The organism is Vreelandella jeotgali Hwa (assembly GCF_000334215.1).
Taxonomy (GTDB): Bacteria; Pseudomonadota; Gammaproteobacteria; order Pseudomonadales; family Halomonadaceae; genus Vreelandella; species Vreelandella jeotgali.
The window spans coordinates 113,902-170,967 of sequence record NZ_AMQY01000014.1 but is presented as its reverse complement, the minus strand read 5'-3'; the positions used below and the strand labels follow the sequence as shown (position 1 = coordinate 170,967).

Genomic DNA, 57,066 nt, shown 5'->3' with positions numbered 1-57,066 from the left:
TAGCCGGCGCCAGCGCATCGATAACGCCGCCGGCATCCTTGTCGCCGAGCATCCCCAATACGCACCAACGCTTTCCGCCCGGCGGCAGCGAGCGCAGTCGTTCGGCAACGTGGGCCGCTGCGTGAGGGTTATGGGCCACGTCAAAACACCACTGGCCACGCCACTGCATGCGTCCCGGCAGGCTGACCCGTGAAAGCCCCGCTACGACCGCATCGTACGCCGGCGTGACACCGGCAAGCGCTAACGCCTGAATCGCCGTGGCGGCGTTGTCCAGCGGCAAGCCGGGGTCGGGCAACGCCGTCAGCGAAGGCGCCCCGTGGCGGTGAAACGTCCAGCCGCCGGAAGCCGGCGGCGTACGCGAAAAGGCCCTGCCCAGGGCGTACAGCGGCGCCGGGCGTTCGACAGCGGTTTCCTCGACGCTTGGCGGTAGAGCGTCGCTACCCAGCACCGCCGGGCGCCCGGCGCGGAAAATACCGGCCTTTTCGCGTCCGATCTGTTCGATATCGCTACCCAGAAAGCCGGCATGATCCCGGGCAATAGTGGTGACCACCGCGACATCGGCGTCGATGATGTTCACCGCGTCCAGCCGGCCGCCCAGGCCGACTTCGAGTACCATCATGTCGACATCGGCGTGCCTCAGGCACCAGAGGGCGCAGAGCGTTCCGGCCTCGAAATAGGTCAGCGTCACCTCGGGGAACCGCCGGCGGGCCTGCTCGACCTGCTCGAACCCCGCCACCAGAAGCGCGTCGCTGGCCGGCTCGCCGTCAACGCTGACCCGCTCGTTGTAGCGCACCAGATGTGGCGACGTGTAGGTGCCCACGCGCCGGCCGTGGGCCAGCGCGAGGCTTTCCAGCAGCGCCACGGTGGAGCCCTTGCCGTTGGTGCCCGCCACGGTAACAACCTGCGGCGCTGAGCCTGCATCGGCCCCCGTCAGACGGCCCCGGTGTACCAGCCCCATGCGCGCCGCCACGTCGCGTACGCGCTCGAGCCCCATGTCGATACCCACCGGATGCAGCTGCTCCCAGTGCGCCAGCCAGGCAGACAGGGCGTGACCGGGCGTTGCCTCAGGCATCGCGGGACTTGTCGTCCGTATCGGCGCTATCGTCAGCGTCGGTGGCCGCGGTGTCGCCCGCGCCCTGCGCCTCGTCGGCGGGTGCCTTGTCGGCATCGGTGTCGTCGCCAGGCGCCTCGGTCGCTGCCGGCTCGTCGGCTTCGCCGGACGCGGTTTCCGCGCCTGCATCGGAGTCGTCGGCCACCGGCCGAGGCTCGGGCTCGGTTGCCTCGTCGTCAACGGGGGTGGCCTTGTCCGTGGGCTGCTGGCCCGTCAGCTTGCGTAGGAGAGCGGCCAGGCGGGTGCGCATATCGTGGCGGTGAACGATCATGTCGACCGCGCCGTGCTCCAGCAGGAATTCGCTGCGTTGAAAGCCTTCCGGCAGGGTTTCGCGCACGGTCTGTTCGATAACCCGCGGGCCGGCAAAGCCGATCAGCGCGTTGGGCTCGGCCAGGTTGAGGTCGCCGAGCATCGCCAGCGATGCCGACACGCCGCCGAAAACCGGGTCCGTGAGGACGGACACATACGGCACGCCTTCTTCCTTGAGGCGCTCCAGCGCCGCGGAAGTCTTGGCCATTTGCATCAGCGAAAACAGCGCTTCCTGCATCCGCGCCCCGCCGGAGGCGGCAAAGCAGATCAGCGGCAGGCCTTCTTCGCGAGCCAGGGTCGCTGCGCGCACGAATCGCTCACCCACGACCGCGCCCATGGAGCCGCCCATGTAGGTAAACTCAAACGACACGGCGATGACCGCCAGACCGTCCAGATGGCCGCGCATGGCAACCAGGGCATCCTTTTCGCCGGTGGATTTCTGCGCGGCGGCCAGGCGGTCCTTGTACTTTTTGCTGTCCCGGAACTTCAGCCGGTCGACCGGCTCCACCTCGGCGGCAATTTCCTCGCGCTCGCCGCTGTCCAGAAACCAGTCCAGGCGCTTGCGCGCCGTCAGGCGCAGATGGTGATCGCACTTGGGGCAAACGCTCTGGAGCTTCTCCAGCTCGGGCAGGTACAGCACCGACTCGCACCTGGGGCACTTGCGCCAGAGGCCGTCAGGCACGCTGGCACGGCGGTCCTTGCGCTGGATTCGACCCATGGGAGCAATTTTATCTAGCCAGCTCATATCAAAAAGGCTTCCGTTATACGTTAACGCCCGGCGCAGCCGAGCCTGGGTGGACAGATGAAAAGGATACTAGCGGGGCGCATCCATGGCGCGGCGCATATCGCCCAGCACCTGCTTCAGCTCGCCGGGAATGGCCTCGGGGGTGGCGGTATTGTCGGCGATACGATTGACCAGCGCGCTGCCGACAATCACGCCGTCCGCCACCCTGGCGACGTTGGCGGCGGTCGCGCCATCGCGGATACCGAAGCCCACGCACAGCGGCAGGTCGGTCAGCTCGCGTAGCGGCGCCAGGTGCTCGGCAACGTCGTCGGCGTTGAGCGTGGCCGAGCCGGTCACCCCCTTCAACGAAACGTAGTAGAGATAGCCGTCGCCGCTGGCGCAGATCGTCTCGGCGCGCTCCCGGGACGTAGTGGGCGCGACCAGAAAAATCGCTGCCACGTTGTTTTGCTTGAGCAGCGGCGCCAGCTCGTCGGCTTCTTCCGGCGGCATATCCACGGAAAGCACGCCGTCGACCCCCGCCTGCGCGGCCTGTTCGGCGAAGGCGCGGTAGCCGATACGTTCCACCGGATTGAGATAACCCATCAGCACCACCGGCGTGACGCTGTCGGTGCGGCGAAATTCGGCGACCATGTCGAAGAGGTCAACCAGTCGGGTTCCGGCCTTGAGCGCGCGCTCGCAGGCCTGCTGGATCACCGGGCCGTCGGCCATGGGGTCGGAAAACGGCACGCCCAGCTCGATGACATCGGCACCGGCTTCCACCAGCGCGTGCATGAAGCCCACGGTGTAATCCGGTGCGGGATCGCCGGCAGTAATAAAGGGAATCAGCGCCCGGCGGCCCTGCTGCTTGAGTTCGCCGAAGCGTTGGTCGATGCGATTCATGGCTATCCTTTACAGTCGGATCGTTGACAACAGACTCTTAAAATTCAATACCGTCGAGCCTGGCCACCGTCATGATGTCCTTGTCGCCGCGTCCGGAAAGGTTAACCACAATATGCTGATCCGGACGCATGGTGGGCGCCAGCACCCTGGCGTGGGCCAGCGCATGGGCGGACTCAAGCGCCGGCATGATGCCTTCCATGTGCGTCAGTTCGCGGAAGGCTTCCAGCACGGCGTCGTCGTTGGCGGCCACGTAGTTGACCCGGCCGGCGTCTTTCCACAGCGCATGCTCGGGGCCGACGCCGGGATAATCCAGGCCGGCGGAAATCGAGTGGGTGTCCGCCACCTGGCCGGCCTCGTCGGACATCAGATAGGTGCGGTTGCCGTGGAGCACGCCGCGCGGCGCGCCGGACGACAGCGGCGCGGCGTGGCGGCCGGTATCCACGCCGTCGCCGCCGGCTTCCACGCCGTACATGGCAACGCCCGCGTCTTCCACAAACGGATAGAACAGCCCCAGGGCGTTGGAGCCGCCGCCCACGCAGGCGACCAGTGCATCGGGGAGCTGACCGATATGCTCCAGCGACTGCCGGCGGGCTTCGCGCCCTACCACCGCATTGAAGTCGCGCACCAACAGCGGATAGGGGTGCGGCCCGGCGACGGTGCCAATGATGTAGAAGGTGTTGTCAACGTTGGTTACCCAGTCGCGCAGCGCCTCGTTCATGGCGTCTTTCAGCGTTTGCGTCCCGGACGTGACCGGAATCACCCGGGCGCCCAGCAGGCGCATGCGATAGACGTTGAGCTTCTGGCGCTCCACGTCGGTGGCGCCCATGTAGACATCGCACTCCAGCCCCAGCCGAGCGGCCACCGTGGCGGTAGCCACGCCGTGCTGGCCGGCGCCGGTCTCGGCGATCACCCGGGGTTTGCCGGTTTTCCGCGCCAGCAGCGCCTGACCGATGGTGTTGTTGACCTTGTGCGCACCGGTGTGGTTCAGGTCTTCACGCTTGAGCCAGATCTGCGCGCCGCCCAGCGCCTGCGACCAGCGCTCGGCGTGGTACAGCGGCGACGGCCGGCCGACGTATTGCGCCAGGTCACGGTCAAACTCCGCCTGGAAGGCCGGGTCATCACGCAGCTCGGCGTAGGTGGTTTCCAGGTCTTCCAGGGCAAAGCTCAGCGTTTCCGACACGAAGCGGCCGCCGTAGGGGCCGAAGTGCCCCCGGGCGTCCGGCATCCGGGCCAGATCGCTCAGGGTGGTGGCGTCGGACGCGGACTGAGGGGTGGAACGGGCAGGAACGGTCACGGAATTACCTCACAAAAACGCCGGGAATTAAGCAGTCAACAATGGCCGCCCACGGGCGCCGGCCCGGGGCAACGTTCAGCATGGTTGGTTGGCGCGCGACACCTCGCGCACAAACGCCGCCATGCGAGTCGGGTCCTTGATGCCGGGAGCGGCTTCCACACCGCCGGAAACGTCGACTGCATGGGGGGCAACCTGATGGACCGCAGGGCCGATATTATCAGGCGTCAGGCCACCGGCGAGGATAACAGGTTTTGCCAGCGCTGCGGGAATTCTTGACCAGTCAAAGGTATCGCCGGTACCGCCGGGCACGCCGGGGCGATAGGCGTCGAGCAGCAGCGCCCGGGCGCCCCAATAACGCGCGGCCTCGCGCTCAAGGTCAACGTCGTCGCGCATGCGCAGCGCCTTGATCCAGGCCCTGTCACTGTGGCGCGCGCAGTCGTCGGGGGACTCGTTGCCGTGAAACTGCAGCAGGTCCAGATACGGCGCGCAGCGGCGAACAAATGCCGGGTCGGCGTCGACAAACAGCCCCACCCGGGTAACAAACGCCGGCACCTCCGCGGCCAGCGCGGCCAGCGTTGACAAATCGATGGCGCGCTGGCTGCCGGGCCACATGACAAAGCCCAGTGCATCAACCCCCAGCGCCACCGCGCGATGAACGTCATTGGCCTGAGTGAGGCCGCAAAATTTGATACGAGTCCGTGCGACAGCCGACGTCACGATGCGCCCTCCTCGACCGCTCGGCGCGGCCGACCGCGGCGCAGACGCACCATGCGCGAGTCGGGAATCGGGCGCTCCCCGGTCCATTCACCGGTCGAGGCCAACAGCCCCGGGCCCAGCGGCTCCTGCGGCAGCGCGAAGGCATCGTCATAGCGCACGTCAACGAAGTGCAGACCGGTGGCCGGCGCGGTGACGTCACCCTTCCGGCGGTCCTGGAGCGCCAACAGCCGCGCCAGCCAGTCGTCATCCCGAGCGCCCCGTCCCACGCTGATCAGCGCGCCGGCTATGTTGCGAATCATGTGGTGCAGAAAGGCGTTGCCCTGAATATCGATCACCACCAGAGGGCCGTGACGCCTGACCTCGAGGAAGTGCATGTGACGCCAGGGGGTTCGCGAGCGACAGCCGGCCGCACGAAAGCTGGAAAAATCGTTTTCGCCGACCAGCGCCTGGGCGGCGCGATTCATGGCCTCGGCATCCAGCGGGTCGCGGCACCAGGTGACATTGGCGCGTTCGAGCACCGGGCGATTGAGCTGATTGACGATCAGATAGCGATAGCGCCGCGCCAGCGCACTCAGGCGCGAGTGAAAATCATCGGGCACGGGCTTGACCCAGCGAACGGCGATATCCCCGGGCAGGTGGGTATTGGCCCCGAAAACCCAGCTTTTTTCGCTACGCGCCGCCGGCGGGTCGAAATGCACAATCTGGCGCGTGGCGTGCACGCCGGAATCGGTCCGGCCGCTGGCGTGAAGGCGCACCGGGGTATTGGCGACCCGCGCCAGGGCCTCTTCCAGCGACGCCTGCACCGAGGGGGCATGGCTCAGGCGCTGGAAACCGCAATAGTCGGTTCCCTGGTATTCGATGCCCATGGCCAGCCGGCCGGTCAGCGGCGTGGTTTCATCAAAGCGGTCAAACAGCGTCATCGATTCAGGTCATTCAGGTGGAGGAGCGGTTATTATCCTGACTCGACGGCTTGAATGCCACCTCTTCAATGTCCCATTCGGTATCTTCCTCCGAGCCGGCAGGCGTCTTCCGGGGAGGGGCTGCCGGGCCCGCTTCGCTGAACTCCACGGTGGGCTGCATCGGGGTTTCCTCGCGCTCGGCCGGCGCATCGGTCAGCGTCGGCGGGCGGTAGTCGATCACCCGGTCGCCATATTCATCGTCAATGGCCAGCGCCGCCGCTTCCGCTTCGTCCAGACGGCGCTGCCTGTCCTGCTCCGCCAGCCCGGCCGCCTGGCTACGCTCCAGCCGGCTACTGTCCTGCTCCTCGTCCGGGCTGTCATCGGCCATCAGTGGCGCTTCCGGCGCCTCTGCGTTGGGCGGCATTGCTTCGCCTTGCGGCTTTTCAAGGGGCTCTTCCAGGGGCTCCTTCAGGGGCTCCTTCAAGGGCTCTTCCAGCGGCTCTTCCAGGTGCCACGCTACCTCATCGCCCTGCGAAGGCTCGCTGCCCGGGGCTGCCGTGTCGGTATCCCGGCTTGCATCTGCCATCTGGTCGCTCCGGCCTTGATCGTAGGGCGCGCTATCCGCGGACGACGGTCCATCAGCCACCGGCGTTTCATCAGCAGCCGGCGCTTCGTCCTCGGACGCGACCCTGTCCTCGGGCGCAGCTCTATCCACGGACGCTATTCCTTCGGCATCCACGCTGAAGGCAGTGTCATCGTCGGGCTCGGTTGCGGACGCCCCACTTGCCGCAGCGGTGCCGGCGTCTTCCCCGGCGTACGACGTCGCCCCGACCACGCGGGGAATGTCGTGGGCCATATCGCCGCTTTCATGTTGACGGCGCCGAGACATCAGCCAGATCAGCACCAGTAGCAGCAACAGCATGAGCCCCACCAGCGGCCAGCGGTACTCCGAGGCGATCGCCAGCATCCCCCGCCGGGCGATATCCAGTTTGCTGACCGGCGGCGCCACGTCGGAATTCTGCGTCGAGGTGTCCGGCGTTTGTGTAGCGCCGTCCTCGACGCTGTCCGCCGGGACGTTGACGTCCTGCATTTCCTGGCGGGCCAGCTCGACCTCCTGAAGCGCCAGCTCATCGGTCAGCTGCGCGACCCTGGCCTTGAGCTGCGATACCTCGTCACGCAGCCGGTCACGCTGGCGAGTCACCCGTTCGAGCCGCGCCTGCTGCTGGTCTTCCCGGGCCGAGTCGCTGCTCTGATCCGCCTTGGATGCCTGTGGGCTCTGGCCCAGGCGTTTGGCGACACCCAGGGCCGTGTCCTTCAGCGCCGGCGAATCGGGTTTTTCATCGTCCTGAGCATCCTGAGCCGACATCGCGTCGTTGTCGTCGAACAGGCCGTCAAGCACCTCGCCGGACAGATCCAGCGGCACCTGCACCGGCCCGCCGGGGCCGCGGATACGCCAGGCGGTATTCATGTAGTCGATGATTTTTTCCGCCTCGTCCGGGCTACGCTCGCGCATCTGCGCGCTGGGCGGCACCTTCAGATTGAAACCGGCGTTCATGCCGTTGATATTGCCGTCGGGAAAGGCCTCGGGGTTGGCTTCCACCAGCGCCAGCATCAGCTGTTCAACGCTTACCGAATCGGGTTTTATGCGCTCGGCCACGCTCCAGAGGGTGTCGCCGTTGCCCACGTAGGTCGACGCCGGCGTTGCCGTGTCGGGCGTAGCACCGGCGGCCTGCGTGTCTGCGTTTCGCTGTCCGGCGTTGGCGCCTCCGGCATCTGCAGTGCCTGCCCGGTTTATGGCTGCCTCGTTTTCAGCGGATGCCGAGCCGCCGACAGTCGCGGAATCACTGGAAGAGGCGGGATCACTGGAAGAGTAGTCCGGTGGATCGAACAGCAGCGTCACATCCTGATGGACGCTGCCGTCGGGGGTAAAAACCTTCAGCAACAGGTCCAGCCAGGGGGTGTTGGCGGGTTCGCCGGAGGTCAGGCGGATTTCGGGCGCGCCGCTGCCGGCATGAATCTCGGCCTTGACGCTGGAAGCCAGCTCCTGCCACTCCAGCCCGGCATCGCCGAAGGCCGAGCGGTCGGCGACGCGCACTGCCAGCTGATCGGGCGCATACCGGCCGGTATCGACCAGCGGAATGGAGACGTTGAGCGGTGAGTTGAGATAGGAATGCACCGCAGGCTGGCCCAGCCCCAGCGCACAGGCAAACGGACTGGCCAGCAGTGATACCCATAACGCGGCCGCTGCAAGTGGTAATTTCATGAACGCTTTTTCCCCGATTCCGGCGCGCCGGACGAATACATAACGGAGCCGGCGCTACTGATACGCTTTTTTATCATACCCCGCCCGGCGTATCAGCGGGTAGTCAAAAACGCGACGCAAAAAAAGCGGGCACTTATGCAAGCACCCGCTTTTCCGTGCTACCCGGTTCGGGCCATTACCGCTCGCGCAGCAGCGTCAGCATGCGCTTGAGCGGTTCCGCGGCGCCCCAGAGCAGCTGGTCGCCGGCGCTGAACGCCGAGAGATACTCATCGCCCATGGCCAGCTTGCGGAGCCGGCCGACCGGTACCTGCAGCGTGCCGGTAATCGCGGCGGGCGTCAGCTGATCGATGGTGGCGTCCTTGTCGTTGGGTACCACGCTCACCCAGTCGTTGTGCTTCGCCAGACGATCCTCGATTTCGTCCAGCGGCACATCCTGACGGAGTTTGATGGTAAACGCCTGGCTGTGCGATCGCATGGCGCCGACGCGCACGCAAAGCCCGTCGATGGGAACGGGGTTGTCTTCGCGCCCCAGAATCTTGTTGGTTTCGGCGCCGCCCTTCCATTCTTCGCGGCTCTGACCGTTATCCATCCTGCTGTCAATCCAGGGCAGCAGGCTGCCGGCCAGCGGCGCGCCGAAGTTGTCCGTGGGGAAATCACCGCTGCGCATGGCCGCGGTCACCTTGCGGTCGATATCGAGAATCGCGCTGGAGGTATCCTTGAGCTCTTCACCGACGCTGTCGCGGAGCCCGCCCATCTGGTTGAGCAGCTCGCGCATGTGTTTGGCCCCGGAGCCGGACGCCGCCTGGTAGGTCATGGAGGTCATCCACTCGACCATATCGGCGTCAAACAGCCCGCCCAGCCCCATCATCATCAGGCTGACGGTGCAGTTGCCGCCGACAAAGGTCTTGCTGCCCCGCGCCAGCTGATCGTTGATCACGCCGCGGTTGACCGGGTCCAGCACCAGGGTGGCGTCGTCGGCCATGCGCAGGGTGCTCGCCGCGTCGATCCAGTAGCCCTTCCAGCCGCTCTGGCGCAGATCGCTGTAAACGGCCTTGGTGTAGTCGCCGCCCTGGCAGGTCACGATAACGTCCAGCGCCTTGAGTTCGTCCAGCGCGAAGGCGTCTTTCAGGGCGGGAACCTCAACACCGATAGCCGGGCCGGGCTGGCCGACCTGCGACGTGGTGAAAAATACCGGCTCGATGCCGTTGAAATCCCCGTCCTCGAGCATCCGCTGCATGAGCACGGAGCCCACCATGCCGCGCCATCCGACAAAACCGACTTTCAACATGAAAAGTCCTCCAATAAAAACTGTCGTGCCATGATACACGATTGCGCATCGCGTTTTGTGTTCACCCGGCCGGCACGTTTCAGGCCTGTTGGGCAAACGCCTCGAGCACGGCGTCGCCCATGGCTCGGGTGCCAATGGCACGCGCGCTGTCGTCGGCCAGATCGGCGGTACGCAGCCCGTCGTCCAGCACGCGGCCCACGGCCGCTTCGATGCGTTCAGCCAACGCGGTTTCACCCAGCGAGTAGCGCAGCATCATGGCCACCGAGAGCATCATCGCCAGCGGGTTGGCCAGGTCCCGGCCGGCGATATCCGGCGCGCTGCCGTGGCAGGGTTCAAACATGCCCTGGCCGGACTCGTTGAGCGATGCCGAGGGCAGCATGCCGATGGAGCCGGTGAGCATGGCGGCGGCGTCCGAGAGAATATCGCCGAACATGTTGCCGGTGACCACCACATCGAACTGCTTGGGCGCGCGCACCAGCTGCATGGCGGCGTTGTCGACGTACATGTGCGACAGCTCGACGTCGGGATATTCCGGCGCCAGCCGCTCCATGACGTCGCGCCACAGCATGGTGACTTCGAGCACGTTGGCCTTGTCGACCGAGCATAGCTTGCCGCCGCGCTTCTGCGCCATCTCGAAGGCCACCCGGCCGATGCGTTCGATTTCCGCTTCGCCGTAAACGTAGGTGTTGTAGCCCACGCGCTCACCGTCGCGCTCTTCCGTGCCTCGGGGGTGGCCAAAGTAGATGCCGCCGGTCAGCTCGCGCACGATCATGATGTCCAGCCCCGAGACCAGCTCGGGCTTGAGACTCGACGCCTCGGCCAGCTGCGGATACAGCAGCGCCGGGCGCAAATTGCCGAAAAGCCCCAGGTGCTTGCGCAGGCCCAAAAGCCCCTTTTCCGGACGTTTGGACAGATCCTCGACGGCGTCCCATTTGGGGCCGCCAACCGCGCCCAGCAGCACCGCATCGGCGGCCCGGGCCTTTTCCAGCGTCGGCGCCGGCAGCGGCTCGCCGTGGGCATCGTAGGCTGCACCGCCTACCAGCGCTTTTTCCACGTCGATATCGAGCCCGGCGGTTTGGCAGGCGCCCAGCAGCCGCGCGGCCTGGTCGGTAATTTCCGGGCCGATGCCGTCACCCGGGAGTAACAGAACCTTGCGTGTCATGTGAATCATCCATGTTTATCAGAGCGTGTATGACCAACGGCGTCAGGCCTGATCGCGGAACAGCCAGGGGCGTTGGGCGCGGTGACCGGCTTCGAACTCACGAATGGCGTCCTGATCTTTCAGCGTAATGCCGATGTCGTCCAGGCCTTCCAGCAGGCACTGCTTGCGAAACGCATCCACCTCAAAGCCGATCGCCTCGCCGTCCGGCGTGGTGATCTGCTGATTCTGCAGATCCACGTCCAGCGCGTAGCCGTCGTGGGCCTCCACCGCCGTGAACAGCCGATCAACGGTGTCTTCGTCGAGGGTAATCAGCAGCAGGCCGTTCTTGAACGCGTTGTTGTAGAAAATATCGGCGAAGCTCGGTGCAATAATCGCGCGCAAGCCGAAATCCTCCAGCGCCCAGGGCGCGTGCTCCCGCGAGCTGCCGCAGCCGAAATTGCGCCGCGCCAGCAGCACTTCGGCGTTTTGGTAGCGCGGCTGGTTAAGCACAAAGTCCGGATTGAGCGGCCGCTGGCTGCAATCCTGGCCCGGCTGGCCTTCATCCAGATAGCGCAGCTCGTCAAACAGGTTGACGCCAAAGCCGCTGCGTTTGATCGACTTCAAAAACTGCTTGGGAATAATCAGATCGGTATCGACGTTGGCGCGATCCAACGGCGCGACCACGCCTTCAAAGCGAGTAAACTGTTTCATGGTTCAGGCCTTCTGTGCGTGGTTGTCATCGTTGGCGGGAAGACGGCGCACGTCAACAGAACGTACATCAACAAAGTGGCCGGCAATCGCCGCTGCCGCGGCCATGGCGGGGCTGACCAGATGCGTTCGGCCGCCGTAGCCCTGGCGCCCTTCAAAGTTGCGGTTGGACGTTGACGCGCAGTGCTCGCCGGCGCCCAGCTTGTCGGCGTTCATCGCCAGGCACATGGAGCAGCCCGGCTCGCGCCACTCAAAGCCCGCGTCGGTAAAGACCCTGTCGAGCCCTTCTTCCTCGGCCTGCTGCTTCACCAGCCCCGAGCCGGGGACGACCATCGCCAGCTGGATGCTGTCGGCGACCTTTTGGCCCTTCGCCACGGCGGCGGCCTCGCGCAAATCCTCGATGCGCGAGTTGGTGCACGAGCCGATAAACACCTTGTCCAGGCGGATATCGGTGATGTTCTGGTTGGGCGTCAGGCCCATGTAGTCCAGCGCCCGAGTGTGGCTGGTGGCCAGGGTATCGTCCGGCGCATTGGCGGGGTCGGGTACCTGACCGCCGATGCCCGTTACCATTTCAGGGCTGGTGCCCCAGCTCACCTGGGGTTCGATGTCGGCGGCGTCAAGCGTCACCACCTTGTCGAACTCGGCACCGGGGTCGGAGACCAGCTGGCGCCAATCGGCAACGGCGGCGTCCCAGGCCTCGCCGGTGGGCGAGTACGGGCGATTGCCGATATAGTCGATGGTGGTGTCGTCCACGGCGATCATGCCCACGCGCGCGCCGGCTTCGATGGCCATGTTGCACACCGTCATCCGCCCTTCCATGGACAGCCCCTCGATGGCGCTGCCGGCAAACTCGATGGCGTGGCCGGTGCCGCCGGCGGTGCCGATGCGGCCGATAATCGCCAGCACCACATCCTTGGCGGTAACGCCCGTGCCCAGCTCGCCTTCCACGCGCACCTGCATGTTTTTCATCTTTTGCGTCAGCAGACACTGGGTGGCCAGTACGTGTTCGACCTCGGAAGTACCGATGCCGTGGGCCAGGGCACCGAAGGCACCGTGAGTCGCGGTGTGCGAATCGCCGCAAACCACGGTCATGCCCGGCAGCGTGGCGCCCTGCTCGGGGCCGACGACGTGGACGATGCCCTGGCGCGGATCGTTGATACCGAACTCGACGATGTCGTATTCGCGGCAGTTGTCATCGAGGGTTTCCACCTGAATCAGCGATACCGGGTCCTTGATGCCCTTGTTGCCTTCAGCACGCTCGGCCACCGTGGTGGGCACGTTATGGTCGGCGGTGGCAAGGTTGGCATCCAGCCGCCAGGGCTTGCGCCCGGCCAGCCGCAGACCCTCGAATGCCTGCGGCGAGGTCACTTCGTGGAGCATGTGGCGGTCGATGTAAATCAGCGCGGTGCCGTCGTCGCGCTGAGTGACCAGATGCTGCTGCCAGAGTTTGTCGTAAAGCGTTTGCGCTGCCATGTTGTCTCCCGGGCCTGGGCCCCGCGTTGCGCGCCGGCGGGCCCATTTATCGGGCACGCCGGCACCGTGATATCATTCCAGTCACTAAAAAATGTTGTATAAAATTCTTGTATAACTCATCCTGTCCACTAATGCGCCTTCCATGCGACATAAGCCGATTACGGGACAGTGTTGCTTTGCACTTCAATAAATGCAATTCATGTTATTTATACTTTGGATTCCTTTAAGGAATACGAATGGACACGCAAAGCCTGCAAGCCTTTTTGGCCGTCGCTGATTGCCAAGGCTTTTCCCGCGCGGCCGACCAGCTGCACCTGACCCAGCCGGCCATCAGCAAGCGGATTGCGGTGCTGGAGGACCAGTTGGGCCGGCGGCTTTTTGATCGCATTGGGCGTCGCATCACGCTGACCGAGGCGGGCGAAATGCTGATGCCCAGAGCTCGGGACATCGTGCTGGCGATGGAAGACAGCCAGCGGGCACTGGCCAACCTTTCCGGCGAAGTCGGTGGCCAGCTGAGGCTTGCAACCAGCCACCATATCGGCCTGCACCGCCTGCCGCCGCTGCTAAGACGCTACACTCGGCGCCATCCGGAAGTGGAGCTTGATCTGGCGTTTCTGGATTCGGAAGAGGCCTATCAGGGCGTGCTCGACGGCCGACTCGATATCGCCGTGGTGACCCTGGCTCCCGAGCCCCACGAGCAGCTCGACGTGGTGCCGGTATGGCAGGATCGCATGTGCCTGGTCTGCGCGGCGGATCACCCGTTAAGCCGGAAAGGCTCCCTGACCCTCCCGGAGCTTTGCCGGCACGCTGCCGTGCTGCCCGGCCCGCTGACCTTTACCCGTACGCTGCTGCATGAGCGCCTGGCGCGGGAGGGACTCGCACTTGACGCCAGAATGTCGACCAACTATCTGGAAACCCTGAAAATGATGTGTAGCGTGGGGCTGGGATGGAGTTTTTTGCCGGAAAGCATGCTCGATGACGACCTCATCGAGCTCAACGTCGACACGCCCCCGCTTTACCGGCCGCTGGGCTACCTGGTGCACAAAAACCGCACCCTGCCCAACGCCGCGCGTCAGCTGATCGCCGCGCTGGACGCCGTCAGGGAAGCCGGCGCTGCCCCCTGACAATGCCGCTATTGGCGCACGGCGCTCCGCATTGACAGCATCCGAGCGCCAACGACCCGCATCGCCGACTTTTGACCAACCGGGAAGATACGCCATGACGTTTTCAACGCTCTCCCCCTGGAAAACCTACCGCGACACGCCGCTGGTGCTGAAAATGGCGACGGGCTTTTTGCTGGGCATTGCCGCCGCGCTGGTTTTTCGCGAACAGGCCACCCTGGTAAAACCCCTGGGCACGCTGCTGATCCATCTATTGAGCCTGATTGCCATCCCGGTGATTTTCCTCACCGTGGTGCTGGCCGTGAGCCGGATGAACCTGCCCCAGCTGGGCAAAATGGGCGGCAAGCTGCTGCTCTACTACCTGACCACCACCGCCATCGCCGTGCTTATCGGCGTATCGCTGGCACTTTTCTTCAGCCCCGGCGACGGCCTGTCGCTGCCCGACACCTCGGTGGAAAAGCCCGATATTCCCCACTTTTCCGACATTCTGCTGCAGGTCGTGCCGCGCAACCTCTTTGCCGCCTTCACCTCAGGCGAGCTGATGGCGATCCTGTTTATCGCCATCATCAGCGGCATGGCGGTGTCGACCATGCGGTTTTCCGACGATGCCAACCGGCGCGACCAGGGCGCGCTGGTCGAGCGCTTCTTTGCCGCCATGAACGAGATGTTCTACCGCATTCTTAACGGCATTTTGCTGTATGCGCCCATCGGCGTGTTTGCCATCAGCGCCTCGACGTTTGGCAACCAGGGGCTGGAAACGCTGAAATCGCTGCTGTATTTCACCGGCGTGTTCTACCTTGGGCTGGCCATTCTCTGGGGGCTGGTTTACACCAGCTTTCTCGCCCTGTCGAAACACTCGGTCGTCGCCTTTTTCAAAAACATTCGTGAGGCGTTCACCACGGCGTTTTTCACCTCCAGCAGCATCGCCACACTGCCGATTGCGATCAAGGCGGCGCGAAAAGCCGGCGTCTCGGACAAAACCGCCAACTTTACCCTGCCGCTGGGCGCCATCTTCAATTCCGACGGCGGCGCGCTGCGCATGGGCGTCTCGCTGGTATTTGCCGCCAATATCACCGGGCTCGACCTGTCCTTTTCCAGCTTTGTGGTGATCGTGGTCATCGGAACATTGCTCTCGGTGGGTACCGCCGGGGTGCCCGCCGCCGGGCTGGTGACGCTCTCTGCCGTGCTGGGCATGTTCGGTCTGCCACTGGAAGTCGTGGCGCTGATTGCCGGCGTCGATGCGCTGATCGGCATGGGCGGCACCGCCTTGAACGTCACCGGCGATATCGTCGGCGCCGCGGTAGTGGATGACGAAAAGGACGAGGAACAATCGGCTGCACGCCACCATCGGGCAGGTAAACAGGAGGCCGCCGGCCCTCAGCTGCTTTCCGACTAGCTTGCTCGCGGGCTCTAATGCCTCGGTGCGGCGTGCAGCACGGCGTTGCGCGGCGTCAGTTCACGCCGGCAGAAGGTGCTCAGGCTGGCATCCAGGCCGGCTTCACGCAGAAACATCAGCCGGTCGAGCAGCAGCCAGACTTCCAGCGGCCGGCGGAACAGATGGCGGACAAGTTCCAGGCGTTTGACGTCCTCAAATCTTGCCCGACCGGCGGCTTCCCAGTCGCGTCGGGCAAGCGCTTCGGGCGGCAGCGACATACCTTTTTGCCCGGCGGCCCAGCGGCAGAATCCGGCGAAGTCGCCGGGCATTTTACCGTAGGCCAGGCTGGGCACCGGCAGGTATTCATCCAGGCCGCGCACGTCGCGCTGCAGCAGATCAAACCCCAGCCGCCAGGCGTTGGCGCGCTCGCGCTGGCGGGTCACTGCCGGCGCTGCGGTGACGGTTTCCTGCACGGCCAGTGCCAGGTCATCGCGTTCCAGCACCAGCCCGCTGTCGGCGGCCCAGCGCTGCCCCTGGCGCGACAAGGGCCGATAGCGCTCGGCCGCCGTGCGCTGGTAACAACAGGGGGCCAGCGTCACCGCCAGCCCCTTTTGCGCCGCCAGACGCAGCAGCGCAAGGTGCAGATCTCCGCAGGCGTGTAGCGCTACCACCTGGTCGCCGGCGCGCAGGCGCTGCCCGGCATCGTCCCCCATGACGTCCTGTGCCTTCAGCGCAACCGTCGCGCCCTGCTTTGCGGCCAGCCGCTGCCCCTGATCGCAAAGCCCGGGGTGCCATTCAAGGCCGGCTACTTCGCGCCCCCGGAGCCGACTCAGCGTGCGCGCCAGATGCCCCTTGCCCGCGCACCACTCCACCAGCGGCCGGGGCGTATCCGGCACGCAGCGCGCAAACGCCTGAATCTGGCGCCATTTGCGCCCGCCGATATGATCCCCCCAGGTATTGGGCAGCGCCGGGGCGTTGCCGGGATATTCCGGCAGCCGGGAAAGCTCGCGCAGCTCGGCCACCGGCAGCCAGGGCGCCAGCGCTTCCGCCGCCAGAGGGTCGGTTTCCACTCGTGCGGTGCTGGCCTCGTCAAGGCCGGTGAGCATGGCGTGGAGCGCCGGGTATGCCGCCGCCCAGGGCAGGCAGCGGTGCTGAAACGGCAGCGGCTGCCACAGCGACCGGTACTCGGCGAGAAGGTGGGTCAGGCGGCGAAAGCGCTGGGCCGGGTCGGTGGCGTCAGCGATGGCCGTATTTTCGCGCAAACTGCATATCGCTCATGACCAGCAGCAGGATAAAGTCGATGAAAGCCACAATGGCCGGAATGAAGGTCCAGCAAAACACCAGGTACAAAAAGCCCAGCCCGACCTGGCCAAGATAGAAGCGGTGGATACCAAAGCCGCCCAGGAAAAAGGCCAGCAGCGCGGCGGCAATGCGGCTCTTGCCGTTGGACGCTTCGTGACTGAAGCCCATTTGCCTGACGCCACACTCGGGGCAGATTTCCGCCTGCTGCCTGATGGCGGCGCCGCATTCGTGACAGAACTTTTGATCAGGCTGTTTGCTACGGTTGTCGGTTACGTCATTCATGATTCTTGCTGCCCCTCTATCCTGACAGGTCGGCGCCCGTCGGGCGCTGCATTCCCTTAAAACGACCCGGCACGTCAATGCGGCCGGGCCCTGAACCGGCGGCTATTAAACCAGATCCGCAACCGCATCAAAAGGCCGAACAAAGGCTCTGCCACGTCTGCGGCCCTGGCTTTTCGGCGACGTTGCCGTTAGCCTGCTGCCGATCTTTTCAGGACGATAACCATGCACGAAAGCACTCCTCGTCAGCGCATCGCGGGCGCCTTGATCTTCCTCGCGCTGCTGGTGCAAATAGCCGGCTTCACCGGCCTGGGCGACACCTCAAGGGCGGTCAGCTACGGGCTCTGGCTGGCCGTGGCACTGCTCTGGCGCGATATCCCCCGGCGTTCCCGCCTGCAGGCGGCGGCGCTGATTATTCTGGGGGTTGCCATGCTGCTGGTGGCGCGGCTGGGCTACGGCGTGCCCATCAGCTGGCCGGATATTCTACGCCGCAACGCCTTTGTCGTGGCCATGCTGGTGGGGGTGAGTTTCATCGCGCTGATCGGTACCGGGGGCAACCGGCCCACGCCGGGAGAGCGCGTTACCGGCACCGGAGGCGTGCTGCGCAGCTGGGCGGGGGTGCATTTTCTCGGCACCATTCTCAATCTCTCGGCGGTTTTCATGGTCGGCGACCGGCTTTCCCGGCGCGAGCCGCTGTCCATGCCCCAGCTGATTGCCTTGAACCGTGGGCTTTCCAGCGCGGCGCTGTGGTCACCGTTTTTCGCCTCGATGGGGGTGGTGATTGCGCTGGTGCCCGACATGCAATACGGCTATGTGGCGCTAGCGGGCTTTCCGCTGGCCATGTGCGCCGGGCTGATCAGCACCCTTGAGCTGCGCCGCCGCTTTGACCTGAGCGAGGTTGAAGGCTTTTCCCTGGCGCCGCGCAGCCTGCTGATGCCGCTGGGCATGGCCGTACTCGTCATGCTGTTTCATTTCCGCCTGACGCCGGCGCTGTCCATTGTGAGTATTATCACCTTCCTGCTGCCGTCGGTGGCGCTGGCCGCCAACCTGCCCCGAGGGCCGCGCTATACGCTGTACCGGGTTTATCAGCACAGCATGACGCGGCTACCCGCCATGCGCGGGGAAATCTCGCTGTTTCTGGCGGCCGGGCTCTTTACCCTCGGGCTTTCCACCCTGGTCGACGCCGTCACCCGCGACGAGTGGACGCTGTTCGCCCATTTCGGCCTGCCCCAGGCCATGACGAGCTTTGTGGTCATTGTCCTTAGCTCGATTATCGGCCTGCATCCGATTATCGGGGTATCCACCCTGGCGTCGATCCTCTCGCTGGACGGCAGCGCCCAGACGCTGTTTGCCTTTGTGGCACTGGCCGCCTGGGGAGTGGGGACCGCCGTCGGGCCGCTTTCCGGCATCAACCTGTCGCTGCAGGGGCGCTACGGGATCAGCAGCTATCGGATGATGAAGCACAACCTGGGCTACGCCGCCGTAATGAGCGTGCTGGCGCTGGTGGCCATGAGCGCATTGGCGACCCGGCTGGGCCAGGCCTGAGCGCCAGCCCGGCCTGGCCCAACGTCGACCTCAGGCCTTGCGGGCGGCCGTCAGACGTACGAAATAGCGGTTGCCGCACTGGTGGCAGGGCTCCAGCAGCTGCACCTGGTCCAGCACCACTTCGGCATCGCAGTGGGTACAGGCCATTTTACCCGGCGCGGCCATTTCGCCTTCGCAGTAATCGGCACGTGCCGCTTCCAGATCCTCGTCAAAGCGCTCGCGCTCGACCACGCTGCGATCGGCGATCGACAGCAGCGACTCGCTCACCCGGCGGGACAGCCGAGCCAGATCAATGCCCAACCACTCCGCGACCTGGCGGCCGGATTCGCTCAAGTAGCCGCGCATGTCCTTGAGGTCTCGCTCGACCCAGGCACGCAGCAGCGCCAGCTCGTCCCGGGTGTACTCGGCGAGCTCATCCTCGAACTCGACGGCGTCGTCCAGATCTTTCTGCAAGTTATCCCAGGTCAGCTCCTGCGCGCCGTTTTTCACGCGTTCCAGCAGGCGCTCATAGCCTTCGCGCAGACGACTCTCGTTATGCTTTTCCATGACGCTCTCCTTTTTCATACAAGTGCGGGCGATTCAGGTGCTCACCGTATCAAGTGCTTGCCGTTCAAGGTTACACCTTCATAGGATACAATCGAGACAATGCTTTAACATTCGACGTTTACCATTCACTCTCGGCCCGGTTCCGCCGGGCGAGCACCCCAAGGCCCTGAATAAACCGATGGACGCACAATACCGCCCCAGCGAAATCGAACGCGACGCCCAGCAGTACTGGCAACAGAATCAGTGTTTCAAGGCCGTGGAAGACGCCAGCCGCGAAAAATTCTACTGCCTGTCGATGTTCCCCTACCCCAGCGGCAAGCTGCACATGGGGCACGTGCGCAACTACACCATCGGCGATGTGGTATCGCGGTTCCAGCGTATGCAGGGCAAAAACGTCATGCAGCCCATGGGCTGGGACGCCTTTGGCATGCCGGCGGAAAACGCCGCGATTCAAAATCGGGTGCCGCCGGCCAAGTGGACCTTTGATAACATCGACTACATGCGCCGCCAGCTCAAGGCGCTGGGCTTTGCCTACGACTGGGACCGCGAGTTTGCCACCTGCGACAGCGACTACTACCGCTGGGAGCAGTGGTTTTTCACCCAGCTGGTGGAAAACGGCATGGTCTACAAGAAGATGTCCACGGTGAACTGGGACCCGGTCGATCAGACGGTACTGGCCAACGAGCAGGTGATCGACGGCCGCGGCTGGCGCTCGGGTGCGCCGGTCGAGCGCCGCGATATTCCGCTGTGGTTTTTGAAAATTACCGACTACGCCGACGAGCTGCTGGCCGACCTGGACAAGGTCGAATGGCCCGAGCAGGTCAAGACCATGCAGCGCAACTGGATCGGCAAGTCGCGCGGGGTCGAGCTGACCTTTGACATCAACGCCGCCAACGGCGACGAGTGCGAGCCGCTGGCGGTGTACACCACCCGCCCGGATACGCTGATGGGCGTGACCTACGTCGCCGTGGCCGCCGACCACCCGCTGGCCAAAAGCGCCGCCGAGCACAGCCCCGAGCTGGCCGCCTTCCGCGATGAGTGCGCCAAAGGCGGCACCACCGAAGCGGAAATGGCCACAAAAACCAAGAAAGGCATGGCAACGGGGCATAACGCCATTCATCCGCTTACCGGCCAAAGCGTGCCGGTTTACGCGGCCAACTTTGTGCTCATGGAGTTCGGCACCGGCGCGGTCATGGCCGTCCCCGCCCACGACCAGCGCGACTGGGAGTTTGCCAGCGAATACGGCCTGCCCATCACGCCGGTGATTGCCGACGCCGACGGCAACACGCCGGATCTCAGCGAAGGCGCCTACATCGAGCACGGCACCCTGATCAACTCCAACGAGTTTGACGGGTTGGACTTCGACGCGGCCTTTGACGCCATCGCCCGTGCGCTCGCCGACCAGGGCCGCGGCGAGGTCAGGACCAACTACCGCCTGCGCGACTGGGGCATCGCCCGCCAGCGCTACTGGGGCGCGCCGATTCCGGTGAAGTACGGCCCGGAAGGCCAGACCGTGCCGCTCACCGACGACGAGCTGCCGGTGAAACTGCCCATGGAGGTCACCGTTGACGCCTCGGGCTCGCCGCTGAAGAAAATGCCCGAGTTTTCCGACTTGGGCGACGGCTGGACCCGGGAAACCGACACCTTCGATACCTTCATGGAATCGGCCTGGTACTACGCGCGCTTCTGCTGCGCCGACAATCCCGACGCCATGCTCGACGAGCGCGCCAACTACTGGCTGCCGGTGGACCTCTACATCGGCGGTATCGAACACGCCATTCTGCACCTGCTCTATGCGCGCTTCTTCCACAAGCTGATGCGCGACGCCGGCCTGGTGGACTCCGACGAGCCCTTCCAGCAGCTGCTCACCCAGGGCATGGTCATCGCCGAAACCTACTACCGCCCCACCGAAAACGGCGGCAAGGAGTGGTTCAACCCTGCGGAAGTCGAGGTCAAACGCGACGACAAGGGCCGCGCGGTCAGCGCGGTACTCGCAAGCGACGGCCAGCCGGTGGAAGCCGGCGGCATCGAGAAGATGTCCAAGTCGAAGAACAACGGCGTCGACCCGCAGTCGATGATCGATCGCTTTGGCGCCGACACCGTGCGTCTGTTCATGATGTTTGCCGCTCCGCCCGAGCAGTCGCTCGAATGGTCGGACGCCGGCGTGGAAGGCGCGCATCGCTTCGTCAAGCGCCTCTGGCGTCAGGTGCACGAGCACGTCACCGCCGGCACGCCGGCCGCACTGGCCGACGCGGCGCTGACCGACGCCCACAAGGAGCTGCGGCGCAAGACCCACGAAACCATCAAGAAGGCCAGCGACGATATCGGCCGGCGCACAACCTTCAACACCGCCATCGCCGCGGTGATGGAGCTGTCCAACAGCCTGGGGCGCTTTACCCACGACACCGACGCCGCCGATGCGGATAGCCTCGCCGTGGCCCGGGAGGCGATCGAAACCTGCGTCCTGCTGCTGGCGCCGATCACGCCGCACCTCTGCCACGCGCTGTGGCAGCAGCTGGGTCACGACAAGCCGGCGATTGACGCCGCCTGGCCGACGCTCGACGAAGAGGCACTGGCCCGCGACAGCATCGAGCTGGTGGTTCAGGTCAACGGCAAGCTGCGCGCACGCCTTCAGGCGCCGGCAGACGCCGACAAGGAAGCGGTCGAAGCGTTGGCCATGGCCGATGAAAACGTCAAACGCCATACCGACGGCAAAACCGTACGCAAGGTCATCGTGGTGCCCGGCAAGCTGGTCAACATCGTGGTGAGCGGATGAGCACCGAACGCTCCCGAACAGCCCCCCGGCTTCAGCGTCGTACCTTTTTGCGCCACGCGGCACTTGGCGCGGCGTTGATCCCGCTGGCGGGTACGCTGCTGAGCGGCTGTGGCTTCCATCTGCGCGGGCGTGACGGCCTGCCCGACCTGCCTGCGCTGGCTCTCGAAGGCGATACGCAAAGCGCGCTGGGGCAGGCGCTGGCACAGCGTCTCGAACGGCGTAGCGGCGGCATCAGAGAAGATGCCGCCTGGCAACTGACGCTCGGCGGCGTACGCGTGCATAACCGGCGCCTGGGCGGCAACGGGCGCGGAAGCCGCGAGCATGAATTTACCCTTGAGGCCGACGTCTCGGTGCAGCAGCGCAGCACCGGCGCCTACCTGTGGAACCGTGAAGCCTTCAGCGAGACGCTCAGGCGACGCATCAACAACGACGACTCGCTGAACCGCGACGTGCTGGTCAAGGAATCCCGTCAGCAGCTGGGCGAACGGTTGGCGGGCCGCATTATGGAGCGGCTGGGCAGCATCGAGGCGCTTCAGTGAAGGTCTTTGCCGATAAACTTCCCGGGGCGCTGGCCAAACAGCTCCCTCCCGCCGTCATCGTCGCCGGCGACGAACCGCTGCAGCACCGCGATGCCTGCGATGCGGTACGCGCAGCCGCGCGGGAAGCCGGCGTGGAAGAACGCGAAGTCATCGACGTGGAACCCAACTTTGCCTGGGGGCAGCTGCTGGAAGTAGCGGGCAATCTGTCGCTTTTTGCTACGCGCAAGCTGATCGAAGTGCGTCTGGGGCGGCATAAACTGGGTCAGGAAGGCGCCAGGGTCCTCGCCCAGTACGCCGAGCAGATGGCACAGAGCGATGACGTCCTGCTGGTCAGCATGGGCAAGCTGGACGCCCGCCAGCAGAAAAGCGCCTGGTTCAAGGCGTTGGATAAACAGGGCCTTTTTGTACCGGTATGGCCGGTGGACGTTTCCCGACTGGGATTCTGGCTTCGCGACCGGGCACAGCTCCATGGTTTGCAGATAGAAGCGGATGCGTCGCGTCTGCTGGGCGAGCGCACCGAAGGTAACCTGCTGGCCGCCGATCAGGAGCTGCAAAAGCTGGCCCTGGTGCTACCGCCCAATGCCCGGGTAACCATGACGCATATTACCGGAGGCGTGGAAGACAGCACGCGCTTCGATATCTTCAATCTCACGGATGCCTGCCTGAAGGGGGAAACCAGCCGCACCTCACGAATTGTCCAGGGGCTGAAGAGCGAAGGCATCGAAGCCCCGCTGGTGCTCTGGGCGCTGGGGCGTGAAATGCGCACCCTGCTGTCTCTGCATCAGCACCTGGAGCAGGGGCAAAGCTTTGAACACGCCTGCAAGGCGCAAAAACCCATGATCTTCGATCGCCGCCGCCCGGCCTACCAGAGCGCTATCCAGCGCCTGCCCATGCGCCGTCTGCACAAACTGTTGCTGATGGCGCAGCGGCTGGACTTATCGGTCAAGGGCGCCTCGCCGGTGCCGCTGTGGCAAGGCCTGCATGACCTGGCGCTCACCCTGGCCGGCGGGCGCGGGCCGCTGGCCGAAACGGCCTGGACCTATCGCGTGCACTGACCGCTTCCCGGCCAGTTACTTTCTGCAACAATCATGGCGGTTTGCTGCACTCGCCGACCTTAAATACCCCGCTGCTTCTGTTTATACTCAACTCCATACGTGCCGTTGTGCGTGCTTGTTCAATACCGCTACTTAGGCTCGCTCAACGCCGCACGAGAAAAACGAACCTCACCAGGCCAACACCTCCAACAAAGGGGACACCGGATCATGCTTCATCTACGCCGTCACGTTGCGATTCTACTGATCGCCGTTTTCACCCTCGGCAGCCTGCACGCTGCGGCCGCCCAGACCGCCGGTCTGGTCAGCACAGAGTCCGCGCTCCAGGCCGATACCGCGAGCAGCGATCGCCAACGCATCAACGACGTACTGGCCCGCGCCGACGTCCAGGATCAACTGCTTGCCCAGGGCGTCAGCGTGGACCAGGTCAAGGACCGCGTGGCCGCGCTCAGCGATGCCGAGGCCCGGCAAATGGCCGACCGGCTCGATGCCATGCCCGCCGGCTCCGGCGTGGTGGGCGCGCTGTTTGCCGTTTTCGTGATTCTGCTGGTTACCGATATTCTGGGACTGACCAGTGTCTTTCCGTTTACCCGTTAAACCCCGCCGGCTTTCACGCCTTCCGGAAAACGCCCGCCCTGCGGGCGTTTTGCTGTGGCTGGCATGCCTGATGATCCTGCTGGGAGGCTGCGCCGGCAGCCCCGCGCTACAGCAGGCCACCTACCGGCTGCCACAGCATGTCGAACTCGAGAACGTCCCCTTTTATCCGCAGGAAAAGTATCAGTGCGGCCCGGCCGCTCTGGCCACGGCGCTCAACTACTCTCCTGCCGACTTACCAGCCGATACCCATCGCCCCGGCTCATTCGCTGCCGGCGTTCTCGAAGCTGATACTGTCAAAGCTGGTGCTTTCAAAGCCGACAATCTCAAAACCGGCAATCTTGAAGTCGACCGCCCCAGCGCGGACAGTTCCAGGGCAGACAGTCCCGGGGCAGATAGTCCCGGGGCAGATAGTCCCGGGGCCGACACCGCGACACCCGCGGGCAGCGTGCGCGACACGGATATTACCGCGCAAAGCCTGGTATCCGAGGTATTCCTCCCGGGGCGCGAGGGCAGCGTCCAGCCCGAAATGCTGGCGACGGCACGGCGTCATCAACGCATTGCCTATCCCATACGCCCTACTTTCGATGCGCTGCTGGGCCATGTGGCTGCGGGTGATCCGGTTATTGTCATGCAGAACCTGTCGCTGCCCGCCTGGCCGATGTGGCATTACGCGGTTGTGATCGGCTATGACCTGCCGGACGAAACGCTCATCATGCGCAGCGGCGAGATTCGCCGGCATACGCTATCCTTCGGCCGTTTTGATGCTACCTGGCAGCGTAGCCAGCGCTGGGGGCTGGTACTGGCCGAGCCGGGGCGGATTCCCGACGGCGTCACCGCCAGGCGCGCCGTGGATGCCATCAGCAGCTATGAGTCGCTGCATGGCAGCGGGGCGGCGCTTTCCAGCTGGCGGGCACTCACCCGAGCCCAGCCGCGCAACGCCATGGCCTATTTTGGCCTGGGCAACGCCAGCTTCCACCAGGAGCAACCGCAAAATGCCATTCAGGCCTTTCGCCGCGCCGTTGGCATCGATGAGGAACTGGGTGTTGCCTGGCTGAACCTGGGGCTGGTTTACCGGCAACAGGACAAAACGGCTCGGGCACGGCGAGCGCTGGAAAAAGCGGCCGCGCTGCCCGGCGACTGGCAGGCAAAAGCACGGAGCGCGCTGGATAGCCTCTGACCCATCCCGCCAGGCCCCGGGCCGGCGCGACGCAGCCGGTGACCGTGAAAACGTGAACTTTGAAAACATGGGCCATAAAAAAACACCCCAAAGGTTGAATGATGTCCAACTTTCGGGGTGCAGTTCACTCGCGATGCGGGATTTTTGCAATAAAGCCGACGCCCGGCGCCGGTTTACCGCGCGATGTTGTAGCCCAGGTCCGCGCCGCGATTGGCATCGTCCTGTCGGCGGGCGCTGATGCCCTGACGCTTGCGATTTTCCTCTTCGCAAACGTCATCCTTGCCGCCACAAATATCGCAGCCTTCCTTGAGCCCCAGCTGATTCAGGCCGCCGCAGGAACCGGCGATGGGCTTGCGCCCCATCAGCACACCGATTGCCATCGCCGCCATTACCAACAGCATGAAACCCAGGGCAAGTAGCCAGATTGTCATTACTCATGTCCTCCTGATACGGGTGTCGTCCGCCATCACTATCGGGCAGACGCCGCGCCATCGGCCTGTTCGGCCCGGCCGGGGCAGTAGACGCCTTGACCACGACGCTGTCCGTTAAAGCCATTATCCCCGCCGTCGGGAGGAAAAACAAATACCCGTCAGCACGGTCGCGAATAACAAAAAAACGGGGTCAGCCCTGTCGGCCGACCCCGTTCTGCACTGGCTTTTCTCTAACGTTCTTGCCTCTGACGTCTCCAGGACGCGAGGCCGAGCATCAACTAGCCGCCAAAGTCGTCCAGCATGATGTTTTCCGGCTCGACACCGAGATCCAGCAGCAGCTTGACTGTCGAGGCGTTCATCATCGGCGGGCCGCACATATAGTACTCGCAGTCTTCCGGCGCCGGATGATCCTTGAGGTACTTTTCGTACAGCACGTTATGAATGAAGCCGGTCGGCCCTTCCCAGTTGTCTTCGTCCTGGGGATCGGACAGCGCCAGATGCCATTCAAAGTTGTCGTGATCCTTTTCCAGCTGGTCGTACTCTTCGTTATAGAAGGTCTCGCGCCAGGAACGCGCGCCGTACCAGAAGCTCATCTTGCGCTTGGTATCCAGACGCTTGAGCTGGTCGAAGATATGGCTGCGCATGGGTGCCATGCCGGCACCACCGCCGATAAAGATCATCTCCGCATCGGTGTCCTTGGCAAAGAACTCGCCGAACGGCCCCATCACCGTGACCTTGTCGCCGGGTTTCAGGCTGAAGGCATAGGTCGACATCAGGCCCGGCGGATGGTTGGTGCCCGGCGGCGGCGTGGCAATCCGGATGTTGAACTTGAGAATGCCGGTCTCTTCCGGATAGTTGGCCATGGAGTAGGCGCGGATAATCTCTTCGTTGCTCTTGTGCGCGATATTGAAGAGATTGAACTTCTCCCAGTCGCCCTTGTAGTCCTCGTCGATATCAAAGTCGGAGAATTTGATGTCGTAGGGCGGCGCCACCAGCTGCACATAGCCGCCGGCGCGAAAGGCCACGTCTTCGCCTTCGGGAAGCTTGAGGTTGAGCTCCTTGATGAAGGTGGCAACGTTGTGGTTTGCGGTCACCTCACATTCCCACTTCTTGACCCCGAAGACTTCCTCGGGCACTTCGATCTTCATGTCCTGCTTCACCGGTACCTGACAGGACAGGCGCCAGCCCTGCTTCTTCTCGCGCATGGTGAAGTGCGATTCCTCAGTCGGCAGAATCGAGCCGCCGCCTTCTTCCACACGACACTTGCACTGGGCGCAGGAGCCGCCGCCGCCGCAGGCGGAGGACAGAAAGATGCCGTTGGCGGCCAGGGTATTCAACAGCTTGCCGCCGGCCTGGGTGCTTAGCTTGTGCTCGGGATCGTCGTTGACCTCGATGGTCACGTCGCCGCTGCTCACGAGTCTGCTGCGGGCTGCCAGGATGACCATTGTCAGGCTGATGACAATGATCGTGAACATGACAACACCGAGCAGGATGATGGATGTATCAACCATGTCGGTTTCCTATTGCTGGTGATTATGCCGGCTTCCGCGACGCCCGCGAGCGCCGCGGAAAAACCGCTCGATTACAGCTGAATGCCCGAGAAAGACATGAAGCCAAGCGACATCAGGCCAACCGTGAGGAAGGTGATACCCAACCCCTGAAGACCGGCCGGCACGTCGCTGTACTTGAGCTTTTCCCGGATACCGGCCAGAGCGGCAATCGCCAGCGCCCAGCCCAAACCGGCGCCAAAGCCGTACACCACGGATTCACCGAAGTTGTAGTGGCGCTCGACCATGAACAGCACGCCACCAAGGATGGCGCAGTTCACGGTAATCAACGGAAGGAACACGCCCAGGGTGTTGTATAGCGCGGGCACGTATTTATCCAGGAACATCTCCATGATCTGCACCAACGCCGCGATGACACCGATGTAGCTGAGAAGCCCCAGAAACGACAGGTCGATGTTTTCGGCACCGGAAATACCCGTCCAGGTCAGTGCGCCTTCCTGCAGCAGGTAGGTATACACCAGGTTATTGATCGGCACGGTGACCGATAGCACAACGATGACGGCAACGCCCAGACCCAGCGCCGATGAGACCTTCTTGGAAACGGCCAGGAAGGTACACATGCCCAGAAAGAACGCCAGCGCCATGTTTTCGACGAAAACCGCCTTCGCCAAAAGGCTCAGATAATGTTCCATGCTATACGGCCTCCTTCGGCTGGGTGTTGTCCTTCATCTGAAATTCGTTCTCTTCCACCTGGTCGGGGTTGATGGAACGCATTACCCAGATCAGCAGGCCGATGACAAAGAACGCCGACGGCGGCAGCAGCAGCAGGCCGTTGCCCACGTACCAGCCACCGTCCTGCACGGTTTGCAGGATGGTAATACCGAAAACGCTACCCGACCCGAGCAGCTCGCGGACAAAGCCGACAACCATCAGCACAAAGCCGTAGCCCAGACCGTTGCCCACGCCGTCGAGGAACGACAGCCCCGGCGAGTTGGACATCGCAAAGCCTTCAGCGCGACCCATGACGATGCAGTTGGTGATGATCAGGCCGACAAAGACCGACAGCTGCTTGGAGATTTCGTAGGCGTAGGCCTTGAGAATCTGATCCACCACGATCACCAGCGAGGCGATGATGGTCATCTGCACGATGATCCGGATCGACGAGGGAATATGGTTGCGAATCAGCGAAACGAAAAAGCTGGACAGCGAGGTGACGAAGATAACGGCCACCGTCATGACCAGCGAGACGCTCATGCTGGTAGTCACCGCCAGCGCCGAGCAAATCCCCAGGATTTGCAGGGCGATGGGGTTATTCTGAAATATCGGCGTCGTCAGGACGCTTTTGGGAGTGACGTCTGCCATGATTAGGCTCCTTCGGATTCAAGCGTGCCGTCGGCGTCTTGCGCGTCATCCGGGCTGGTTCCGCTGCGGAACCGGGCCAGATACTCGCCAAAACCTTCCGGGCTCAACCAGAATTGAAGCATGTTGGTCACGCCGTTACTGGTCAGCGTGGCACCGGAAAGTGCATCGACCTCGTTGTCACCGCTGGCACTCTTGGACAGATGAATCGCGGGAGACAGGTCGCCCTTCTCATCGTAGATCTTCTTGCCTTCCCAGAGCGCCTGCCAGCGCGGATTGTTGACCTCGGCGCCCAGGCCCGGCGTTTCACTCAGCTCATAGTAGGTAATGCTCTGGAGAGTGTTACCGTCGCCCTTCACCGAGAGGAAGCCGCGCATCAGGCCCCAGAGGCCCTGGCCGCGCAGCGGCAGTACGATCTGGTCGGGATCGTCGGGGTCGCCCACCAGATATACCGTCGTATAGTTCTCGACCCGCGACAGCCCGGCAATATCTTCCGGTCCGGAAAGCGTACGGCCGGTCGCCGGATCGCTCGCTGCCTCGAAGTGATTGAAGGTATCGGGATCAAACTCGTCGGTATATTCGCCGGTACGCATATCGACGACGCGAGCCTGCATCTTGTTGTTGAAGACCTTTTCCACGTCGGTGCCCTCGCTGTAGAGGTTGGCCACGTTGAGGATATTGGTCTTGCGATCCAGCTCCTGGTTGAGCTGCTGCTGCGGGCGCAGGGCTACCGCCGCCGTGGATACGATCACGGAGCAGACGATACACAGCGCAAACGCCACGATCAGCGTCTTTTTGATCGAATTGTTACCCATCAGGCAGTCTCCTCGGCCGGCACGCCCACGCGCTTGATACGGCGCTTGACGTTGGCCTGGACAAAGAAGTGATCAATCAGCGGCGCAAAGAGGTTGGCAAACAGGATCGCCAACATGATGCCCTCGGGGAATGCCGGGTTGACCACACGAATCAGCACGGTCATGAAGCCGATCAGTATGCCGAACAGCAGGCGCCCCGGATTGGTCATGGATGCCGATACCGGATCGGTGGCCATGAACACGGTACCAAAGGCGAAGCCGCCCACGACCAGGTGCCAGTACCAGGGCATGGCGAACATGGCGTTACTGTCGGAACCGATCAGGTTGAACAGCGTACTGGTGGCGATCATGCCCAGACACACGCCCAGCATGATGCGCCAGGAAGCGATGCCGGTCCAGAGCAGGACCACCGCGCCGATCAGAATGGCAAAGGTCGATACCTCGCCCACCGAGCCGGGGATAAAGCCCCAGAACGCATCCCACCAGCTAAAGGAGGAAGCCACCTGGTCCATGCCATTCTGAAACGCCATGGACAGCGCCGTAGCACCGGTATAGCCATCGGCTGCGACCCAGATGGAGTCACCGGAAATCTGCGCCGGATAGGCAAAATACAGGAAGGCACGGCCGGTCAGCGCCGGGTTGAGGAAGTTCTTGCCGGTGCCGCCGAAAACCTCCTTGCCGATCACCACGCCGAAGGTAATCCCCAGCGCCACCTGCCAGAGCGGAATCGTCGCCGGCAGGATCAGCGCGTAGAGCACCGAGGTCACAAAAAAGCCCTCGTTGACCTCGTGGCCGCGCTTGATGGCAAACAGCACTTCCCAGAAACCGCCGATGACGAAGGTCACCAGATAAATCGGCAGGAAGTAGGTGGCGCCCAGAACGAAGTTGGCCCAGAGGCTGTCGGCGTTGTGCCCGGATGCCAGCACCATCATCAGCGCTTCGCGCCAGCCGTCCATGGACGCATAGCCGGCTTCGATGGCGGTATTGGCCTGCCAGCCGGCATTCCACATGCCGAAAAACATCGCCGGGAAGGTACACAGCCAGACGGTGATCATCATGCGCTTGAGATCGATACCGTCGCGGACGTGGGCCGTGGTCTTGGTAACGTCGGGCGGGGTGTAGAAAATGGTGTCTACCGCCTCGAACAGCGGATAGAACTTCTCGTACTTGCCGCCCTTGTGAAAATGCGGCTCGATACGCTCGAGGGTTTGTCGAATACCCATCATCAGGCCTCTTTCTCGATCAGGGTAAGATTGTCACGCAGGATGGGGCCGTACTCGTACTTGCCGGGGCAGACGTACGTGCACAGTGCCAGATCTTCTTCATCCAGCTCCAGACATCCAAGCTGCATGGCAACCTCAATGTCCCCCACGATCAGCGAACGCAGCAGCTGCGTCGGCATGATATCCAGCGGCATTATCTTTTCATACGCCCCTACCGGGACCATGGCGCGCTCGGAGCCGTTGGTCGAGGTCGTCGGCGCATAGTTGAACAGCCCCTTGACTTTGGACAGGTAGATCCCGAGGACGGAGTGGCGATCGCTGCCCGGGGATAGCCAGCCCATGAAGCTGCGCTTGTTGCCCTCTTCGATCAGGCTGAACTGGTTATCAAAACGGCCGGCATAGCTCAGGCTGCCTTCGGCGGCAAAGCCGGAAAAGACCGAGCCGGAAATCACCCGGGTGTCATCGGGCTTGATGATTTCATCGGCGAGCAGTTCGTCGGTACAGGCACCCACCCGCGTGCGCAAAAGCCGGGGTGACTCGGCACGCGGCCCGGCCACGGCCATGACGCGACTGACATCGAGCTTACCCTGTACAAACAGCTTGCCCACGGCGATCACGTCCTGATAGCCGATGTGCCAGACCTGCTTGTGCAGGGCAACGGGCGACAGGTGATGAATATGTGTCCCCACCAGGCCGGCCGGGTGCGGCCCGCCAAAGGCTTCTGCCTGCACGCCGTCGATATCGCTGCCGGGAATGGACGCTCCCTGGCCGGTACAGAGGTAAACCCGGCCCTGGGTCAGGCGGGACAATACCTTCAGGCCGTCCTCGAAGGCTTCGGGCGCCTCATTGACCACGGTCGCCGGGTCCGGGCTCAGCGGATGGGTATCCACGGCGGTCACGAAAATATCGGCCGGCTGGCTGTCGATAGCCGGGGTGCGCGAGTAGGGGCGCGTCCGCAGCGCCGTCCACAGGCCCGACTCCACCAGCTGATCAACAACGGTCTGACGCTCCAGACCACCGAGAGTATTGCGCTCGTGCGCCGTGAAGGACACGGCCTCCTCGCCCGCTTCAGCGCTCTCGTCGACCTTGATCACGACAGACAGCAAGCGACGCTTTTCGCCACGGTTGATGGCGACAACCTCACCGGCAGCAGGCGCGGTGAAGCGAACCCCCGCGATTTTCTTGTCGGTGAAGAGCAATTGGCCCAGTTTGACCTTCTCCCCTGTCTGTACTTCCATCGTCGGTTTCATGCCGACATAGTCAGTACCCAGGATCGCCACGTGACGCACCGGCTGCGCATCGTCGATACGCCGCTCGGGTGCCCCCGTGATGGGAAGATCCAGGCCTTTTTTGACTTCGATCATAGTCTCGCCCAGTTGATGGATCGGATATACGAAGATAAGGGGTTCGAAAGGAATCGACTTCTTGTTATCCGTTTGGAATGTTGACCAGTCCGGCTCAAGCAGTGCCCGAACCACCCCGAAAATCAACCACATTATAAAGATAAGCGCGCCCAATGGCCAGATCAGGACAGCCGACCAAAGGCGATACAGGCCCGATGCGCCCGCTTGTCAATGCGGCAACCAGCATGCAAAACGCCACCCGAAGGTGGCGTTTTGATCCGCTTGCGGCGATCAGGTCAGTTTGTCTTCGTGGGGCAGCTTGAGGAAGTTGACGTGAGACATTTCCTGCAGCAGGCGAATGACCTGACAGCTGTAGCCGAACTCGTTGTCGTACCAGAGGTAGACCACGGCGTGGTGATCGCTGGCGATGGTGGCCTTGGCGTCGACGATACCCGCCTTGCGATTGCCCACAAAGTCCGACGACACCACCTCGGCCGAATCCACGTAGTCAATCTGCTTCTGGTAAGCCGAGTGAATCGACATCTCGCGCAGGTAGTCATTGAGTGACTGGGCGTCGGTGTCGTTTTCCAGCGTCAGGTTGAGAATCGCCATGGACACGTTGGGGGTGGGAACGCGAATGGCATTGCCGGTCAGCTTGCCTTCCAGCTCGGGCAGCGCCTTGGCCACCGCCTTGGCCGCGCCGGTTTCGGTCAGCACCATGTTCAGCGCCGCGCTGCGGCCGCGACGATCGCCCTTGTGGTAGTTGTCGATCAGGTTCTGATCGTTGGTATAGGCGTGAACGGTTTCGACGTGGCCGGTCCTGACCCGATACCGATCGTTGATGACCTTGAGCACCGGCACGATGGCGTTGGTAGTGCAGGACGCCGCCGAGAGGATGCGGTCGTCTGCCTGGATGTCATCGTGGTTGATGCCGTAGACGATATTCTTGATATTGCCCTTGCCCGGCGCCGTGAGGATGGCCCGGGAGGCGCCCGGGCACTCCAGATGCTGCCCCAGGCCGTCTTCGTCACGCCAGATGCCGGTGTTGTCGACGACCACGGCGTGGTTGATACCGTAGTCGGTATAGTCGATATCGCCGGGAGAGTCGGCGTAGATCATCTGGATGACGTTGCCGTTGACAATCAACGTGCGCGCCTCGGTATCCACGTCGATACTGCCCTCGAAAGGGCCGTGTACGGAATCGCGGCGCAGCAGGCTGGCACGCTTCTGCAGGTCTTTGGCCACGTCACCGCGGCCCCGCACGACGATCGCCCGCAGGCGCAGCAGGTTGCCGCCGCCGGCTTTCTCGATCATCACCCGCGCCAGCAGGCGGCCGATGCGGCCAAAGCCGTAGAGCACCACGTCCTGAGGCTCGCCGGTGCTGGAACCGGGCTGGTAGGCATCGACGATATCGTGCAGCTCCCGACGCAGGAAAGCCTCGACATCACCGCCGCCCTGGTGCTTGAAGAGTACCGCGAGCTTGCCCACATCGACGTGCGCCGACCCCAGGTTGAGCTCGCTCATCGCCTTGACGATCGGGTAGGTATCGGCAACCGACAGCTCGGTCCCCTCGATTTTGCGCACAAACCGATGATCTTTCAGAATGCGGATGACCGATTGCTTGATCAGCGAGCGGCCGAACATGGTGGCCACAACGTTGTTTTGGCGGTACAGACGCCCGACCAGCGGAATCATCTGCTCGGCCAGGGCCTCGTTGCCCTGCCATTCCTGAAAAACGTTTTCATGCGTCGGCTGACTCACGTGCGACCTCTCTGGGTAATAAAGGAAGGGATTGGTAGCGCGCATTATCCCGACCTGAAACCCGCATCGCAATCACTGGATGGTCGCAGCCACTGTAAAGGGGCTACACGCCTCCGGCCCGGCGCCCTGACCCACCATCGCGGCCCGTGCCGTACAGGTTTCGTGCAACCCGGCCCGGCTGATGATGTACAATCCCGCGTTTCCTTCATATTGTTTATGCGCAACATTGCTTACGCTCAACATCGTTTACGCACATTTTCGCTCAACCCCGTTTACGCTCAACCCTGCTTCCATGACTGACTATGCCGACTTTTTCACTGCTTGATCCACCCACGCCCCGGGGCAGCCGCGATACGCTTTTCTGGACGTCACCCCCCGGCAGCGCAGCGGCGCTGGCGCTGGCCCGAGCGGCCCGGCAGGCACCGCTGCTGGTGATTACGCCCGACACGGCCAGCGCTCAGCGCCTGGAGCAAACGCTGGCCTTCTACAGCGACGTGCCGGTACTGCCGTTTCCCGACTGGGAAACACTGCCCTACGACAGTTTTTCTCCGCATCAGGATATCGTTTCGGCCCGGCTGCGCACGCTGCGCCGGCTTCAAGGCGGGATTCACGGCATCGTTCTGGTGCCGGTCAATACGCTGATGCAGCGCCTGCCGCCGGTGGACTACATTGCCGGGCGCGTTCTCACCCTCACCGCCGGCGATACCCTGGACCGCGAGCAGCTGCGTGAGTCGCTGACCCGCGCGGGCTATCGCGCGGTGGAAACCGTCTACGAGCCCGGCGAGTACGCCATCCGCGGCGCGCTGATCGACCTCTACGCCATGGGCATGGAGCAGCCCGTGCGTATTGACCTCTTCGACGACGAAATCGACACCCTGCGCTATTTCGACCCCGGTTCCCAGCGCTCCAGCGAAAAGGTCGAGCGCGTGGAGCTGCTGCCCGCCCACGAGTATTCGCTGTCGCGCAGCGCCATTGCCTGCTTCCGCGAACAGTTCGAGACGCTGTTCGATGTCGATCCGCGTCAATGTCCGCTGTACAACGACGCGCTCAAGGCCATTCCGTCACCGGGGCTGGAACAGTATCTGCCGCTGTTCTTCGAAGACACCGCCTCGCTTTTCGATCACCTGACCGAGAGCACCCACGTCGCCTTGCTGCCCGGGGTATTCGACGCCGCCGAGCAGCACTGGAACGCGATTGTCGAACGCCATACCAATCTGGGCGTGGACCCCACGCGCCCACTGCTGCCGCCGCACCGAGCCTTCTGGCCGGTCAGCGACATCTTTGCCGCCATCAACCGGCGTCCGCGCATCGAGCTGACCGACGACACGCAACACCGCCATGCTCGAACTCCCGATGCCCTGCAGCCGCCGGACGTGGCCATCAACGCCCGCCGGCAAACACCGCTGGCGGCGCTGTCACATTTTATCGACACCCATCCCGACACCCGAATCCTGTTTGTGGCCGAATCCCGGGGCCGGCGCGAAGCGCTTGAAGATCTGCTCGCGCCGCTGTCGCTGACGCTGCCCCACGTCGACGGCTTTGCCGCTTTTCTCGACGGCAGCGAGCACTTTGCCCTGACCGAGGGGCAGGTCGACGCCGGCCTCTGGCTGGAAAATCCCGACATTGCGGTGATGACGGAAACCGAGCTGTTCGGCGAGGTGGTCCGTCAGAGCCGGCGTCAGGCCCGGGCGACCGACGACAACGAATTCGCCGTGCGCCATCTGTCCGAGCTCAAGCCCGGCGCGCCGGTGGTGCACCAGGCCCACGGCGTGGGGCGCTATCGCGGACTGGAAGCGCTGGATGCCGGCGGCCAGGCGAGCGAATTCCTCTCGCTGGAATACGCCGGTGGCGCCAAACTCTATGTGCCGGTGGACAACCTGCACCTGATTTCGCGCTACAGCGGCGCCGACGACGACCTCGCGCCGCTGCACAAGCTGGGATCCGAGCAGTGGGAAAAAGCCCGTAAAAAAGCGGCCGAAAAAGTCCGCGATACCGCCGCCGAGCTGCTGGATATCTATGCCCGCCGGGAAGCCCGACAGGGCGTGATTCACGATGCGCCGGGGGATGACTACCAGCGCTTTGCGGCCAGCTTCCCGTTCGAGGAAACGCCCGACCAGAAAGCCGCCATCGACGCCGTGGTCGACGACCTCACCGCCCCCCAGCCGATGGACCGTGTAGTCTGCGGCGACGTCGGCTTCGGCAAGACCGAGGTCGCCATGCGCGCGGCGTTCCTCGCGGTGCAGTCGGGGCGTCAGGTCGTTGTGCTGGTACCCACTACCCTGCTGGCCCGCCAGCATTTTGAAAACTTCCGCGACCGCTTTGCGGATACCGCCGTCAACGTCAGCCTGCTGTCCCGCGCGACGGGCGGCAAGGGAGCCACCGAGGCACTCAACCGGGTCAAGAACGGCCAGACCGATATCGTCATCGGTACCCACAAGCTGCTGTCGAAAAGCGTCGAGCTGCCGCAGATGGGGCTGCTGGTCATCGACGAGGAGCACCGCTTCGGCGTCGCACAAAAGGAAAAGCTCAAGACGCTGCGCGCCGAAATCGACATCCTGACGCTCACCGCCACGCCCATCCCGCGCACGCTCAACATGGCCATGAGCGGTATTCGCGACCTGTCGATCATTGCCACCCCGCCGGCGCGCCGGCTCTCGGTCAAGACGTTCGTGCAGCAGCGCGCCGACGGCACCATCAAGGAGGCTCTGCTGCGTGAAATCCTGCGCGGCGGCCAGGTCTATGTGCTGCACAACGAAGTCAAGACCATCGACAACGCCGCCGAGAAAATCCGCGAGCTGGTGCCCGATGCCCGGGTGGCCGTTGCCCACGGCCAGCTGCCCGAGCGCAGCCTGGAGCGGATCATGTCGGACTTCTACCATCGGCGTTTCAACGTCCTGGTGTGCTCGACCATCATCGAAACCGGCATCGACGTTCCCAGCGCAAATACCATCCTGATCGAACGCGCCGACAAGTTCGGCCTGGCCCAGCTGCACCAGCTGCGCGGACGCGTGGGGCGTAGCCACCACCAGGCGTATGCCTACCTGCTGACGCCGCCGCCCAAGTCCATGACCCGGGATGCGCTCAAGCGCCTGGAAGCGATCAGCACGTCGGATGACCTTGGCGCCGGCTTTACCCTGGCGAGCCATGACATGGAAATCCGCGGCGCCGGGGAGCTATTGGGCGATGAACAGAGCGGTCAGATGGAAACCATCGGCTATACGCTGTACATGGAAATGCTCGACCGGGCGGTCAAGGCCATCCGTGCCGGCAAGACGCCCAACCTGGACGCGCCCTTCGACAGCGGCGTGGAAATCAGCCTGAACCTGCCGGCGCTGATTCCCCAGGACTATGTGCACGATGTTCAGCAGCGACTGGTGATCTACAAGCGCATCGCCAACACCACCGACAATCACGAACTCCGGGAGCTACAGGTCGAGCTGATCGACCGCTTCGGGCTTCTGCCCACGCCGCTCAAGCACCTGATACGTCAGACCCGACTGCGCCAGCGCGCCGAACAGCTGGGAATCCAGCGGCTGGAAGCCGGAGAAACGCGCGGGCGCATCCTCTTTGCCGGCGATACCCGGGTTGACCCCATGACGCTGGTCAACCTGATTCAGGGCGCGCCCGATACCTACCAGCTGGACGGCTCGGACACCCTGCGCTTCAACCTGCCCATGGAAAGCGCCGATGCCCGCTTTGAGCAGCTGGAAGCCCTGCTGAACACCCTCAACCACCAGGCCTCTGCCGCCTGATTCCATCGCCGGGCCGGCGGCGGCCCGGCCCAACAGCCGGACAGCAAAAAACCCTGCCGAAGCAGGGTTTTTTGCGCTGTTCGATAGCCACCACATGGCACCGGGACGTAGTGTCAGGCGCCATGCGGCTTCATGCCATCTTACTTCTGCATGGAGCGCTCGAACATGCGGTTCATTTCTTCGCGGTTCTTCTCGGACATCTGCAGAGCGGAACGTGCATCACGCTGCGCCTGCTTGGCCGTGTTCAGCGCCTGAGAGGCCGTGCTTTGTGCTTCAGCGGCATCAGCCTGAGCGGATTCTGCCGTGGTGCGAACTTCTTCCAGTGCGCTGTTGGAAGCACAGCCGGCGAGCAGAGCCAAAGAAGCGGCGGCAGCGGACATTTTCAGGGTAGTCTTCAGAGTCATGGGGTTCTCCTTGAGTTTCCTTGGTACTACGTGTTGGTACTAAATATCGGTACTGAATACCGGTACTGCGTTTAGTACTACGTACGGTACTGCGTTGATGAATCGACAGTGACAAGGCTAGAGACCTTATACAGTCTTGTCTACCCACCCGGTGCAGACCGGAGACAGCGACTTGTGCCGCGAGGCACAAACGCGTGAGGGTGTTGTATTATAGCGCACCGCCTTTGTCCAGCAATACGGCCGCAAATACTGAAACTTTGAACATTCCCGGGCGTTTGGCGACGCCGGCCTAGCGAATGACCACCCGCGTCCCGATATCCACCAGCCCTTCCAGGCGGTCGATCTGGGGGTCGGTCATCGCCACGCAGCCCTGGGTCCAGTCGAAGCGCTCGTGGATGTCGGGATCGGCCGGACCCAGCCCGTGCAGGCCGATCGCCCCGCCCAGCACGGTATTCTGCGGCGGGTTGCCGTAACGCCGATAATAATCAAAGTACGCCTGATACTCGGCGCGCGAATACACCCCGGTGCGCAGCGCCATCCGCGCGTGATCGGGCGTCGGGTAGTCGAGCCCCACAAACAGGTGCCAACGGCTGTCAAAGTTGAAGCGGTTGACGTGAAATTCGCCCCGGGGCGTTACCCCGCCGCCGCTCACACGCCGGCTGCTGGTACCGCCGCGGCCGACCGAGACCGGCGCAAAATGTTCAACGCGGTTGTCCCCACGATACACATCCAGCGTCGAGGCACCATGATTGACCAGCACCCAGATTTCATCGGCGTACCGGGGGTGCGTCGCTTGCGCCAGCTGCTGCTCGACCAGATCCGTAAACGCCACTTCGGCCATGAAGCCGGCGCTGGCGGGCGCGGCGTAAGCGGTCATGAGAGCGAGGGCACCGGCAACAAAATAACGACGGTTCAGGGTCATGTCAGGGGTCTCGAAGGCTTGGCCGGCGGCTGGCGCGCTCCGGGAGAGCGTCGGTGCCACCGCCGGTTCTCAATGGTAGCGTTAACGGGGCCGCTTTCGGTTCACGAGGGCAATGCCGAGCGCGTTAGAGATCGTTGAACTCTTCAAACTGCGAGACAATACGGCGCACCTCGGCCTCGTGGCCTTCGGCCAGCGAACGGAAGAAGTCCGCGCCGGCGGGGATGGCCGCCTTTTCGGCGCGGTACTCGTACAGCCGCTGGAGCGCCTTGTGGGCCTGGGTGGCGGTCTCCATGGCCGATTCAATACTGTCGTAGGTTGCGTACTGCGCCAGATGTTCGAGCTCGGGCGGCTGGGGAAAATCGGTCGGGTCGTCAAACCAGGTATTGAGGACTTTTTGCTGCCCCGATTCGTCGGCCAGCACATCGTCAAGCCCGGCTTTCATGCGCCGCTCTTCGGCCGCCAGATAGTCCAGCGCCATCTGCAGGCGCTCGCTGTCGGCAACGCCGGCCCTGTCGCTGAATTGACGCGACATCCGGCCGTGATAATCAGCCGCCCAGACCACCAGATCACGTACCTGATTATAGCGCATAGTGTCTCCTTTCCTGCTCCGGTTGATTACCTGCTCCAGTTGATTGTCTGGCCAAATGGATTAACAGGCCGGTGACACCACCATTGCGACAGCACAGGGGCGCCGCGCGTTCACGGCCGGCATGACACCAGGCGCGAACATCAGCGGCCCGACGTGGACTTTTTGCGCTTGTCTTCGACCTGCCAACGGCCGTCTTCAAAGGTGGCCTTCCACCCCGTGGCCTTGCCGTCTTCGCCGGTCATCACGTACTGCGCCTTGTTCTTGCGCGAAAAGCGAATCTGCGCCGGGCGACCGTCGGGGTCCTCACCGGGGGCGTCGAGAATGAAGTGATACTTGTCGGGCAGCTCGTCGGCGTGGGCTTTAAGCTCCCTGACCAGCGGCGGACGGGTTTCGCGGTTTTTGGGAAACTTGCTCGCCGCAAGAAACAGCCCGCTGGCACCGTCGCGCAGTACATAGTGATCGTCTACCTTCTGGCAGGCCAGCTCCGGCATGGGAATCGGGTCCATCTTGGGCGGTGCCACTTCGCCGCTGCGCAGCAGTTTGCGGGTGTTCTTGCATTCATCGCTGGTGCAGCCAAAGTATTTGCCGAAGCGGCCGGACTTGAGCTGCATTTCGCTGCCGCACTTGTCGCACTCGATCACCGGCCCTTCGTAGCCCTTGATCCTGAACTTGCCGTGTTCGATTTCATACCCCTGACAGTCCGGGCTGTTGCCGCAGATATGCAGCTTGCGCCCTTCGTCAATCAGGTAGCTGTCCATCGCGGTCTCGCAGCGCGGGCAGCGACGCTTGGCGCGCAGGGCATCGGTTTCGGCTTCGGCACCGGCATCGGCGGCGACGGCCTCCTCGCCGGGGATCAGATCAATAGTGGTCTTGCAGCGCTCCTTGGGCGGCAAATTATACCCGCTACAGCCCAGAAACACCCCGGTCGAGGCGGTGCGAATCTGCATGTGACGGCTGCATTGGGGGCATTCGATCTCGGTGGGCACCGGCTCGTTGGGGCGCATGCCGTCTTCGCTTTCGGCCTGCGCCAGCTCTTCGCGGAACTCGTGGTAGAACGCATCCAGCAGCGCGCGCCAGTCGCGTTCCCCTTCGGCGACGTTATCCAGGCCGTCTTCCATACGCGCGGTAAAGGAAAAATCCATCAGGTCGGGGAACGATTCCTTGAGCCGCTCGGTAACGATATCGCCCAGCTTTTCGGCATAGAAACGCCGGCTTTCCAGGCGCACATAGCCGCGATCCTGAATCGTGGAAATAATCGCCGCATAGGTAGAGGGCCGGCCGATGCCCTGCTTCTCCAGCTCTTTCACCAGCGCCGCCTCTGTGTAGCGTGCCGGCGGCTTGGTAAAGTGCTGCTGGGGATCCAGAGCGTCGAGGGCCATCGGCGTGCCTTCGGGCAGGTCCGGCAGCTGCTGGTCTTCGTTTTTGCCCGACGGCTTCATCACCCGCGTATAGCCGTCAAACTTGAGCACGCGGCCCTTGGCCCGCAGCTCATAGCCGTCAACGTCGATACCCAGGGTGCTGGAAAGATATTCCGCCGGGGTCATCTGGCAGGCGACAAACTGACGCCAGATCAGCTCGTAGAGGCGTTCGGCATCGCGTTCCATATTGGCCAGGTCGGTGGCCCGGCGGTCAACGTCGGACGGGCGAATGGCCTCGTGAGCCTCCTGGGCACTTTCCTTGCTGGCGTAACGGTTGGGGGCATCGGGCAGGTAGCGCTTGCCGTACTCGTTGCCGATAAAGTCCCGCGCACTTTCCACCGCGTCACTCGACAGATTGGTGGAGTCGGTACGCATGTAGGTAATGTAGCCCGCCTCATACAGACGCTGGGCCATGGTCATGGTCTTTTTCACCGAAAAGCCCAGCCGCCCGCTTGCCGCCTGTTGCAGCGTCGAGGTGATAAACGGCGCATTGGGTTTGGAGCGCGTGGGCTTGTCTTCCCGGGAGGTGATCGCCAGCGTCGCGTTTTTCAGACCGGCGATGCGCTCAAGGGTCTCCTCTTCCGACGCCGGACGGAAAGCCTTGCCGTCCTGGCGCGCCAGGGCAAAGCGCACCGCCTCGCCGTCCGGCGTGACCAGATCGGCGTGCACGTCCCAGAACTCCTCGGGAATAAAGGCGCGGATCTCACGCTCGCGTTCCACAATCAGACGCACGGCAACCGACTGTACTCGCCCCGCCGACAGCCCCCGGGCGACCTTGGCCCAAAGCAGCGGCGAAAGCATGAAGCCCACCACTCGGTCGAGAAAGCGCCGCGCCTGCTGGGCTTCGACCCGGGGAATGTTCAGCGCACCGGGCTCCTTGAACGCATCCTGGATCGCATTTTTGGTGATCTCGTTGAACACCACGCGCTTATAGCGCTGATCATCGCCGCCGATGGTTTCGCGCAGGTGCCAGGCAATGGCTTCCCCCTCGCGGTCAAGGTCCGTGGCCAGATAAACCGCGTCGGCGTCGGCGGCCAGCTTCTTCAGCTCGGCAACGACTTTCTCCTTGCCGGGAAGCGTCTGGTAGTTGGCTTCCCAGCCGTTATCCGGGTCAATGCCCATACGCCGGATCAGCTGGGTGTGCGCCTTGCGTTTTTTGTGCGCGGCCTTCTCCTCGGGCGACATCCTGCGGGTAGCCGCCGCCTGGCGAGCACGCGCCCCGGGGTCGCTGGCGGTTTTGCTCGAACCACTGGTCGGCAGATCACGGATGTGGCCCACGCTCGACTTGACGATATAATCGTTGCCGAGATATTTATTGATCGTTTTCGCCTTGGCCGGCGACTCCACGATGACCAGTGACTTGCCCATATTGCTCCACTCGAATGCTGTGCCGACAATAGAAACGGCTGTAAAAGGCCATACTGCGCTTGCGCGAGCGCCTGATTTATTGAGGCGTGAAAAAATGCGCCTACCCTAACCTACGCCCAAACGAAGCGCTAGCCCGCAAACGGCATTCTTCCTGCACGGCCGGACGCCCTGCCACGCAGGAACGACGAGCACAGGCTGCGGGTAATATATGGCGGGCAAAAAACTGTGTTACCTTTGTCTCACGAACAGGTCGCACAACCATGTCTCACAAACAGGTCGCATAACCATGATCCTGGCTGCTGAACCCAACAGCACAAACCGAACGACGCCAGGCGAACGTCAAGGTGCATTCATTGACGTGCCGAGGCGTCACGATGACCGGATACCGCGTCTCGCGGCAGGATGCAACCCCGCCGGTTGTCGCGTCACCCGGCTTGTCATCGCAGAATAGAGGCTCTTATATCCCATGAGCAACGATACGTCACAGCGTATACAAAGCGGCGAGAAATTCCGCAACGAACGCGGTATGTCCGTTATCAAGGACGGCATGAAGCAGCGCAAGACCGCACAGGCCGTAGCCGCCGATGAGACCTCCGCGGAAAAGCCGCCGCTGGAACGCAAACCCAAGTGGCTGCGCGCCCAAATCCCCGGCGGCGAGCGCTTTGAAGCGGTCAGGAAAAACGTCAACAGCCACGGCTTGAGTACCGTCTGCGCCGAATCCCACTGCCCCAACATGGGCGAATGCTGGAGCAACGGCACCGCCACCATCATGCTGATGGGCTCGGTCTGCACCCGGGCCTGCCGCTTCTGCGCCGTGGATACCGGCAACCCCCAGGGCTGGCTGGACGACAACGAGCCGGCCAACACCGCCAACTCGGTCGAGCTGATGGGCCTGCGCTATATCGTTTTGACCTCGGTTGACCGCGACGACGTCGAGGACGGCGGCGCCGGCCATTACGCCAGCTGCATCCGCGCGATCAAGGCGCAGACGCCGAACGTGGTGGTAGAAGCCCTGACGCCGGACTTCGACGCCGACCCGGCGGCCATCGAGCGGGTGGCCGACTCCGGCCTTGAGGTGTTTGCCCAGAACGTGGAAACCGTGGAGCGCCTCACCGGCCGGGTGCGCGACCCCCGCGCCGGCTACCGCAAGACCCTCGACGTCCTGGCCCACGCCAAGCGCCACCGGCCGGAGCTGATCACCAAGACCAGCATCATGCTGGGGCTGGGGGAAACCGACGAGGAAATCCTGCAGACGTTTGACGACCTGCGCGACATCGGCGTGGATATCGTGACTCTGGGTCAGTATCTGCGCCCAACACAAAACCACCTGCCGGTGGAGCGCTGGGTAACGCCCGATGAGTTTGAACAGTACCGCCAGCAGGGGCTGGAAAAAGGCTTCATGGAAGTACCCTCCGGCCCGCTGGTGCGCTCAAGCTACCGCGCCGACCGGGTATTCGAGAAAAACAACCTGGGGCTCGCCTCCCCCGCCGCCGTTCCCGGACAGGAAGAGACCGGCGACGATAATCTGATTCCGGTACAGAGCGTGAGCTGATTCGCGCCTCGCGCCAACTTAAAAGCCGCCGCCTCCAATGCCTCGGAGACGGCGGCTTTTTTGCATCATCGCACAATTTTGTCGCTACAAGCCCTTCACAAATCCAACTGGCGGGGTCAGGGCTCTGTGGTCAGCGCAACGCCAATACGGCCAGCCAGCGCCTGCGCCAGCTGTTCGCCCACGGCGTCAACGCTTACCCGCTCAGCGGTCAGGTCGGCCAGGTTGGCCATGGGCATGCCGGCGTGGCCGCAGGGGTTGATGCGCGCGAACGACGCCAGGTCACAGGCCACGTTCAGCGCGACACCGTGAAAACTGGCCCCGCGGCGAATCCGCAGCCCCAACGACGCAATCTTGGCTTCTTCGCCATCGCCTGCGCCTTCCCGCAGCGGCACGTAAACCCCCGGCGCATCCGCGCGCGCCCGAGCCTCGATGCCGTAGCCCGCCAACACCTCGATAACCGCGTTTTCCATGGCCGTCACCAGGTCACGCACGCCCAGCCGGGCTCGGCGGACGTCGATCAGCGGGTAAAGCACCACCTGACCCGGGCCGTGATAGGTGACCTGGCCGCCGCGATCGGTGTGCACCACGGGGATATCGCCGGGTAGCAGCACATGCTCGGGTTTGCCCGCCTGGCCCTGGGTAAACACCGGCTCGTGCTCCACCAGCCAAAACTGGTCCGGCGTCTGCGCATCGCGGTTATCGGTCAGCTCGCGCATGGCCTCCCACACCGGCAGGTAGGCGCGCCGCCCCAGGCGATGCAGCCGGACCGGGGGACGAGAGATGGTCGCATCGCTCATGCTACACCACCATGTGCACGCGGCCGGTCGCCTTGAGATCGTCGAACAGCGCCTGCAGCTGCGCCTCGCCGGTGGCCCTGATACTAAGGCGCACCGACTGAAAGCGGCCGTTACGGCTGTCGATCACCTTGATGCCGGCGGCGTTGAAGTCGGGTTCATGACGCTTCACCACGTCGCAAACCGCGGCGGCAAAGTCTGCCGCCGCATCGCCGACCACCTTGACCGGGTAGTCGCACGGAAAGGTGATTTTGGGAGGGTTGTTCTCCGCTTTCGGGCGCAAATCACGAAACGACCGGTTACCGCCTGGCTGCATGGTGTCCCCCTGGCTCACGTTGCGACAATGACATTGGTAAGGCAGCTCAGTCCGTAAAACGGCTAAGCAGGCCGCTAAAGAAACGCTTGACCTGATCGAACAGGCGCTTGAAGAAGCCGCCCTCTTCCACGTCCTCCAGGGCCACCAGAGTACGCGTACCCACTACCTGGTCGCCCAGCATCACCTCCAGTGTGCCCACGTCGGCACCCATGGCAATCGGCGCGTTCAGGTCACCGGGCAAATCCAACCGCGCGCGCAGCTCCTTGCTGCGGTTGCGCGGCAGCGTCATGCTGACGTCGCTGTCAACGCCCACGCGCACTTCATCGCTCGCTCCGCCCCAGATACGCGGCGACGCCAGCACGGCGCCACGCTCGTAAAGATGACGGGTTTCATAAAAGCGAAAGCCGTAGCTCAGCAGCTTTTGCGTTTCCTGCACCCGGGCTTCTTCCGACTTGGTGCCCATGACCACCGAAATCAGGCGCATATCGTCGCGCTTGGCCGACGACACCAGGCAATAGCCGGCGGCGTCCGTCCAACCGGTTTTCAGGCCGTCCGCCGAGGGATCACGCCACAGCAGGCGGTTGCGATTGGGCTGCTCGATGCCTCCGTAGCTGAACTGACGCTCGGAGTACATTTTGTAGTGCTCGGGGTAGTCGTTGACGATGTGGCGCGTCAGCTTGGCCAGATCGCGCGCGCTGGAATAGTGCCCTTCTACCGGCAGGCCGGTGGCGTTTTTAAAATGGGTGTTGTCCATGCCCAGCCGGGCCGCATGCTGGTTCATCAGGTCGGCAAACTGCGCTTCGCCGCCGGCCAGATGCTCGGCCATGGCGACGCTGGCGTCATTGCCCGAGACGATCACGATACCGTGCAACAGCTTTTTCACCGGCACCTGGTTGCCCACTTCAATAAACATCTTCGAGCCGCCGGTACGCCAGGCCTTTTCGCTGACGTTGACCTTGTCGTCCGGGCGTATGCTGCCCTGATTGAGCTCACGCTCGACCAGATACGCCGTCATCAGCTTGGTCAGGCTCGCCGGGGGCAGACGCTTGTCGGCATTGTGCTGGGCGAGCACGTGGCCGCTGTTGGCGTCCATCAGAATCCAGGAGCTGGCGGCAAGCTGCGGCGCGGCCGGGATGAGCGTCTGCGGCTGCGGCGTCGCCTGGGCATCGGCCGCTACCGAGGTAAAGGTGAACGCCGCCGCTGCGACCAGCGACAGAGCCGCCGCCCACACACGGCGTGCCGGACGTCCGGCGGCGACGGAAGAAAAGTTCGGTACCAACGCTTTCATGACATGATATCTCGTGTAAAACATTCAACAACGGCAAGGCGGGCACTATACGCCGCTTGCGCCGGGGACGCATTATCGCACGATAAACGCCTGGGGAAAGCCTGCTCGACGCAAGGCGGCGCGCAGTGACTGGTCGTCGGCGCCGGACGCCACCGGCCCCACCTGAACGCGATACAGGCCGTCGCCCTCAGCGATGCGCACGCCCTGCTCGAGCTCGCCCTGCAGACGGCGCTTGAGCTTTTGCGCCCCCGTACGGCTTTCCAGCGCCGCTACCTGCCAGTAGCTACCGCTCTGTGGCGCAGCGGGCGCGGCATCGCTGCTCGGCGCCGGGTCAACGGCTTTCGTGCTCTCTTGCTGCGCCGACCAGGTGGCCGGATCGATGGCTTCGACCCTGACCCGGCCCGTGCCATGATCCAGCAGTCCCAGTCGCGCGGCGGCCGCGTAGGACAGGTCGATAACGCGTTCGCTGTGGAACGGCCCGCGGTCGTTGACGCGCACGATCACGGATTTATCCGTGCCCAGCCGGGTCACCCGGGCAAACGTCGGCAGCGGCAGCGAGCGGTGGGCCGCGCTCATGCGGTACATGTCGTAAATCTCGCCGCTGGACGTGGCATAGCCGTGAAACTTCTTGCCGTACCAAGAGGCGTTGCCGACTTCGCTATAGCCCTCGGCGTCGGACAGTACTCGGTAGCGCTTGCCCCAAACCGTATAGCTGGAGCGGTTGCCGGCGCGGGAGCGCGGCTCCTCGCGCGGCACGGCGTCGGGCACGTCGGACACGTCCGGCGGGTCCAGCGGATAGGCGTCGGCACTCATGGCATAGCGCCCACCGCTATCGGCCGTGTTGGTATTATCGGCGTTGGGCGCTGCGCTACGCGGGCTTTGGCCGGCACAGCCAACCAGTAGCAACAGCGCGCAGGCGATGCCCGCCGACACACAAAACCGGGGGCGCATGGCGGGCCATACGGCAACGCGTTGTCTCATGCCGACTCCTCGTTCTCTGGCAATGGTGGGGCCGCAGCGGCAATAGCCCGAGCCAGCTCGGCCACCGCCATCGCGTAAAGGTGACTGTGGTTGTAACGCGTGATCACGTAAAAATTGTATCCTCCCAGGCGATACTGCGGCGCTCCCGCCGTCATCGTAAAACGCAGCGGCACAACCGGCCGTGCGCCGCTACTCAGCGATTCGGCAAACGCACTTCCCGGAGGATAAATCCCCGCGGCCACCGCTTCGGTCAGCGTCGTCTGCGGGGCAGACGTCTGGTTGAGCGCTATGCTATTTGGCGGCGTCTCTGGCCCCAGCGCCGACTGGTAGACGGCCTCGCCTCGGCGCCAGCCGTGCTCGGCAAGGTAGTTGGCCACGCTGCCAATGGCATCTACCGGGTTATGCCACAGGTCGCGCTTGCCGTCATCGTCGAAGTCGACGGCGTAGGCATCGTAGCTGGTGGGAATGAACTGCGGATAGCCCATGGCTCCGGCGTATGAGCCGCGCAGGGCTTGCGGGTCCATCTCCTGTGCGTGAGCGATCCGCAGAAACGCCGCCAGTTCGCCGCGGAAGAAGGCGCCGCGCTCGGGATGCTTGAACGCCAGCGTGGCCAGCGAGTCCAGCACCCGGTGCTTGCCCTTGTAGCGGCCGTAAAAGGTTTCCACCCCGATGATTGCGGTGATAACAGCCGGCGGCACGCCGTATTCCGCCTGGGCTTTATCGAGCGCATATTGGTGGCGCGCCATAAACGCTGCCCCCTGGTCGATGCGCTCGTCCGTGAGAAAAATCGCCCGGTACTGCGGCCACTCCAAGTGGCGCTCCACGGCACCGGACATGGCATCCAGCACTTCTTGGCGGACGCGGGCCTGGCTCAGCGTTTCCACCAAATAGTCTCGCGGCAGCCCCTGTTCGCTGAGCGCCTCCACCAGCGCAGCAGCCTCACTGCCCGCTTGCCGAGGGGCAAAATCCGGCGCGGCAACGACGCTACCGGCCGGCCCCAGGCTCCCCAATAGCATGACCACGGCCGCTGCTCGACGCCGAAGGCCCGGCTGAGTGACGTTACGCATTCTGCTTGACTCCTGAAAAATCAGCGCGGCAGCAGCCGGCGATGGGCGTGAATGGACATGAGAATACCGAACCCCGCCAGCAGCGTCACGCTGGAGGTCCCGCCGTAGCTGATCAGCGGCAGCGGCACGCCCACCACGGGCAAAATACCGCTGACCATGCCCACGTTAACGAACACATAGATAAAGAACGTGAGGATGATACTGCCGGCGACCAGTCGCCCGAAAGTATCCTGAGCGCCGGCGGCGAGCCACAGCCCCCGGCAGACGATCACCAGATACAGCGCCAGCAGCGCCGTCATGCCCACCAGGCCGAACTCCTCGCCGAGCACGGCGATGATGAAGTCGGTATGCGGCTCGGGCAAGAACTCCAGCTGCGACTGGGTGCCCTGAAACCAGCCCTTGCCCCAGATGCCGCCGCTGCCGATGGCCGTGGTCGACTGGATGATGTTCCAGCCGGCCCCCAGCGGGTCGCTTTCCGGATTTAAAAACGTCAGCACCCGCTGGCGCTGGTAGTTTTGCAGGTTGATCCATAAAAGCGGCAGCGCGGCCCCGGCGAGCAGCACGAACATGCCGATCAGCCGCCAGGAAAGCCCGGCCAGCAGCACCACGATCAGCGCGGCACTGGCAACCAGGATCGATGTGCCCAGGTCGGGCTGCTTGGCGATCAGCACCACCGGAAGGCCGATAATCAGCGCGCAGACCGCTAGATGACGCAGCCGCGGCGGAATCCCCGTGCGCCCCAGGTAGGCGGCGACCATCAGCGGCGTGGCGAGCTTCATCATTTCCGAGGGTTGAAAGCGCACCACCCCGGGGATTTCCAGCCAGCGCTGGGCTCCCATGCCGATATCTCCCACCAGCTCTACCGCTATCAGCATGGCCACGCCCGCTCCGTAGGCCAGCGGCGCCCAGCGGAAAAACGTCGCGGGGGAAAACTGGGCAAGCACCGCCATGACCGCAAACGCCACGCCAAAGCGCAGCGCCTGGGCCGTGACCGTGTCGCCGCTCTGCCCCGAGGCGCTGTACAGCACCAGCAGACCCGCGCCGACCAGCAGCAGCAGCAACGCTAGCAGCCACGGATCCAGGTGCAGGTTTTCCCACAGGCTTTTACGCCGCGACATGCCGCTGTCCGGCGGACGTACCGGATAGCGTCGGAACAGCCGCGCCAGGGGCGTGCGTGCCAGAGGATTTGCCGCCATGATCAGCCCTCCTCGCCGCTTGACGCCCGATCTTCGGACGCCGAATCATCGTCGGGCAGATGACCTTCGTCGAGTAGCCAGGCATCGGTCATTTCGCGCGCCAGCGGCGATGCATGGCTACTGCCACCGCCGGCATTCTCGACGATGACGGCTACGGCAATCTGCGGATCGTCAGCCGGAGCGAAAGCGATGAAAAGCGCATGGTCGCGCAGGCGCTCGGCCAGCTCGTCGGCGTCATAGCGCTCGTCCTTGTCCAGGGAAAATACCTGAGCCGTGCCTGACTTGCCCGCCATCGCGTACTCCAGCCCCTTGCCCGCACGCCGAGCCGTACCCTCGCGGCCGCTCAGCACTTTCTGCATGCCGTTGAACACGGTATTCCAGCCGTCAGGGTCATCCAGTTCGATATCTTCGGGGGTGTCGGGCAGATCACGGGGCAGCGGCTCATCGCCAATTTTGCGCGCCAGCCGCGGCTTGACCCACTCGCCCTTGTTGGCCAGCGTCGCCGTGGCGGTGGCCAGCTGCAGCGGGGTGATTTGCAGATACCCCTGCCCGATGCCCACCGACAGCGTTTCGCCGGGGTACCACGACTGGTTGTAGCGTTCGCGCTTCCATTCCCGCGACGGCAGCAGCCCCGGGCTCTCGCCCTGGACATCGTGGGCCACGCGCTGGCCCATGCCGAAGGCGCCCAGCTGGCGTTCCAGCCTGTCGATGCCCAGATCGTGGGCCAGCGAGTAGTAGTAGGTATTATTGGAGACCGCCAGCGAGCGCTCCATATCCACCTTGCCGTGCCCCCAGCGCAGCCAGTTGCGGTAGCGGCGCGAATCGTTGGGCAGCTGGAAATAGCCCGGATCGTTGATGGTTTTTTCCGGCGTGATCACGCCCTCCCGCAGCCCGGCCACGGCGACAAAGGGCTTGATGGTGGAGCCCGACGGATAATGGCCGCGAATCGCCCGGTTGAACAGCGGCAGATCAATATCCTGCTGCAACGCCTGATAGGCTTCCACGTCGATGCCGGTGACAAAGCGGTTGCTGTCGAATCCCGGGGTCGACGCCATGGCGAGTATTTCACCGCTATCGGGCTCGATGGCGACAATCGACCCCCGGCGGTCTTCCAGCAGGTCAAAGGCCAGCTGCTGCAGCCCGGTATCCAGCGTCAGCGTGAGGTTCCTGCCCGGCACCGGGTCCTGGCGCCCCAGCTCGCTGAGCACCCGGCCCCGGGCGTTGGTTTCCACCTTGCGCAGCCCGGCCTGGCCGTGCAACGCCTTTTCGTAAAAGCGCTCGATGCCGGTCTTGCCGATAAAATGCGTACCGGCGTAACGGCCGGCATCGAGATTTTCCAGCTCATCGGCGTTGATCCGCCCGACATAGCCCAGCGCATGGGACATGATGCGGGCTTCGGGGTAATAGCGCAGCAGCCGCGCCTCGACCTCCACGCCGGGCAGCCGGTGGCGATTCACCGCCAGGCGCGCAATCTGTGCCTGGCTCAGGTCGCTCATCAGCAGCGCCGGCTGAAACGGCCGCTGACGCTGGCGCGAACGGCGCTTGAAGGCCTCGACGTCATCTTCCGGCAGCTCCAGCAGCGACACCAGACGCTCCAGGGTCCGGCCCAGGTCCTCTACCCGCTCGCGCACCAGCGTCAGGTTATAGGTCGGGCGGTTTTCCGCCAGCAGGACACCGTGGCGGTCGTAAATCAGCCCTCGGGTGGGCGGCAGCGGCTCCACGCGCACGCGGTTGCTCTCCGAGCGCGTGCTGTATCGGTCGTGCTCGACAACCTGAAGGTACACCAAGCGGCCGGTCAGCAACGCGGTCAGCGCTACGACCACCACCAGCGCGAGCAGCGCCCGGAAACGGAAGATCCGCAGCTCCTGACGGGCATTTTTCAGCGTATCAAGGCGTGGCGGCATGGCAACGGCTTACGGCGCAAGAACAAAACAATCGGACGGCATCTCCGAGCAGGCTGTGATCAGCGGTGATAGGGATGACCCACCAGCAGCGTCCAGGCGCGGTACAGCTGCTCCGCCAGCATGACCCGAACCAGCGGGTGCGGCAGCGTGAGCGGCGACAGCGACCAGCGGCTGTGCGCGGCGGCGGATAGCTCGGGCGCCAGGCCGTCAGGCCCGCCGACCAGCAGCACCACGTCGTTCCCCTGCATGCGCCAGTCGTCGGCCTTTTGCGCGAGTTTGCGGGTCGTCCAGGGCTGCCCCTCAACCTCCAGCGCGACGATATGCTCATCGCCTTTCAGGCGTTCGCGGAGGCGTTTGGCTTCCTGGTCGCGAGCCTTTGCCACGCTGGCCCCCTTGCCTCTCTGTCCCGGGGCAATCTCCTCGATGTCCAGACTGAAGCCGCGGGGCATCCGCTTGCGATAGGTCTCGACCCCTTCTTCGACCCAGCCGGGCATGCGTGTACCCACCGCCAACAGGCGCAGCTTCATGACGACCCGACCGGCTCGCCGACACGCTCGCGCAGCTGCTCAACGCCGCCTTCGGCCGGCAGATCGGCCCACAGGCGCTCCAGATCGTACAGATTGCGCGCCTCGGGCAGCATGACGTGCACAATCACATCACCCAGATCCACCAGCACCCAGTCGGCATTGTCGCCGCCTTCCACGCCTCGGGGCGACAAGCCTTGAGACTTGGCCTTTTCCACCACGCCCTGCGCCAGCGCCGTCACATGGCGGCTGGAAGTGCCGTTGGCGATCAACATCACATCGGCGACGTCGGTAAGCCTGGCCACGTCGAGCGCGGTAATCTCGCGGCCCTTGAGTTCTTCGAGTGCGTCAACCGCCAGCTGTTTCAATGTATCAATGTGCATGAGCCGTCAGTACCAACCTTGTCAGAAGTGTTGTTGAAAGCGTTTTTGAAAACGATGTTGAAGACGTAGTTAAAAACGATGTTGGAAACGTGGTTAAAAACAACGTAGCTAAAAACATTGTTGAAAGCGTTGTGGTGTCCGGTGATGGCGTAGGGGGCATCGCGCCGGGCAGCGCCAAAGCCCGCTATTGTAACGGCTTTGGGCCGGTCTGCCAGCGCCCCGGGCCAAGGGGTCAGCGCGGCGGGTGGGGCGTCCGGTAAAGCCGGCGCTCGACGGCGGCGCGCTCCACCGCGTCGGGCAGCAGGTAGCGCACGCTTTCGCCGTGCTGCAAGCGGCGGCGGATGCCGGTGGCGGAAATCGCCATGCGCGACGGCAGCGTCACCCGCAGCAGCCCACCTTGCGGCGCGGCCATCAGGGCGTCTGCGCTTGCGACCTCGCGGGCGCCGACGAGTTCCCGCAGCCGGGCGGAATCGTCGGCCGCGTGTTCGGGGCGGGTCATCACCACCACATGCGCCAGCTCGAACAGCCGCTCGGGGCCCTGCCAGTCGGCCAGCCGCGCAAAGGCATCCTCGCCCAGCGCCATGACCAGACGCGCGGCATCTCCATACTCGTCGCGCAGTTCGGCCAGGGTATCCGCGCTGTAGGAGGGGCCGGTGCGCGCCAGCTCGCGGCCGTCGGCGCTCAGCCCCGGAGTATCGCCAATGCCGGCTTCGAGCAGCGCCAGACGCTGCTCGGGTGCGACCTGCGGCCGGTCGCGCAGCGGCGGCTGGGGCGCGGGGATCATGTGCACATGGTCCAGCGCCAGCGCTTCGCGCAGCTCGACGGCGCTGCGCAGGTGACCCAGGTGCACCGGATCAAAGGTGCCGCCGAGCATGCCGATACGCGGCGGCCGGTCGGTGCGGAAGGCGTCGTGACGCGTCATGAACGAATCTGACCGTCGCCGAAAACGATGTACTTGCGCGTGGTCAGTCCTTCCAGGCCCACCGGCCCCCGGGCGTGGAGTTTGTCGGTGGAAATGCCGATTTCCGCGCCCAGCCCGTACTCGGTCCCGTCGGCAAAGCGCGTGGACGCGTTGACCATGACCGAGCTGGAGTCCACTTCGGCCATGAAGCGACGCGCCAGGCCGTAGTCACGGGTGATAATGCTCTCGGTGTGCTGCGAGCCGTAGCGCTCAATGTGCGCCATGGCCGCATCCGCACCGTCGACAACCCTGATCGCCAGCACCGGCGCCAGATATTCCTCGGCCCAGTCGCTGTCCTGCGCCGGCGTGATGTCCGTGAGCACCTGGCAGGTGCGTTCGCAGCCGCGCAGTTCCACGCCGTACTCGGCAAAGCGTTCGGCCAGCGCGGGCAACAGCGCCTCGGCCACGGGCGCATCCACCAGCAGGGTTTCCAGCGTATTGCAGGTGCCGTAGCGCTGGGTCTTGGCGTTGACGGCAATCGCCAGCGCCTGGTCGAGATCGGCGGTGGCGTCGACGTAAACGTGGCACACGCCGTCCAGGTGCTTGATCACCGGCACCCGGGCCTCACGGGAAATACGTTCGATCAGCGACTTGCCCCCGCGGGGAATAATCACGTCGACAAACTCGGGGCTGCGGATCAGCTCGCCCACCGCCGCACGGTCGGTGGTGGCCACCACCTGCACGCTGCCGGCGGACAGCCCGGCGTCTGCCAGCCCGGCCTGCAGACATTCGCTGAGCGCGGCGTTGGATGCCCGGGCCTCGGAACCGCCGCGCAGGATGCAGGCGTTGCCGGATTTCAGGCAGAGGCTCGCCGCTTCCACGGTGACGTTGGGGCGCGACTCGAAAATAATCCCGATCACCCCCAGCGGCACGCGCATCTGCCCGACCTGGATACCGCTGGGACGCGTGCGCAGCCCGTCGACTTCCCCTACCGGATCGGGCAGCCCGGCGACCTGGTGCAGGCCGTCCATCATGGCGTCGATGCGCGCCCCGGTCAGCGCCAGGCGGTCGAGCAGGGCCGCGTCCAGCCCCGCGTCGCGGCCGCGCTGCATATCGTCGGCATTGGCCGCGAGGATTCTGTCGCGCGCCCGGTCCAGGCGTTCGGCCATGGCCAGCAGCGCATGGTTCCTGCTCGCGCTGTCAGCGCGGCGCAGGTCGCGTGCCGCATCGCGGGCCGCCATGCCCAGCGCCTGCATATAGGCGGGAATATCCGTGGTGTCCGCGCTCATGCTTTATCCCTCATGCTTTATCCCTCATGCTTGCCCTTTCGGACCGGATGGCACCGACCGCGTGCCTGCTATCATACCCGGGTGCTGTTATATCCGGAGACCGAGATACCCGGAGATCATCGCTTGCCGTCAACCGTGCCGGGCGCTTGCCGTCCGGGCGTGTTCACCGGCCGCCAATGGTAAGGCACCATGCAAAGCAAACACAAAGTCAGGCTGCTGCGGGCCAACCTGCTGGCAGCCGCCGTCGTGCTGGCGCTGTGGACGCCCGCCGCCCCGCCGGTGGCGGCGCTGATACTCTGGCTGTCCGTCGGCTGGCTGTTCGCCACCGCCCTGCTGCTCACCGCCGGCTACCGGCGTTCCGGCGGGCTGCCGTGGCAGCTACTCCCCGGCCTTTTGCTGGTCGGCCTGATTGCCGCCGCGCCGCAGCGCCATGCCCTGCTCATCTGGGCCTGGTGCGGGCTTTTCATGCTGCCCCAGGCACGCTGGATAACCGCCTTCAACATCAGCGGCACGCTGCTGAGCGCGGTGCTGCTGGCGCCGCACCTGAACCTGCCGGCGCTGGCGACGCTGCTGGTGACCCTGGGCCTGCTGAGCCTGGTGTCCAGGTCCCGCGCGCGCCAGTTCAGCGTTATTCACAGCACCCTGCGTCAACGCCAGCGCCTGATCCCCGGCACCAACCTCCAGGCGCCGGAACAGCTGTCCGATGACGTTCGCTGCGAGCAGGTACGCTGCCGGCGCGACGACCTGCACGGCGAACTGCTCCTTTTGACCCTCGAGCGCCGCCAGCGTCGGCCGTTTGCGCTCGCCCTGTGCCGGCTGACCTACCGCTTTGAAAGCGTCTACCGGCTGAACGCCACGACCCTGGCGATCATGCTGCTATCGCGTTCGGCCCGGGAAGCGGAACAGCGCCGTACGCGCCTGCTGGGGGCGCTGCCCGCGCGGGTGGAAAGTCGTCGGGTTCCGCTGGCAGTGCTGGACCCGGCGCGGCTCGACCCCGGTGCCATCGATGTCAAAACGCTCGATCCGGCAACACGCCAGCCGCATGGCGCCCGCCGATCAGGGCTCGAGGAGGCCTCTTGAGCGAATACCCGATGTCGCGCCGCCTGATGACGCTGATTCACGCCGCTGCGATCCTGCTCATGGCCGGCTATGCCGCCTGGCGCTACACCACCGGGCACTATGCCACCCTGTTTACCCCGCTTTTCATGACGCTGGTGCTGCTTGCGGCGCTGCTGCTGCATCTGTTTCGTTCGTCGTCAACATTTCTGCCGCGCACGATTCTGCTGGTGGCGACCTACTTGACCATCCTGGCCGCCATTTGGCAGCCGCCCGACGTCTCGCTGATATGGCTGGGGTTACCCCTGGCGGCGACGTTTCTGCTGCTGCCGCTGTGGCACGCCGTCGCCATCAGCGCCCTGCTGGTGCCGGTCTGGTGGCTGGCGCCGCTGCACGGCGCATCGCCCAGCTGGATCACGGGCTTTCTTGCCACCGCACTGCTACTGGCGCTGCCGCGCTGGGAGCATGCCCGGCGGCGCAACCTGCTACGCGCCACCGATCCTCACGACGGCGAATGCGATGCCTATCACCCCGATGCGCTGGAGGAGCGGCTGCATACCGAGCACCAGCGCGCCCTGGTGCTGGGCCGGGAGCTGGCCGCACTGGTCATTCACCTGCCCCAGCTCGACATGGCGGGGGAACAGTTCGGCCATCGCGCACAGCTCGCGCTGCTGACCACCCTCTGCCATGAGGTTGGTCAGCAGTGCCGCGAATACGATGCGCTGGGGCGTGCCAGCTCCGCGACGTTCTGGCTGCTGCTGCCCGCCACCAGCGAAAGCGGTGCGCTGCTTGTCCGCGAACGCCTGACCCGGGCGCTATCCCGTCACGTACTGGTGGAAACCGGCCAGCTGGAAACCCGCATCGGCGTTTGCCTGCCACGCCACGGCGACAACGCGGAAGACTACATTCACCGGCTCAATACCCGCAGCGAAGCGCTGGCGAGTCCGCCGGACACGACCTGAACAGCGCCGATCAGCTCAGCGCCAGCCACAGCCCCACGCCCACCATCAGCGTGCCGGAAAGGCGATTCATCAGCCGCACGCTGGCGTTGCGCGCCAGCAGGCGGCGCAGGGTCTTGCCGCCGGTGGCGTAAAGCAGCAGGCAGACAAACTCGATCGCCAGAATCACCGCGATCAGCACGGCCAGCTGGGGCGCCAGCGCCCGGCCGTCATCCAGAAACGGCGGCAGCAGCACCATCAAAAACGCCCAGCCCTTGGGGTTGGCAATCGCGGTCATGAAGCCCTGCATCCAGAGCGCGCCCGGCGCGGCGCGCTGCCGGTCCTGAAGCTCGTCGGGAATCGCCATGCGCCCCCGCGAACGCCACATCATCACGCCCAGATACACCAGATACGCCCCGCCCAGCCATTTGAACAGCACAAACACCGTCGGACTCTTGAGCATCAGCGCCGCCACGCCGGCCCCCGCGGCTGCGGCTACCAGCCCCACGCCCAGCAGCTCGCCGGCCATCATCCACAAGGTGCGCCGGACGCCCTGGGTCATGCCCAGCACCATGGCCAGCGTCATGCACATGCCCGGCGTCAGCGAGACCAGCATGAAGGTCGGCACAAAGACGGACAGCGTGGCGGCAGACAGCATCAGGAACTCCCCGTGGCGTCAGTTGGCAGACCGGGGCGACATAGCCTGGTCGCCCCAGCGCGGCATCAGCGTATGCTCGATGCCCAGCTGATTGAGAATGCGTGCGACGATGAAATCAATCAGGTCGTCCACGCTCGACGGCCGGTGGTAGAACCCCGGCGCGGCAGGGAGTATCACCACCCCCAGCCGG

At 64.0% G+C, this 57,066-nt stretch carries 51 protein-coding genes (2 of these 51 cut by a window edge); 12 read left to right on the top strand and 39 right to left on the bottom strand.

Translation table 11 applies throughout. The features are described 5' to 3' along the window. The 11 genes from folC to leuC form a co-directional block, all read right to left on the bottom strand. Positions 1–1,072 carry the 5' portion of a bifunctional tetrahydrofolate synthase/dihydrofolate synthase gene (folC, locus tag C793_RS0106810; protein ID WP_017430194.1) on the bottom strand. The gene continues 233 nt to the left of window position 1, outside the view, so the window shows 1,072 of its 1,305 coding nt (coding positions 1–1,072); its start codon is at positions 1,070–1,072; its stop codon lies off the left edge, out of view. After that, complete coding sequence (gene accD, locus C793_RS13615; protein ID WP_017430193.1) at positions 1,065–2,165, bottom strand: acetyl-CoA carboxylase, carboxyltransferase subunit beta; 1,101 nt, start codon at positions 2,163–2,165, stop codon at positions 1,065–1,067. The genes folC and accD overlap by 8 nt, the downstream gene beginning before the upstream one ends. A 69-nt stretch (positions 2,166–2,234) precedes the next feature. After that, positions 2,235–3,044 carry a tryptophan synthase subunit alpha gene (gene trpA, locus C793_RS0106800; protein WP_017430192.1) on the bottom strand — a complete coding sequence of 270 codons (810 nt, stop codon included), beginning with the start codon at positions 3,042–3,044 and terminating at the stop codon, positions 2,235–2,237. A 37-nt stretch (positions 3,045–3,081) separates the two neighbouring features. Then, a complete protein-coding gene (trpB, locus tag C793_RS0106795; RefSeq protein ID WP_017430191.1) occupies positions 3,082–4,269 on the bottom strand; it encodes a tryptophan synthase subunit beta in 1,188 nt (395 codons plus the stop codon). 144 nt (positions 4,270–4,413) lie between these two features. Beyond that, a complete protein-coding gene (locus C793_RS0106790) occupies positions 4,414–5,055 on the bottom strand; it encodes a phosphoribosylanthranilate isomerase (protein WP_017430190.1) in 642 nt (213 codons plus the stop codon). After that, positions 5,052–5,975, bottom strand: a complete 924-nt coding sequence (truA, locus tag C793_RS0106785; RefSeq protein ID WP_017430189.1) for a tRNA pseudouridine(38-40) synthase TruA — start codon at positions 5,973–5,975, stop codon at positions 5,052–5,054. The genes C793_RS0106790 and truA overlap by 4 nt, the downstream gene beginning before the upstream one ends. 13 nt (positions 5,976–5,988) lie before the next feature. Then, positions 5,989–8,217: a FimV/HubP family polar landmark protein gene (locus C793_RS0106780; RefSeq protein WP_017430188.1), complete on the bottom strand. Its 2,229-nt coding sequence runs from the start codon at positions 8,215–8,217 to the stop codon at positions 5,989–5,991. 175 nt (positions 8,218–8,392) lie between these two features. Continuing rightward, positions 8,393–9,505, bottom strand: coding sequence for an aspartate-semialdehyde dehydrogenase (gene asd / locus C793_RS0106775; protein WP_017430187.1), 1,113 nt, complete (start codon positions 9,503–9,505; stop codon positions 8,393–8,395). Between the two features lie 79 nt (positions 9,506–9,584). Further along, positions 9,585–10,667 carry a 3-isopropylmalate dehydrogenase gene (gene leuB / locus C793_RS0106770; RefSeq protein WP_017430186.1) on the bottom strand — a complete coding sequence of 361 codons (1,083 nt, stop codon included), beginning with the start codon at positions 10,665–10,667 and terminating at the stop codon, positions 9,585–9,587. Positions 10,668–10,709: 42 nt separating this feature from the next. Continuing rightward, positions 10,710–11,357 (bottom strand): 3-isopropylmalate dehydratase small subunit, encoded by a 648-nt coding sequence (gene leuD / locus C793_RS0106765; RefSeq protein WP_017430185.1) that lies wholly within the window; start codon positions 11,355–11,357, stop codon positions 10,710–10,712. A gap of 3 nt (positions 11,358–11,360) precedes the next feature. Then, positions 11,361–12,827, bottom strand: a complete 1,467-nt coding sequence (leuC, locus tag C793_RS0106760; protein WP_017430184.1) for a 3-isopropylmalate dehydratase large subunit — start codon at positions 12,825–12,827, stop codon at positions 11,361–11,363. A gap of 236 nt (positions 12,828–13,063) precedes the next feature. Here leuC and C793_RS0106755 point away from each other — a divergent pair, with 236 nt between their 5' ends. Together C793_RS0106755 and C793_RS0106750 are read left to right on the top strand one after the other, a co-directional pair. Next, positions 13,064–13,951 carry a LysR family transcriptional regulator gene (locus tag C793_RS0106755; protein WP_017430183.1) on the top strand — a complete coding sequence of 296 codons (888 nt, stop codon included), beginning with the start codon at positions 13,064–13,066 and terminating at the stop codon, positions 13,949–13,951. Positions 13,952–14,045: 94 nt separating this feature from the next. Next, positions 14,046–15,344 (top strand): dicarboxylate/amino acid:cation symporter, encoded by a 1,299-nt coding sequence (locus C793_RS0106750; RefSeq protein ID WP_017430182.1) that lies wholly within the window; start codon positions 14,046–14,048, stop codon positions 15,342–15,344. A 14-nt stretch (positions 15,345–15,358) separates the two neighbouring features. Here the strand turns inward: C793_RS0106750 and C793_RS0106745 are convergent, their stop codons facing one another. Further along, a complete protein-coding gene (locus tag C793_RS0106745; protein ID WP_017430181.1) occupies positions 15,359–16,585 on the bottom strand; it encodes a methyltransferase in 1,227 nt (408 codons plus the stop codon). Further along, a complete protein-coding gene (locus C793_RS0106740; RefSeq protein ID WP_017430180.1) occupies positions 16,560–16,907 on the bottom strand; it encodes a TM2 domain-containing protein in 348 nt (115 codons plus the stop codon). The genes C793_RS0106745 and C793_RS0106740 overlap by 26 nt, the downstream gene beginning before the upstream one ends. A gap of 222 nt (positions 16,908–17,129) precedes the next feature. Between C793_RS0106740 and C793_RS0106735 the strand changes: the two genes are divergently transcribed. Next, a complete protein-coding gene (locus C793_RS0106735) occupies positions 17,130–18,449 on the top strand; it encodes a hypothetical protein (protein WP_017430179.1) in 1,320 nt (439 codons plus the stop codon). A gap of 30 nt (positions 18,450–18,479) precedes the next feature. On the opposite strand, the gene C793_RS0106730 is transcribed toward C793_RS0106735, so the two are convergent. Then, a complete protein-coding gene (locus tag C793_RS0106730; RefSeq protein WP_017430178.1) occupies positions 18,480–18,995 on the bottom strand; it encodes a zinc ribbon-containing protein in 516 nt (171 codons plus the stop codon). Between the two features lie 178 nt (positions 18,996–19,173). On the opposite strand from C793_RS0106730, the gene leuS reads away from it, so the two are divergent. The 5 genes from leuS to C793_RS14295 all read left to right on the top strand — a co-directional run bounded on the left by leuS (position 19,174) and on the right by C793_RS14295 (position 25,136). Next, positions 19,174–21,771 carry a leucine--tRNA ligase gene (leuS, locus tag C793_RS0106725; RefSeq protein ID WP_017430177.1) on the top strand — a complete coding sequence of 866 codons (2,598 nt, stop codon included), beginning with the start codon at positions 19,174–19,176 and terminating at the stop codon, positions 21,769–21,771. After that, positions 21,768–22,310: an LPS-assembly lipoprotein LptE gene (locus C793_RS0106720; protein WP_017430176.1), complete on the top strand. Its 543-nt coding sequence runs from the start codon at positions 21,768–21,770 to the stop codon at positions 22,308–22,310. The genes leuS and C793_RS0106720 overlap by 4 nt, the downstream gene beginning before the upstream one ends. Then, complete coding sequence (gene holA / locus C793_RS0106715) at positions 22,307–23,365, top strand: DNA polymerase III subunit delta (RefSeq protein WP_017430175.1); 1,059 nt, start codon at positions 22,307–22,309, stop codon at positions 23,363–23,365. The genes C793_RS0106720 and holA overlap by 4 nt, the downstream gene beginning before the upstream one ends. 207 nt (positions 23,366–23,572) lie before the next feature. Further along, positions 23,573–23,959 (top strand): PA2779 family protein, encoded by a 387-nt coding sequence (locus C793_RS0106710; RefSeq protein WP_017430174.1) that lies wholly within the window; start codon positions 23,573–23,575, stop codon positions 23,957–23,959. A gap of 70 nt (positions 23,960–24,029) precedes the next feature. Next, positions 24,030–25,136: a PA2778 family cysteine peptidase gene (locus C793_RS14295; protein WP_245550199.1), complete on the top strand. Its 1,107-nt coding sequence runs from the start codon at positions 24,030–24,032 to the stop codon at positions 25,134–25,136. A 173-nt stretch (positions 25,137–25,309) separates the two neighbouring features. On the opposite strand, the gene nqrM is transcribed toward C793_RS14295, so the two are convergent. From nqrM to C793_RS0106665, 8 genes are all read right to left on the bottom strand, one after another. Next, the gene (gene nqrM / locus C793_RS0106700; RefSeq protein WP_017430172.1) at positions 25,310–25,567 is read right to left on the bottom strand and encodes a (Na+)-NQR maturation NqrM; all 258 of its coding nucleotides are present in this window, start codon (positions 25,565–25,567) and stop codon (positions 25,310–25,312) included. A gap of 278 nt (positions 25,568–25,845) precedes the next feature. Further along, positions 25,846–27,078 carry an NADH:ubiquinone reductase (Na(+)-transporting) subunit F gene (gene nqrF / locus C793_RS0106695; protein ID WP_017430171.1) on the bottom strand — a complete coding sequence of 411 codons (1,233 nt, stop codon included), beginning with the start codon at positions 27,076–27,078 and terminating at the stop codon, positions 25,846–25,848. 71 nt (positions 27,079–27,149) lie between these two features. Next, complete coding sequence (gene nqrE / locus C793_RS0106690; RefSeq protein ID WP_017430170.1) at positions 27,150–27,767, bottom strand: NADH:ubiquinone reductase (Na(+)-transporting) subunit E; 618 nt, start codon at positions 27,765–27,767, stop codon at positions 27,150–27,152. Position 27,768: 1 nt separating this feature from the next. After that, on the bottom strand, positions 27,769–28,437 hold the full coding sequence (locus C793_RS0106685) for an NADH:ubiquinone reductase (Na(+)-transporting) subunit D (protein ID WP_017430169.1): 669 nt from the start codon (positions 28,435–28,437) through the stop codon (positions 27,769–27,771). Between the two features lie 2 nt (positions 28,438–28,439). Then, the gene (locus C793_RS0106680) at positions 28,440–29,249 is read right to left on the bottom strand and encodes a Na(+)-translocating NADH-quinone reductase subunit C (protein ID WP_017430168.1); all 810 of its coding nucleotides are present in this window, start codon (positions 29,247–29,249) and stop codon (positions 28,440–28,442) included. Then, positions 29,249–30,475, bottom strand: a complete 1,227-nt coding sequence (locus C793_RS0106675; protein ID WP_017430167.1) for an NADH:ubiquinone reductase (Na(+)-transporting) subunit B — start codon at positions 30,473–30,475, stop codon at positions 29,249–29,251. Before C793_RS0106675 ends, C793_RS0106680 begins: the two co-directional genes overlap by 1 nt. Next, the gene (locus C793_RS0106670) at positions 30,475–31,836 is read right to left on the bottom strand and encodes a Na(+)-translocating NADH-quinone reductase subunit A (RefSeq protein WP_017430166.1); all 1,362 of its coding nucleotides are present in this window, start codon (positions 31,834–31,836) and stop codon (positions 30,475–30,477) included. The genes C793_RS0106675 and C793_RS0106670 overlap by 1 nt, the downstream gene beginning before the upstream one ends. Before the next feature lie 270 nt (positions 31,837–32,106). Continuing rightward, positions 32,107–33,576 (bottom strand): glyceraldehyde-3-phosphate dehydrogenase, encoded by a 1,470-nt coding sequence (locus C793_RS0106665; protein ID WP_017430165.1) that lies wholly within the window; start codon positions 33,574–33,576, stop codon positions 32,107–32,109. A gap of 302 nt (positions 33,577–33,878) precedes the next feature. Between C793_RS0106665 and mfd the strand changes: the two genes are divergently transcribed. Further along, positions 33,879–37,328 carry a transcription-repair coupling factor gene (gene mfd / locus C793_RS0106655; RefSeq protein WP_017430163.1) on the top strand — a complete coding sequence of 1,150 codons (3,450 nt, stop codon included), beginning with the start codon at positions 33,879–33,881 and terminating at the stop codon, positions 37,326–37,328. Positions 37,329–37,468: 140 nt separating this feature from the next. Here the strand turns inward: mfd and C793_RS0106650 are convergent, their stop codons facing one another. The 4 genes from C793_RS0106650 to topA form a co-directional block, all read right to left on the bottom strand. Next, a complete protein-coding gene (locus tag C793_RS0106650) occupies positions 37,469–37,732 on the bottom strand; it encodes an Lpp/OprI family alanine-zipper lipoprotein (RefSeq protein ID WP_017430162.1) in 264 nt (87 codons plus the stop codon). 289 nt (positions 37,733–38,021) lie between these two features. After that, positions 38,022–38,654, bottom strand: coding sequence for a L,D-transpeptidase family protein (locus C793_RS0106645; RefSeq protein WP_017430161.1), 633 nt, complete (start codon positions 38,652–38,654; stop codon positions 38,022–38,024). Positions 38,655–38,778: 124 nt separating this feature from the next. Next, positions 38,779–39,243, bottom strand: coding sequence for a 2-hydroxyacyl-CoA dehydratase (locus C793_RS0106640; RefSeq protein ID WP_017430160.1), 465 nt, complete (start codon positions 39,241–39,243; stop codon positions 38,779–38,781). A 140-nt stretch (positions 39,244–39,383) separates the two neighbouring features. Continuing rightward, a complete protein-coding gene (gene topA / locus C793_RS0106635; protein WP_017430159.1) occupies positions 39,384–42,029 on the bottom strand; it encodes a type I DNA topoisomerase in 2,646 nt (881 codons plus the stop codon). A gap of 466 nt (positions 42,030–42,495) precedes the next feature. Between topA and lipA the strand changes: the two genes are divergently transcribed. Further along, on the top strand, positions 42,496–43,581 hold the full coding sequence (gene lipA, locus C793_RS0106630) for a lipoyl synthase (protein ID WP_017430158.1): 1,086 nt from the start codon (positions 42,496–42,498) through the stop codon (positions 43,579–43,581). Positions 43,582–43,697: 116 nt separating this feature from the next. On the opposite strand, the gene lipB is transcribed toward lipA, so the two are convergent. The 11 genes from lipB to C793_RS0106575 all read right to left on the bottom strand — a co-directional run bounded on the left by lipB (position 43,698) and on the right by C793_RS0106575 (position 54,224). Beyond that, entirely contained in the window at positions 43,698–44,378 is a 681-nt protein-coding gene (lipB, locus tag C793_RS0106625) for a lipoyl(octanoyl) transferase LipB (protein WP_017430157.1), read from the bottom strand. 1 nt (position 44,379) lies between these two features. Further along, positions 44,380–44,691, bottom strand: coding sequence for an HP0495 family protein (locus C793_RS0106620; protein WP_017430156.1), 312 nt, complete (start codon positions 44,689–44,691; stop codon positions 44,380–44,382). A 46-nt stretch (positions 44,692–44,737) separates the two neighbouring features. Continuing rightward, complete coding sequence (locus C793_RS0106615; protein ID WP_017430155.1) at positions 44,738–45,979, bottom strand: D-alanyl-D-alanine carboxypeptidase family protein; 1,242 nt, start codon at positions 45,977–45,979, stop codon at positions 44,738–44,740. A 72-nt stretch (positions 45,980–46,051) separates the two neighbouring features. Continuing rightward, complete coding sequence (locus tag C793_RS0106610; protein WP_017430154.1) at positions 46,052–46,960, bottom strand: septal ring lytic transglycosylase RlpA family protein; 909 nt, start codon at positions 46,958–46,960, stop codon at positions 46,052–46,054. Next, positions 46,957–48,027: a lytic murein transglycosylase B gene (gene mltB / locus C793_RS0106605; RefSeq protein ID WP_017430153.1), complete on the bottom strand. Its 1,071-nt coding sequence runs from the start codon at positions 48,025–48,027 to the stop codon at positions 46,957–46,959. Before mltB ends, C793_RS0106610 begins: the two co-directional genes overlap by 4 nt. Positions 48,028–48,047: 20 nt before the next feature. Next, positions 48,048–49,223 carry a rod shape-determining protein RodA gene (gene rodA / locus C793_RS0106600; protein WP_017430152.1) on the bottom strand — a complete coding sequence of 392 codons (1,176 nt, stop codon included), beginning with the start codon at positions 49,221–49,223 and terminating at the stop codon, positions 48,048–48,050. 2 nt (positions 49,224–49,225) lie between these two features. Continuing rightward, positions 49,226–51,127, bottom strand: a complete 1,902-nt coding sequence (mrdA, locus tag C793_RS0106595; protein WP_017430151.1) for a penicillin-binding protein 2 — start codon at positions 51,125–51,127, stop codon at positions 49,226–49,228. 59 nt (positions 51,128–51,186) lie between these two features. Next, on the bottom strand, positions 51,187–51,654 hold the full coding sequence (rlmH, locus tag C793_RS0106590; RefSeq protein WP_017430150.1) for a 23S rRNA (pseudouridine(1915)-N(3))-methyltransferase RlmH: 468 nt from the start codon (positions 51,652–51,654) through the stop codon (positions 51,187–51,189). Further along, positions 51,651–52,034 carry a ribosome silencing factor gene (gene rsfS / locus C793_RS0106585; protein ID WP_017430149.1) on the bottom strand — a complete coding sequence of 128 codons (384 nt, stop codon included), beginning with the start codon at positions 52,032–52,034 and terminating at the stop codon, positions 51,651–51,653. Before rsfS ends, rlmH begins: the two co-directional genes overlap by 4 nt. A gap of 232 nt (positions 52,035–52,266) precedes the next feature. Then, on the bottom strand, positions 52,267–52,956 hold the full coding sequence (gene nadD / locus C793_RS0106580; RefSeq protein WP_017430148.1) for a nicotinate-nucleotide adenylyltransferase: 690 nt from the start codon (positions 52,954–52,956) through the stop codon (positions 52,267–52,269). Then, the gene (locus C793_RS0106575; protein ID WP_017430147.1) at positions 52,953–54,224 is read right to left on the bottom strand and encodes a glutamate-5-semialdehyde dehydrogenase; all 1,272 of its coding nucleotides are present in this window, start codon (positions 54,222–54,224) and stop codon (positions 52,953–52,955) included. The genes nadD and C793_RS0106575 overlap by 4 nt, the downstream gene beginning before the upstream one ends. Before the next feature lie 189 nt (positions 54,225–54,413). Here C793_RS0106575 and C793_RS0106570 point away from each other — a divergent pair, with 189 nt between their 5' ends. Both C793_RS0106570 and C793_RS0106565 read left to right on the top strand, forming a co-directional pair. After that, positions 54,414–55,304, top strand: coding sequence for a hypothetical protein (locus C793_RS0106570; protein ID WP_017430146.1), 891 nt, complete (start codon positions 54,414–54,416; stop codon positions 55,302–55,304). Then, positions 55,301–56,242, top strand: a complete 942-nt coding sequence (locus C793_RS0106565; RefSeq protein ID WP_017430145.1) for a diguanylate cyclase domain-containing protein — start codon at positions 55,301–55,303, stop codon at positions 56,240–56,242. The genes C793_RS0106570 and C793_RS0106565 overlap by 4 nt, the downstream gene beginning before the upstream one ends. Before the next feature lie 10 nt (positions 56,243–56,252). On the opposite strand, the gene C793_RS0106560 is transcribed toward C793_RS0106565, so the two are convergent. Together C793_RS0106560 and C793_RS0106555 are read right to left on the bottom strand one after the other, a co-directional pair. Continuing rightward, on the bottom strand, positions 56,253–56,876 hold the full coding sequence (locus tag C793_RS0106560) for a LysE family translocator (protein WP_017430144.1): 624 nt from the start codon (positions 56,874–56,876) through the stop codon (positions 56,253–56,255). 18 nt (positions 56,877–56,894) lie between these two features. After that, on the bottom strand, positions 56,895–57,066 hold the 3' portion of the coding sequence (locus C793_RS0106555; RefSeq protein WP_017430143.1) for a flavin prenyltransferase UbiX. The gene runs 467 nt beyond the window's last position; the window shows 172 of its 639 coding nt (coding positions 468–639); its start codon lies beyond the right edge, outside the window; it ends in the stop codon at positions 56,895–56,897.

Coding starts and splice junctions, on each gene's coding strand:
- accD (WP_017430193.1), bottom strand. CDS start 2,165: ATGAGCTGGCTAGATAAAATTGCTCCCATGGGTCGAATCCAGCGCAAG.
- trpA (WP_017430192.1), bottom strand. CDS start 3,044: ATGAATCGCATCGACCAACGCTTCGGCGAACTCAAGCAGCAGGGCCGC.
- trpB (WP_017430191.1), bottom strand. CDS start 4,269: ATGCCGGACGCCCGGGGGCACTTCGGCCCCTACGGCGGCCGCTTCGTG.
- truA (WP_017430189.1), bottom strand. CDS start 5,975: ATGACGCTGTTTGACCGCTTTGATGAAACCACGCCGCTGACCGGCCGG.
- C793_RS0106780 (WP_017430188.1), bottom strand. CDS start 8,217: ATGAAATTACCACTTGCAGCGGCCGCGTTATGGGTATCACTGCTGGCC.
- asd (WP_017430187.1), bottom strand. CDS start 9,505: ATGTTGAAAGTCGGTTTTGTCGGATGGCGCGGCATGGTGGGCTCCGTG.
- leuB (WP_017430186.1), bottom strand. CDS start 10,667: ATGACACGCAAGGTTCTGTTACTCCCGGGTGACGGCATCGGCCCGGAA.
- leuD (WP_017430185.1), bottom strand. CDS start 11,357: ATGAAACAGTTTACTCGCTTTGAAGGCGTGGTCGCGCCGTTGGATCGC.
- leuC (WP_017430184.1), bottom strand. CDS start 12,827: ATGGCAGCGCAAACGCTTTACGACAAACTCTGGCAGCAGCATCTGGTC.
- C793_RS0106755 (WP_017430183.1), top strand. CDS start 13,064: ATGGACACGCAAAGCCTGCAAGCCTTTTTGGCCGTCGCTGATTGCCAA.
- C793_RS0106750 (WP_017430182.1), top strand. CDS start 14,046: ATGACGTTTTCAACGCTCTCCCCCTGGAAAACCTACCGCGACACGCCG.
- C793_RS0106740 (WP_017430180.1), bottom strand. CDS start 16,907: ATGAATGACGTAACCGACAACCGTAGCAAACAGCCTGATCAAAAGTTC.
- C793_RS0106735 (WP_017430179.1), top strand. CDS start 17,130: ATGCACGAAAGCACTCCTCGTCAGCGCATCGCGGGCGCCTTGATCTTC.
- C793_RS0106730 (WP_017430178.1), bottom strand. CDS start 18,995: ATGGAAAAGCATAACGAGAGTCGTCTGCGCGAAGGCTATGAGCGCCTG.
- leuS (WP_017430177.1), top strand. CDS start 19,174: ATGGACGCACAATACCGCCCCAGCGAAATCGAACGCGACGCCCAGCAG.
- C793_RS0106720 (WP_017430176.1), top strand. CDS start 21,768: ATGAGCACCGAACGCTCCCGAACAGCCCCCCGGCTTCAGCGTCGTACC.
- C793_RS0106710 (WP_017430174.1), top strand. CDS start 23,573: ATGCTTCATCTACGCCGTCACGTTGCGATTCTACTGATCGCCGTTTTC.
- C793_RS14295 (WP_245550199.1), top strand. CDS start 24,030: ATGATCCTGCTGGGAGGCTGCGCCGGCAGCCCCGCGCTACAGCAGGCC.
- nqrM (WP_017430172.1), bottom strand. CDS start 25,567: ATGACAATCTGGCTACTTGCCCTGGGTTTCATGCTGTTGGTAATGGCG.
- nqrF (WP_017430171.1), bottom strand. CDS start 27,078: ATGGTTGATACATCCATCATCCTGCTCGGTGTTGTCATGTTCACGATC.
- nqrE (WP_017430170.1), bottom strand. CDS start 27,767: ATGGAACATTATCTGAGCCTTTTGGCGAAGGCGGTTTTCGTCGAAAAC.
- C793_RS0106685 (WP_017430169.1), bottom strand. CDS start 28,437: ATGGCAGACGTCACTCCCAAAAGCGTCCTGACGACGCCGATATTTCAG.
- C793_RS0106680 (WP_017430168.1), bottom strand. CDS start 29,249: ATGGGTAACAATTCGATCAAAAAGACGCTGATCGTGGCGTTTGCGCTG.
- C793_RS0106675 (WP_017430167.1), bottom strand. CDS start 30,475: ATGATGGGTATTCGACAAACCCTCGAGCGTATCGAGCCGCATTTTCAC.
- C793_RS0106670 (WP_017430166.1), bottom strand. CDS start 31,836: ATGATCGAAGTCAAAAAAGGCCTGGATCTTCCCATCACGGGGGCACCC.
- mfd (WP_017430163.1), top strand. CDS start 33,879: ATGCCGACTTTTTCACTGCTTGATCCACCCACGCCCCGGGGCAGCCGC.
- C793_RS0106650 (WP_017430162.1), bottom strand. CDS start 37,732: ATGACTCTGAAGACTACCCTGAAAATGTCCGCTGCCGCCGCTTCTTTG.
- C793_RS0106645 (WP_017430161.1), bottom strand. CDS start 38,654: ATGACCCTGAACCGTCGTTATTTTGTTGCCGGTGCCCTCGCTCTCATG.
- C793_RS0106640 (WP_017430160.1), bottom strand. CDS start 39,243: ATGCGCTATAATCAGGTACGTGATCTGGTGGTCTGGGCGGCTGATTAT.
- topA (WP_017430159.1), bottom strand. CDS start 42,029: ATGGGCAAGTCACTGGTCATCGTGGAGTCGCCGGCCAAGGCGAAAACG.
- lipA (WP_017430158.1), top strand. CDS start 42,496: ATGAGCAACGATACGTCACAGCGTATACAAAGCGGCGAGAAATTCCGC.
- lipB (WP_017430157.1), bottom strand. CDS start 44,378: ATGAGCGATGCGACCATCTCTCGTCCCCCGGTCCGGCTGCATCGCCTG.
- C793_RS0106620 (WP_017430156.1), bottom strand. CDS start 44,691: ATGCAGCCAGGCGGTAACCGGTCGTTTCGTGATTTGCGCCCGAAAGCG.
- C793_RS0106615 (WP_017430155.1), bottom strand. CDS start 45,979: ATGAAAGCGTTGGTACCGAACTTTTCTTCCGTCGCCGCCGGACGTCCG.
- C793_RS0106610 (WP_017430154.1), bottom strand. CDS start 46,960: ATGAGACAACGCGTTGCCGTATGGCCCGCCATGCGCCCCCGGTTTTGT.
- mltB (WP_017430153.1), bottom strand. CDS start 48,027: ATGCGTAACGTCACTCAGCCGGGCCTTCGGCGTCGAGCAGCGGCCGTG.
- rodA (WP_017430152.1), bottom strand. CDS start 49,223: ATGGCGGCAAATCCTCTGGCACGCACGCCCCTGGCGCGGCTGTTCCGA.
- mrdA (WP_017430151.1), bottom strand. CDS start 51,127: ATGCCGCCACGCCTTGATACGCTGAAAAATGCCCGTCAGGAGCTGCGG.
- rlmH (WP_017430150.1), bottom strand. CDS start 51,654: ATGAAGCTGCGCCTGTTGGCGGTGGGTACACGCATGCCCGGCTGGGTC.
- rsfS (WP_017430149.1), bottom strand. CDS start 52,034: ATGCACATTGATACATTGAAACAGCTGGCGGTTGACGCACTCGAAGAA.
- nadD (WP_017430148.1), bottom strand. CDS start 52,956: ATGACGCGTCACGACGCCTTCCGCACCGACCGGCCGCCGCGTATCGGC.
- C793_RS0106575 (WP_017430147.1), bottom strand. CDS start 54,224: ATGAGCGCGGACACCACGGATATTCCCGCCTATATGCAGGCGCTGGGC.
- C793_RS0106570 (WP_017430146.1), top strand. CDS start 54,414: ATGCAAAGCAAACACAAAGTCAGGCTGCTGCGGGCCAACCTGCTGGCA.
- C793_RS0106560 (WP_017430144.1), bottom strand. CDS start 56,876: ATGCTGTCTGCCGCCACGCTGTCCGTCTTTGTGCCGACCTTCATGCTG.